This window comes from Streptomyces sp. NPDC001530 (genome assembly GCF_042894545.1).
Taxonomy (GTDB): Bacteria; Actinomycetota; Actinomycetes; order Streptomycetales; family Streptomycetaceae; genus Streptomyces.
This window is the reverse complement of sequence record NZ_JBIAVS010000001.1, coordinates 566,396-622,984: the sequence shown is the minus strand read 5'-3', so window position 1 is coordinate 622,984 and position 56,589 is coordinate 566,396. Positions and strand designations below refer to the sequence as shown.

At 67.7% G+C, this 56,589-nt stretch carries 49 protein-coding genes and 5 pseudogenes (2 of these 54 only partly in view); 37 read left to right on the top strand and 17 right to left on the bottom strand.

Going from position 1 to position 56,589, the window contains the following annotated elements; all coding sequences use genetic code 11:
• The 4 genes from ACFY0T_RS02790 to ACFY0T_RS02775 all read left to right on the top strand — a co-directional run.
• Positions 1-25, top strand: the end of a protein-coding gene (locus tag ACFY0T_RS02790) for a cupin domain-containing protein (RefSeq protein ID WP_388864137.1). It extends 434 nt beyond the left edge of the window; only the last 25 of its 459 coding nucleotides appear in the window; its start codon lies beyond the left edge, outside the window; its stop codon occupies positions 23-25.
• A gap of 26 nt (positions 26-51) precedes the next feature.
• Entirely contained in the window at positions 52-852 is an 801-nt protein-coding gene (locus tag ACFY0T_RS02785; RefSeq protein WP_388864135.1) for an alpha/beta fold hydrolase, read from the top strand.
• 14 nt (positions 853-866) lie between these two features.
• Positions 867-2,288, top strand: a complete 1,422-nt coding sequence (locus ACFY0T_RS02780) for a DHA2 family efflux MFS transporter permease subunit (RefSeq protein ID WP_388864133.1) — start codon at positions 867-869, stop codon at positions 2,286-2,288.
• Between the two features lie 98 nt (positions 2,289-2,386).
• Positions 2,387-2,788: a DUF3592 domain-containing protein gene (locus ACFY0T_RS02775; protein ID WP_388864131.1), complete on the top strand. Its 402-nt coding sequence runs from the start codon at positions 2,387-2,389 to the stop codon at positions 2,786-2,788.
• A 45-nt stretch (positions 2,789-2,833) separates the two neighbouring features.
• On the opposite strand, the pseudogene ACFY0T_RS02770 reads toward ACFY0T_RS02775, so the two are convergent.
• A pseudogene (locus ACFY0T_RS02770) lies at positions 2,834-3,454 on the bottom strand (FtsX-like permease family protein); the annotation flags it as partial.
• Between the two features lie 104 nt (positions 3,455-3,558).
• Positions 3,559-3,687 (bottom strand): hypothetical protein, encoded by a 129-nt coding sequence (locus tag ACFY0T_RS02765; RefSeq protein WP_257548903.1) that lies wholly within the window; start codon positions 3,685-3,687, stop codon positions 3,559-3,561.
• A 5-nt stretch (positions 3,688-3,692) separates the two neighbouring features.
• Between ACFY0T_RS02765 and ACFY0T_RS02760 the strand changes: the two genes are divergently transcribed.
• From ACFY0T_RS02760 to ACFY0T_RS02745, 4 genes and pseudogenes are all read left to right on the top strand, one after another.
• Complete coding sequence (locus tag ACFY0T_RS02760) at positions 3,693-4,277, top strand: DinB family protein (protein ID WP_388864129.1); 585 nt, start codon at positions 3,693-3,695, stop codon at positions 4,275-4,277.
• A 45-nt stretch (positions 4,278-4,322) separates the two neighbouring features.
• Positions 4,323-5,136 (top strand): annotated as a pseudogene (locus ACFY0T_RS02755) (IS5 family transposase).
• 229 nt (positions 5,137-5,365) lie between these two features.
• Entirely contained in the window at positions 5,366-5,545 is a 180-nt protein-coding gene (locus tag ACFY0T_RS02750; RefSeq protein WP_388864127.1) for a zinc-binding dehydrogenase, read from the top strand.
• Between the two features lie 1,490 nt (positions 5,546-7,035).
• Positions 7,036-7,800 (top strand): esterase/lipase family protein, encoded by a 765-nt coding sequence (locus tag ACFY0T_RS02745; RefSeq protein WP_388864125.1) that lies wholly within the window; start codon positions 7,036-7,038, stop codon positions 7,798-7,800.
• A 173-nt stretch (positions 7,801-7,973) separates the two neighbouring features.
• Here ACFY0T_RS02745 and ACFY0T_RS02740 read toward each other — a convergent pair whose 3' ends face one another.
• Positions 7,974-8,975, bottom strand: coding sequence for a glycoside hydrolase family 43 protein (locus ACFY0T_RS02740; RefSeq protein ID WP_388864218.1), 1,002 nt, complete (start codon positions 8,973-8,975; stop codon positions 7,974-7,976).
• Positions 8,976-9,563: 588 nt separating this feature from the next.
• Between ACFY0T_RS02740 and ACFY0T_RS02735 the strand changes: the two genes are divergently transcribed.
• On the top strand, positions 9,564-9,839 hold the full coding sequence (locus tag ACFY0T_RS02735) for a transposase (RefSeq protein WP_388864123.1): 276 nt from the start codon (positions 9,564-9,566) through the stop codon (positions 9,837-9,839).
• 39 nt (positions 9,840-9,878) lie between these two features.
• Here the strand turns inward: ACFY0T_RS02735 and ACFY0T_RS02730 are convergent, their stop codons facing one another.
• Both ACFY0T_RS02730 and ACFY0T_RS02725 read right to left on the bottom strand, forming a co-directional pair.
• Positions 9,879-10,913, bottom strand: a complete 1,035-nt coding sequence (locus ACFY0T_RS02730) for a DUF4331 family protein (RefSeq protein WP_388864121.1) — start codon at positions 10,911-10,913, stop codon at positions 9,879-9,881.
• Between the two features lie 153 nt (positions 10,914-11,066).
• A complete protein-coding gene (locus ACFY0T_RS02725; RefSeq protein ID WP_388864119.1) occupies positions 11,067-13,925 on the bottom strand; it encodes a LuxR C-terminal-related transcriptional regulator in 2,859 nt (952 codons plus the stop codon).
• A gap of 413 nt (positions 13,926-14,338) precedes the next feature.
• Between ACFY0T_RS02725 and ACFY0T_RS02720 the strand changes: the two genes are divergently transcribed.
• A complete protein-coding gene (locus ACFY0T_RS02720) occupies positions 14,339-14,722 on the top strand; it encodes an SsgA family sporulation/cell division regulator (RefSeq protein ID WP_388864117.1) in 384 nt (127 codons plus the stop codon).
• A gap of 5 nt (positions 14,723-14,727) precedes the next feature.
• On the opposite strand, the gene ACFY0T_RS02715 is transcribed toward ACFY0T_RS02720, so the two are convergent.
• Positions 14,728-17,523, bottom strand: coding sequence for a helix-turn-helix transcriptional regulator (locus tag ACFY0T_RS02715; protein WP_388864115.1), 2,796 nt, complete (start codon positions 17,521-17,523; stop codon positions 14,728-14,730).
• A 253-nt stretch (positions 17,524-17,776) separates the two neighbouring features.
• Between ACFY0T_RS02715 and ACFY0T_RS02710 the strand changes: the two genes are divergently transcribed.
• Positions 17,777-18,289: a hypothetical protein gene (locus ACFY0T_RS02710; RefSeq protein ID WP_388864113.1), complete on the top strand. Its 513-nt coding sequence runs from the start codon at positions 17,777-17,779 to the stop codon at positions 18,287-18,289.
• Between the two features lie 157 nt (positions 18,290-18,446).
• On the opposite strand, the gene ACFY0T_RS02705 is transcribed toward ACFY0T_RS02710, so the two are convergent.
• On the bottom strand, positions 18,447-18,884 hold the full coding sequence (locus ACFY0T_RS02705) for a cupin domain-containing protein (RefSeq protein ID WP_388864111.1): 438 nt from the start codon (positions 18,882-18,884) through the stop codon (positions 18,447-18,449).
• A 331-nt stretch (positions 18,885-19,215) separates the two neighbouring features.
• On the opposite strand from ACFY0T_RS02705, the pseudogene ACFY0T_RS02700 reads away from it, so the two are divergent.
• The 3 genes and pseudogenes from ACFY0T_RS02700 to ACFY0T_RS02690 form a co-directional block, all read left to right on the top strand.
• Positions 19,216-19,731 (top strand): annotated as a pseudogene (locus tag ACFY0T_RS02700) (FAD-binding oxidoreductase); the annotation flags it as partial.
• A 66-nt stretch (positions 19,732-19,797) separates the two neighbouring features.
• Positions 19,798-20,031, top strand: a pseudogene (locus tag ACFY0T_RS02695) (ketol-acid reductoisomerase); the annotation flags it as partial.
• Positions 20,024-20,509 carry an MEKHLA domain-containing protein gene (locus tag ACFY0T_RS02690; protein ID WP_388864109.1) on the top strand — a complete coding sequence of 162 codons (486 nt, stop codon included), beginning with the start codon at positions 20,024-20,026 and terminating at the stop codon, positions 20,507-20,509. The pseudogene ACFY0T_RS02695 and the gene ACFY0T_RS02690, both read left to right, overlap by 8 nt.
• Positions 20,510-20,554: 45 nt before the next feature.
• Here ACFY0T_RS02690 and ACFY0T_RS02685 read toward each other — a convergent pair whose 3' ends face one another.
• Positions 20,555-21,289: a PrsW family glutamic-type intramembrane protease gene (locus ACFY0T_RS02685; protein WP_388864107.1), complete on the bottom strand. Its 735-nt coding sequence runs from the start codon at positions 21,287-21,289 to the stop codon at positions 20,555-20,557.
• A gap of 448 nt (positions 21,290-21,737) precedes the next feature.
• Positions 21,738-22,172 carry a nitroreductase family deazaflavin-dependent oxidoreductase gene (locus ACFY0T_RS02680; RefSeq protein ID WP_388864105.1) on the bottom strand — a complete coding sequence of 145 codons (435 nt, stop codon included), beginning with the start codon at positions 22,170-22,172 and terminating at the stop codon, positions 21,738-21,740.
• A gap of 221 nt (positions 22,173-22,393) precedes the next feature.
• Between ACFY0T_RS02680 and ACFY0T_RS02675 the strand changes: the two genes are divergently transcribed.
• From ACFY0T_RS02675 to ACFY0T_RS02645, 7 genes are all read left to right on the top strand, one after another.
• Positions 22,394-23,071: a hemerythrin domain-containing protein gene (locus ACFY0T_RS02675; RefSeq protein ID WP_388864103.1), complete on the top strand. Its 678-nt coding sequence runs from the start codon at positions 22,394-22,396 to the stop codon at positions 23,069-23,071.
• Positions 23,072-23,099: 28 nt separating this feature from the next.
• Positions 23,100-23,807 carry a TetR/AcrR family transcriptional regulator gene (locus tag ACFY0T_RS02670; RefSeq protein WP_388864101.1) on the top strand — a complete coding sequence of 236 codons (708 nt, stop codon included), beginning with the start codon at positions 23,100-23,102 and terminating at the stop codon, positions 23,805-23,807.
• A complete protein-coding gene (locus tag ACFY0T_RS02665) occupies positions 23,791-24,720 on the top strand; it encodes an SAM-dependent methyltransferase (protein WP_388864099.1) in 930 nt (309 codons plus the stop codon). Before ACFY0T_RS02670 ends, ACFY0T_RS02665 begins: the two co-directional genes overlap by 17 nt.
• 98 nt (positions 24,721-24,818) lie before the next feature.
• Positions 24,819-26,810, top strand: a complete 1,992-nt coding sequence (gene ftsH, locus ACFY0T_RS02660; protein ID WP_388864097.1) for an ATP-dependent zinc metalloprotease FtsH — start codon at positions 24,819-24,821, stop codon at positions 26,808-26,810.
• Entirely contained in the window at positions 26,807-27,724 is a 918-nt protein-coding gene (locus ACFY0T_RS02655; RefSeq protein WP_388864095.1) for an SDR family NAD(P)-dependent oxidoreductase, read from the top strand. The genes ftsH and ACFY0T_RS02655 overlap by 4 nt, the downstream gene beginning before the upstream one ends.
• 75 nt (positions 27,725-27,799) lie before the next feature.
• Entirely contained in the window at positions 27,800-28,807 is a 1,008-nt protein-coding gene (locus ACFY0T_RS02650) for an aldo/keto reductase (RefSeq protein WP_388864093.1), read from the top strand.
• 110 nt (positions 28,808-28,917) lie between these two features.
• Entirely contained in the window at positions 28,918-29,424 is a 507-nt protein-coding gene (locus ACFY0T_RS02645) for an SRPBCC family protein (RefSeq protein WP_388864091.1), read from the top strand.
• On the opposite strand, the gene ACFY0T_RS02640 is transcribed toward ACFY0T_RS02645, so the two are convergent.
• A complete protein-coding gene (locus tag ACFY0T_RS02640; protein WP_388864089.1) occupies positions 29,421-32,189 on the bottom strand; it encodes an AAA family ATPase in 2,769 nt (922 codons plus the stop codon). The genes ACFY0T_RS02645 and ACFY0T_RS02640 overlap by 4 nt on opposite strands.
• A 97-nt stretch (positions 32,190-32,286) precedes the next feature.
• On the opposite strand from ACFY0T_RS02640, the gene ACFY0T_RS02635 reads away from it, so the two are divergent.
• The 3 genes from ACFY0T_RS02635 to ACFY0T_RS02625 all read left to right on the top strand — a co-directional run bounded on the left by ACFY0T_RS02635 (position 32,287) and on the right by ACFY0T_RS02625 (position 35,198).
• Entirely contained in the window at positions 32,287-33,084 is a 798-nt protein-coding gene (locus ACFY0T_RS02635; protein WP_388864087.1) for a response regulator, read from the top strand.
• A gap of 138 nt (positions 33,085-33,222) precedes the next feature.
• Complete coding sequence (locus ACFY0T_RS02630; protein ID WP_388864085.1) at positions 33,223-34,209, top strand: RNA polymerase sigma factor; 987 nt, start codon at positions 33,223-33,225, stop codon at positions 34,207-34,209.
• A gap of 83 nt (positions 34,210-34,292) precedes the next feature.
• Complete coding sequence (locus ACFY0T_RS02625; protein WP_388864083.1) at positions 34,293-35,198, top strand: alpha/beta fold hydrolase; 906 nt, start codon at positions 34,293-34,295, stop codon at positions 35,196-35,198.
• A 427-nt stretch (positions 35,199-35,625) separates the two neighbouring features.
• Here the strand turns inward: ACFY0T_RS02625 and ACFY0T_RS02620 are convergent.
• Positions 35,626-36,098 (bottom strand): annotated as a pseudogene (locus ACFY0T_RS02620) (UbiA family prenyltransferase); the annotation flags it as partial.
• Positions 36,095-36,541, bottom strand: a complete 447-nt coding sequence (locus ACFY0T_RS02615; protein ID WP_388864081.1) for a winged helix-turn-helix transcriptional regulator — start codon at positions 36,539-36,541, stop codon at positions 36,095-36,097. The pseudogene ACFY0T_RS02620 and the gene ACFY0T_RS02615, both read right to left, overlap by 4 nt.
• Positions 36,542-36,678: 137 nt before the next feature.
• Between ACFY0T_RS02615 and ACFY0T_RS02610 the strand changes: the two genes are divergently transcribed.
• The 3 genes from ACFY0T_RS02610 (at position 36,679) to ACFY0T_RS02600 (ending at position 39,426) form a co-directional block, all read left to right on the top strand.
• A complete protein-coding gene (locus tag ACFY0T_RS02610) occupies positions 36,679-37,635 on the top strand; it encodes an amidohydrolase family protein (protein ID WP_388864079.1) in 957 nt (318 codons plus the stop codon).
• Between the two features lie 317 nt (positions 37,636-37,952).
• Positions 37,953-39,002 carry a PAS domain S-box protein gene (locus ACFY0T_RS02605; RefSeq protein ID WP_388864077.1) on the top strand — a complete coding sequence of 350 codons (1,050 nt, stop codon included), beginning with the start codon at positions 37,953-37,955 and terminating at the stop codon, positions 39,000-39,002.
• A gap of 61 nt (positions 39,003-39,063) precedes the next feature.
• Entirely contained in the window at positions 39,064-39,426 is a 363-nt protein-coding gene (locus tag ACFY0T_RS02600; protein ID WP_388864076.1) for a response regulator, read from the top strand.
• Here ACFY0T_RS02600 and ACFY0T_RS02595 read toward each other — a convergent pair.
• Entirely contained in the window at positions 39,416-40,075 is a 660-nt protein-coding gene (locus ACFY0T_RS02595) for a response regulator (protein ID WP_388864074.1), read from the bottom strand. The two genes, ACFY0T_RS02600 and ACFY0T_RS02595, sit on opposite strands and share 11 nt — an antisense overlap.
• Before the next feature lie 118 nt (positions 40,076-40,193).
• On the opposite strand from ACFY0T_RS02595, the gene ACFY0T_RS02590 reads away from it, so the two are divergent.
• From ACFY0T_RS02590 to ACFY0T_RS02550, 9 genes are all read left to right on the top strand, one after another.
• A complete protein-coding gene (locus tag ACFY0T_RS02590) occupies positions 40,194-41,006 on the top strand; it encodes a helix-turn-helix domain-containing protein (protein ID WP_388864072.1) in 813 nt (270 codons plus the stop codon).
• A gap of 266 nt (positions 41,007-41,272) precedes the next feature.
• Complete coding sequence (locus tag ACFY0T_RS02585; RefSeq protein ID WP_388864070.1) at positions 41,273-42,010, top strand: SDR family oxidoreductase; 738 nt, start codon at positions 41,273-41,275, stop codon at positions 42,008-42,010.
• A gap of 75 nt (positions 42,011-42,085) precedes the next feature.
• Positions 42,086-42,985 carry an SDR family oxidoreductase gene (locus tag ACFY0T_RS02580; RefSeq protein WP_388864068.1) on the top strand — a complete coding sequence of 300 codons (900 nt, stop codon included), beginning with the start codon at positions 42,086-42,088 and terminating at the stop codon, positions 42,983-42,985.
• Between the two features lie 101 nt (positions 42,986-43,086).
• Entirely contained in the window at positions 43,087-43,326 is a 240-nt protein-coding gene (locus tag ACFY0T_RS02575) for a hypothetical protein (RefSeq protein WP_388864066.1), read from the top strand.
• A gap of 465 nt (positions 43,327-43,791) precedes the next feature.
• Complete coding sequence (locus tag ACFY0T_RS02570; protein ID WP_388864064.1) at positions 43,792-44,115, top strand: hypothetical protein; 324 nt, start codon at positions 43,792-43,794, stop codon at positions 44,113-44,115.
• A 111-nt stretch (positions 44,116-44,226) separates the two neighbouring features.
• Complete coding sequence (locus tag ACFY0T_RS02565; RefSeq protein WP_388864062.1) at positions 44,227-45,138, top strand: histidine kinase; 912 nt, start codon at positions 44,227-44,229, stop codon at positions 45,136-45,138.
• 276 nt (positions 45,139-45,414) lie between these two features.
• Positions 45,415-46,248: an alpha/beta fold hydrolase gene (locus ACFY0T_RS02560; protein ID WP_388864060.1), complete on the top strand. Its 834-nt coding sequence runs from the start codon at positions 45,415-45,417 to the stop codon at positions 46,246-46,248.
• Positions 46,249-46,375: 127 nt separating this feature from the next.
• The gene (locus ACFY0T_RS02555) at positions 46,376-46,981 is read left to right on the top strand and encodes a Dps family protein (RefSeq protein ID WP_388864058.1); all 606 of its coding nucleotides are present in this window, start codon (positions 46,376-46,378) and stop codon (positions 46,979-46,981) included.
• A 163-nt stretch (positions 46,982-47,144) separates the two neighbouring features.
• A complete protein-coding gene (locus ACFY0T_RS02550) occupies positions 47,145-49,493 on the top strand; it encodes an FdhF/YdeP family oxidoreductase (protein ID WP_388864056.1) in 2,349 nt (782 codons plus the stop codon).
• A gap of 27 nt (positions 49,494-49,520) precedes the next feature.
• On the opposite strand, the gene ACFY0T_RS02545 is transcribed toward ACFY0T_RS02550, so the two are convergent.
• From ACFY0T_RS02545 to ACFY0T_RS02530, 4 genes are all read right to left on the bottom strand, one after another.
• Positions 49,521-50,348 carry a helix-turn-helix transcriptional regulator gene (locus ACFY0T_RS02545; RefSeq protein WP_388864054.1) on the bottom strand — a complete coding sequence of 276 codons (828 nt, stop codon included), beginning with the start codon at positions 50,346-50,348 and terminating at the stop codon, positions 49,521-49,523.
• A 218-nt stretch (positions 50,349-50,566) separates the two neighbouring features.
• A complete protein-coding gene (locus ACFY0T_RS02540) occupies positions 50,567-51,106 on the bottom strand; it encodes a MarR family winged helix-turn-helix transcriptional regulator (protein ID WP_388864052.1) in 540 nt (179 codons plus the stop codon).
• 25 nt (positions 51,107-51,131) lie between these two features.
• Entirely contained in the window at positions 51,132-52,667 is a 1,536-nt protein-coding gene (locus ACFY0T_RS02535; protein ID WP_388864050.1) for a GMC family oxidoreductase, read from the bottom strand.
• 902 nt (positions 52,668-53,569) lie between these two features.
• Positions 53,570-56,347 (bottom strand): AAA family ATPase, encoded by a 2,778-nt coding sequence (locus tag ACFY0T_RS02530; protein ID WP_388864049.1) that lies wholly within the window; start codon positions 56,345-56,347, stop codon positions 53,570-53,572.
• A gap of 210 nt (positions 56,348-56,557) precedes the next feature.
• Between ACFY0T_RS02530 and ACFY0T_RS02525 the strand changes: the two genes are divergently transcribed.
• On the top strand, positions 56,558-56,589 hold the start of the coding sequence (locus ACFY0T_RS02525) for a hypothetical protein (RefSeq protein ID WP_388864047.1). Its footprint extends 712 nt past the window's final position; only the first 32 of its 744 coding nucleotides appear in the window; it begins with the start codon at positions 56,558-56,560; its stop codon lies beyond the right edge, outside the window.

The window sequence follows — 56,589 nt, the reverse complement described above, 5'->3', positions numbered from 1 at the left end:
CGTTCCCGCCACCGACTTCGCCTGACCGGCCAGCTCTCCCAAGGAATCACCATGACCAGCACCGTCCACACCCTCAGCCTCCCCTCCGGCGACCTCGACGTCACCGTCGACGACCAGGGGCAGGGCCACCCCTTCCTCCTGCTGCACGGCGGCGGCGGTCCGCAGACGGTCGCGCCGTTCGCCGGACTGCTCGCCGGACAGCGGCAGGCCAGGGTCATCACCCCGGTCCACCCCGGCTTCGGCGGCACCGCCCGGTCCGACTGGCTGACCGACGTCCCCACCCTCGCCCAGGCTTACGTGCAGCTGCTCGAAGACCTCGGCCTCACGGACGTCACCGTCGTCGGCAACTCCATCGGCGGCTGGATCGCCGCCGAAGTCGCCCTGCTCGGCAGCGACCGGATCAGCAGTGTCGTCCTCGTCAACGCCGCCGGCATCGAGGTCCCCGGCCATCCCATCGCCGACACCTTCTCCATGACTCCCGCCGAGCTGTCGCGGCTCGCCTTCCACGACCCCGCGAAGTTCGCCGTCGACCCCACCACCCTCCCGGACGCCGCCCGCGCGGTGATGGCCGCCAACCGCGCGGCCCTCGAGGTCTACTCGGGGCCGCACGTCATGGAGGACCCCACCCTCCGCGAGCGCCTGGCCAAGGTCACGCACCCGGCCCTCGTGGCGTGGGGAGAGAGCGACGAGGTCGTCGACGCCGAGTACGGGCGTGCGTACGCGGAGGCCATCCCGGAAGCCCGGTTCGAGCTGCTGCACGACACCGGCCACATGCCCCAGATGGAGACTCCCGAGCAACTCCTCACCGTGGTCTGGGACTTCGCAGACTCCCATGCCACGAACCGGCCCTGAAAGGGAAGCGTCCCGTGCCCCGACCCCACGGCGGCCGACGGACGTCGGTCCTGGCCGTCTGCTGTCTGAGCGTCCTGCTCGTCAGCCTCGACACCACCGTCCTCAACGTCGCCCTGCCCGCCGTACAGCAGGACCTCGGCTCCTCGGTCTCCGGGCTGCAGTGGACGCTGGACGCGTACACCATCGTGCTGGCCTCGCTGCTGACGGCGGCCGGCTCCACGGCCGACCGGGTCGGGCGGCGGCGGGTCTTCCAGCTGGGCCTGGTGCTGTTCACCGGCGCCTCGGCGCTGTGCAGTCTGGCGCCGACCACGGGGTGGCTGGTGGTCTTCCGCATGGTGCAGGCGGTGGGCGGCTCCATGCTCACCCCGGTCGCCATGGCCATCCTCGCCAACACCTTCCCGGAGCCACGGGAGCGGGCGCGGGCGATCGGTGTGTGGGGTGGCGTGGTCGGCGTCAGCATGGCGGCCGGGCCGGTCCTGGGCGGCGTACTGGTGCAGTCGGTCGGGTGGCGTTCGGTGTTCTGGCTGAACGTGCCGATCGGGCTCGCCGCGCTGGTCCTCACCGCGCTGTTCGTGCCGGAGTCCCGCGCCGCCCGGGCCCGTCGGGCGGATCCGGTGGGGCAGTTGCTGGTGATCGTCCTGCTCGGCGCGCTGACCTACGCCCTCATCGAAGGCCCCGGCGAGGGCTGGACCTCGCCGCTGGTCGTGACCTGCCTGGTCGCCGCGGTGGGCGCGCTCATCGGGCTCGTACCGTACGAGAACCGGCGCGCCGAACCGCTGATCGATCCGCGGCTCTTCCGCAGCGCGCCCTTCAGCGGGGCCACCCTGACAGCCGTCTTCGCGTTCGCCGCACTCGGCGGCTTCCTCTTCTCCAACGCCCTCTATTTGCAAGGCGAGTTGGGGCTCAGCCCGCTGGAGGCAGGGCTGCGGCTGCTGCCGATGGCGGTGCTGTCGCTGGTGTGCCCGCCGCTGTCCGGGCGGATGGTGGGCAGCCGGGGGCCGCGGGTGCCGCTGCTGATCGCCGGGGCCGGTATCACCGCCAGCGGTGTGCTGGCCGTGCTCGTCACCCGCTCCGCCCACCCCTCGTACGCCCTACTGGCCCTGACGTACACGCTGTTCGGCCTCGGCTTCGGCTTCGTCAACGCGCCGATCACCGACACGGCGGTGGCCGGCCTGCCGCGCGACCGGGCGGGGGTGGCCGCCGCGGTGGCCGCGACCAGCCGGCAGGTCGGCTCCGCGATCGGCATCGCGGTGATCGGCGCCGCGGTCGCCGCCGGGGCGCTGTCGGCAGCCTGGTGGATCATCGCGGCCTGCGGTTCGGCCGTCTTCGCCCTGAGCGCCGTGACCGCCGGCCGCCGCTCCCCCGGCGGCGCCGGACGTGTCGCCGCCGACGTCAACTCCGAGCACTCAACGCCTGTTTCTCGTACCGGCAGGTAGATCCAGGCGGCGCCGGCGGAGGCCGCAACCGAACACCAGATCGGTGCGTCTCTTGCGTCCGAGGCTCAAAGAGGCATGAGCGAGGAAGAGGTAGCGGCATGTTGCCCATCGGTGCTCTGGCGTGCGGGGCGGCCGCCCTGCTGGTCCTTGCGGCCGCGCTGCGGGAGACCGTGGTGGTACGACGGTTGCGGCAGCGCGGGACGCGTACGCAGGGCGTCGTGGTCGACAACGTGCGGACCCACGACTCCGACGGGCCGACGTGGGTGCCGGTCATCGCCTTCACCGACCGGCGGGGGTACCGAGTGGAGTTCTCACCGCGGGTCCGGGGGAGCGGGATGGGGCTGGCGACGGGGCGGGAGGTGGGAGTGGTGTATCTGCCGCACGACCCGCAGACAGCTCGGGTGCTCATGTGGCGGCACACGGCGGGGCCGGTGGTGTTCATGCTTTTCGGTGGCATCGTCTTTTTGGGCTTCGCTGTGTGGATCGCCTTGGCGGGCTGACCGTGTCGACCGCGACCGGTCCCGCCCCGGGCCTTCAGGGGGCGCTCACTGCGTGCGGATGGCGTCCGCGGGTGGCGTGTGCAGGGCCTGCCGGGTCGGGAGTTCGATGGTGAGGAAGGCCGTGACGGTGACTGTGAGCGCGAGGGCGGGCAGGAGCCAGACGGGCCCCGCGGGCCAGGGGCGGCCGAGGAAGCCCTGGCCCAGGAGGGCGAGGGGCAGCGCGGACAGCAGCAGGGCCGTGGTGAGCGCGGTGGCGGCGGTCACCGCGGCCTCGCGGCGCATCATCGCCCGGATCTGACGCGGTGTGGTGCCGTTGAGGCGGAGGGCGCCCAGCTCGACCCGGCGCTGTGCGGTGGCGGCGACGAGCTTGTTGGCGATGCTGAGCAGGAGGTAGACGAGCAGGACCACGATGGTGGCCAGGTTGATCCACACCTCGGGCGGCGCGTCCTTCAGGCCGTCGGCGGACGTGGGGTTCGTGTTCTCGAGTGCCAGGGCCGGGTGGGACGTGGCGAGGGTGGTCAGGGCCTGCCGGGCGGTCGCCGTGCCGTCCGTGCGGATCAGGATGCTCTGGTCGAGTCCCGTCGTGGTGTGGCTGGCCGCCAGGTCGTGGGACAGAACCACCGTGCCGAAGTCGAGGCCCCGGGCGTAGACGGCGACCAGAAGGGCCGATCACCTGGGGGCCGAGCTGCAAAGGCTGGGATACCGGCACATCTCGGGCATGCAAGACATGAGTTCGGAAGGGACACGGATATGTCCCCTTAGAGGTTGTCTCACGTGGCAAGTTTCGCGAGCTTCTTGTAGCAGGTCAGGGCGGCGGCCATGGCCAGGCCTCGGCTCTGCCAGTCGTTGCGGACCACGTACGGGATCTTGAGACCACGAGCAGCCCATGGCAGGCTCATGCCGCATGATCGATGAATTCGCGAAAGACAACCTGCACGGGAGACTGCGGCGGGACCGCAAGGCGCTGCTCTGGAAACTCGACGGCTTGTCCGAATACGACGCCCGCCGACCTTTGACAGCGACCGGGACCAACCTCCTCGGCCTGGTCAAACACGTGGCCACCGTCGAGGCCAGGTACTTCGGCGAGGTCTTCGACCGCCCTTCCCCGGAACCGCTGCCCCGGTGGCAGGACTACAACGGCAGCGATCTGTGGGCGACCGAGGACGAGACCCGCGATCAGATCATCGGGTTCTACCGGCGCACGTGGGAACACTCGGACGCGACGATCAACGAGCTTCCCCTCGACGCCCCCGGCCACGTGCCGTGGTGGCCGGAGCCTTATCCCAACACGAACCTGTTCGCCATCATGGTCCATGTCCTCGGCGAGTCCATCCGGCATGCCGGGCACGCCGATATCCTGCGCGAGGGCCTCGACGGCCGGACCGGGGTGCGCGCCGAAAACGAGAAGCAGATCGACGAGGAAGCCCGTGCAGCCTACTGCGCGAAGATCGAGCAGGCCGCCAGGTCGGCCGCACCAATCAAGGCTTAGAGGTTGTCTCACGTGACTTGATGTTCGTGCGGCATGTTGCCGGTCGTGGGTGCTGGTCTATCGAAGCGTCTGGTTCCTGATGAACTCTGGGAGCTGGCCGCCCCGTTGCTGCCGTCGTTCGCTGCTCGTCCGCAAGGTGGTGGGACCGCTCCGTGTGACGAGCGGGCCGTGTTCACGGCAGTGGTGTACGCGCTGACCAGCGGCTGTGCCTGGCGGCATCTGCCGCCGACGTTCGGCACGTCGCCCGCCACCGCGCATCGCCGCTTCACGGTGTGGACCGAGGCCGGCCTGTGGCGTCGGCTGCACCGGGCGGTGCTGGACGAACTCGGGGCCCGGGGCGAGGTGGACTGGACCTCGGCGATCGTCGACGCGGCTTCCGTTCGCGCCAAAAGGGGGGATCGCTGACCGGGCCGAACCCGGTCGATCGCGGCAAGAAGGGCAGCAAGCTGCACGTGCTGTCCGAGGCCCAGGGCATCCCGCTCGCCGTCGCCGTGTCCGGCGCGAACATGCACGACAGCCTCGCCCTCAAGCCGCTCATCCGCGGCATACCCGCCGTCCGGTCCCGCCGGGGACCACGGCGGCGCCGACCCGTCAAACTCCGCGGACAAGGCGTACTTCTCCGCCGAACACCTGGCCTGGCTGCGCGAGCGCGGGCTCGTCGCGCGCATCGCGCGGCCCGGCATCGAGTCCGGCGAACGCCTCGGTCGGCACCGCTGGAAGATCGAACGGTCGATCGCCTGGCTCTTCGGCTACCGCCGCCTCACCGTCCGATACGAACGAAAGGGCTCGCACTTCCTCGCCTTCCTCGGCCTGGCCGCCGCCCTGACCTGCCAAGAAGCTCGCGAAACTTGCCACGTGAGACACCCTCTAAGGTCGGCATTCGATCAACGTCAACGTCCCTTTTATGATGCTGTCTTGACGGATGGTGAGAGAAAACCGCCGGCATGGCCCAGGTCTTATCTCTTTGGTCAGCTGCGGGCCAAGATGCATCGCGTCGCTCAACTGCGCGCGTCAAGCTCCTGTCGGGCCGGGCGACACCGTGATCATTTACCGGCGCCGGCGGCGGGACGGTCATCGCCTGTGCCCAGGTGGCGAAGCTTGGCGGAGCCACGGTCATTCGGCGCGATCAGCAACTGTGTATGGAACTTCTCGCGGCCCGAAGGATCGATCCGGTCATTGACCGAGCCTTCCCTCTGGCATCGGCGGCCGAGGCACACGCCTATCTGGAAGACCGACGCCAGATCGGCAAGGTCTTGCTTCTGTCATAACGGCCCGACTCCTCGGTGCCTTCATGGAGTTCCGTGACCGCTTCGAAGCTGCCCGGCAGTCTCTGCCCAGCACGAGACACCCGAGGCTGCCCGGGGCAGGCCGGCGGCGTCCTTCGTGGGGTCGATCCATTCGATGATCACCGGCCCAGGAGGGTTCGCAATCGGTTCACGAGCGTGGTGTCGTCCTTGCCGGACCCCGTTCGTCATCCGTTGTTCCGAGGTCGCCGACAAGCAGAATTCGCTGCTGAGGTCGGCGAGTTGGTGGCTGTCCAGGATGGGTCCCACATGATGAGGAGATGAGCCGGAGCGGCATCCCGCGAGTCTGCGCGGCCGAGACTTCCGAGGATGTCTGGCGGCTCTGGAACTAGAGCCTCCCCGAGTGACGCAGGGCCAAGAATCGTGCAAATTCGCAGATTTGCCGACTTTCAGCTGTAGCGCGACTATGGAAGGGCAGAGTTCGTAGTGGCTCCCTCAATCAGCGGAAGGCGGTGCGTGAGGCGACGAGGCTGCCCGGCGGAGGTCTGAGTTCACAGACTCCTTTACTCGGCCGAGTACGCTGGACAATGACCTCGAAGAACGACCCGCCGCACGCCGCTCATAGAGCACCCAACTGGGGGTCAGGGGGTCGCAGGTTCAAATCGTGTCGTACCGGCTCTTGAAGTCACAGCTCAGGGGCCGTTTTCTCAGCGATGGGGAGACGGCCTTTGTCGTGCCTGCGGGTGTGATGGTCGCAGTGTGGTCGCGACGGTGTGCTGCGGGGCCTGACGGGGTGGGGCAGATGACGGGTACCTGCCTCGGAACGGGGCCGCCGGAGCTTTTCCGCGGAGGGCGCCGGAGTGGTCGTGACGCGGCCGCAGCCGGTCGAGCCGGCCGCGGCGCGTGTTGGCTCGTTCGGCGTGGGTGAGGGTTTTCCCGATGGCGTTGACGGCGTCGCGGCAGGACCTCCGCATTGCGCCGGGCGGACGCATTCATGTTCTCGCCGAGGCGTCGCGCCGAATGACGATGGGTGGGAGTTCGTTCACCATTCTCGACAATGGGTGACTGGGGTGGGGCGGGACGGTAACCGCCTTCGCGACGGTGGATTCGCTCTCTCGCTTGCCGGAATCCTGATGAAGGCCCATCAGGCCTCAATAATAATTTGGATTCTCGCGTCAATTCGGACATTTCGAGCCCTTGTGGTGTGGGGTGGGTCACCTATGCATTGCTGAGACGGGAAGCTTCGGTTTAACGTCCCCGCAATCCGTTTGAGCGGTCCGCGTAACCTGCCGGATCCCGCCGACGGCCTTCGAGTGCAGGCTCGGAGTGGAGCCTTCTCCGTGCGGAGGGACGCGTGTCCCGGCATGGATCCGACAGCGCACACACCGTGCGGCGTAAGGAGTCGTCCCATGCCTCTTTTCGGATGCCGCAGCACGGGAGTGACACTGCCTGGCCGGGGTGGGTGGCCGGGTTCCCGTACGAGTCTGCCCTCGGTCCGCGCGCTCACCGGTGCCGTGTTCGGCGCCGCCGTGGAGGCGGCAGCGATCATCGAGGCGCTGGCCCTGTACCCGTCCGGCATGGGCGAGGAACGTCACACGGCTGGATCCCGCCCGGGGCCGCCGTCAGACGGCACTGTGCCTTTTCAGGCCATCTCCGCCGACTGTCCAGTCCTGCTGGTGCACGGTCTGAGCAGTAACCGGGCGATCTTCCACGTTCTGAGACGCGAGCTGCGGCAAGCGGGTTTTCACCGGGTGACTGTGCTGAACTACAGCTGGCTGAGAAACGACGTCCGCAGCGCCGCGCGGTTGCTGGCTGACAAGGTGGAGCGGGTTTGCGAGGGCAGCGGGCGCCAGCGCGTCCACGTGATCGGCCACAGCTTCGGAGGCTTGGTCGCCCGCTACTACGTGCAGCGCATGGGGGGCCACTCTCGCGTGCACACGCTGGTCACCCTGGGCACCCCGCACCGCGGCACGCTGGCCGCGATGGTGCCGCTGCCGCATCAGGCGATCCGGCAGCTCCGCCCGGGCAGTGACGTGCTCGTGGAGCTCGCCGGGCCCGCTCCCCGTTGCGGAACCCGCTTTGTCGCGTTCCACAGTGACCTCGACGAGATGATCGTCCCCACCGCCAACGCCAGGCTTGACCACCCCGACCTTCAGATCAGCAACGTCCCCGTGCGCGGTGTCGGCCACGTCTCGCTGCCCCTGCACGGCAGGGTCGTCGGCGAGGTCTGCCGCGTGCTCCGCGATGCGCACGTCGCCGAGCCACGGGCAGCAGCGTGAGCCGGAGGAGCCCTGCGAACGGACCCTCCCTGTGCCGGGCCGGGCCCTGGTGAAGTCGGCAATGCGGGCGGTCTGTCCCAGCCGTCCGGCTGACAGAACATCAGAGTCCTTCAAAAGGCGTGCCCGAGGGCTGGCTGGCCCGGGTGAGAACTGCTTGGCGGTGTAGGGCGGCGTCACCCGCCACCATCGAGGTCGGTGCGCTGGCGGAGCACCCGTACCTCGTGATCGAGGAGTTGCATCTCGTACAGCTTCCCGCGCGCGTTGTCGAAAGGGCGGTGGAGGACCATCATCAGCCGACCATCGAAGGTGTGGAACAGCATGCCGTGACCGCTGTCGTTGCGGACCAGTGGCCGGTGCTGTTGCCACGGTCCTGTGATGGTGCCGGACTTCGAGACGGCATAGGTCTGCACATAACCGCCGCCGACGGTGCCGTCCTGGGCGGTCACGTTCTTTTCGTACGTCGACCACAGCATGAGCAGTGACCCATCAGGGGTGCGGTGGAGCTGAGGACCGTCGGTGACGTAGGGCGGGAGCTGGTTCGGGACGCCGCCCGGGATCTGCTCGCTGAGCCAGAACGCGTCCGAGGCCTTGAACAGGAAGATCGGATCTCCGACCGTCCGGGACAGGTCCGGAGCCAGCCGGATCGCTTCCATGGTTCCGTCGATGGTCTGCAGCCACTCGTGTGCGTACACCATCCAGGGCTGCCCGGATGGGTCGACGTAGAGCGTGCCGTCGAGGGTCATGAGGTTCTCGGGCGGGGTGGGGCGTGAGGGGGCGATGACGGTGAAGGGCCCCAGCAACGAGTCGGAAACGGCCGTGATCGTGCCGCGCATGTAGTTCGGGATGTGGAACGGCGTGCCCCATTGGTTGGGCGGTGGTACCGGAAGCGGCTTGTCCTGGTTGTGCAGCGTGGTGAACAGGTAGTACCTGCCGCCCCATTCGTGCACCTCCGGAGCCCATCCGCCGTCGGTGGCCCAGATTCCGTTCTGCTCGGCCGCCAGGAAGACCACGACCGGGCGCATCCACTCGCGCAGGTTGTGGCTGCGGTAGACCATCGTGCCGGTGCCGTCCACGCCCGACACGGACGGGGCGTTGGACGTGTAGAGGTAGTAGGTGCGGGTCTTGCCGTCGGCGACGATGAACGGATCGTGCAGCGGCATGTCGGGAAGCCGCATCGGTTCGCTGTCAGCCACGGTCGAAGGATACGTTGACGTCGTGTCGACGGAAGCCAACGCGAATGATGATCGGGGGCCTGCCAAAGACCTGGTAGAGGTTGCCGCGTGACTGGGACCGCTCGCTGCGGTCGGGGAATTACCCGGCAACCACCCGTTACAGATGTCTCCACTGCGCGCGGCTACCACCAGAGCAACCACCAGAGCCACGGACCACATGAGGATGTGAACCGAAGGAGGGTAGCTCGCAAGGGAGTAGCCGTCTCCTACCAGGAAGGCGACGGACAGCACCACAAGGGGCAACCCGCGGTGAGGGCCGCGAGCAGTCCCCGCAACAACGGGCGCGTGAGCAGCCAACGGGGCGCGATCGCCAGTATGAACCCGGTGCCGGTGCCCAGCACGAGGCCCCCCGCCATGCTGCCGAGCACGGCGAAGGCGCCCACAGAGATCAGTGCCCGTACGGTTCCCCATTGGCCCCCGGCCAGGAAGACGAGCGCACCCACAAGACACGCAGAACCGATGATTCCTGTGGGCCATGCGCCGATCCACGCACCCAAGCGCATGCCCCGCCAAACAATCGTCTGGGCCGTCATGCGTGACCTCCCTTGCGCCCCGATCGTGCGCCACAGCCGCAAGGTGCGCCTCGTCGTGGACGGGCACACCGTCCACCGCTCCGACGCAGTGCGCGACTGGCTGTCGGACCATCCCGACCGGATCGAGCTGCACTTCCTGCCGTCGTACGCGCCCGAACTCAACGCCGACGAGCTCGCCAACGCCGACCTCAAACGCAAACCGAGCGCGACCATTCGGCCGTGCTCTTCCCCGGTTCGCCGAGGCTCGGCGCGCTGTCCGGACGAAGGGCCGTGAGGATCCCCAAGGGTCCGCACGGCCCTTCCCCTCAGGGCCTCACGCGGCGGAAGGCACGTAGGGGAATGTCTTCGACGGCTTGGAGGTGACCGACTCCTTGCCGATTCCCAGCGTGACCGGAGTGTTGCTGGCGAAGGAGAACATCACATCCGGCGCGTTGTCGGTGAGCGACCGGCCGTTCCACAGCGCGAAGCCGTAGGACGCCGACGTACCGACAACGTAGGGGAGCACGTTGGGAAGGAAGCTGTCCACGACGGTCTTCGCGTAGGCCTCGGGGTCCTCGGCCGTTCCGTAGGCGCGGACCACGCCGGCGATGGATTCGGTCAGGGCCTTGCCGTAGATCTCGACGTCGTCGGCGGGCACGTTCTCGTTGAGACGGTCACCGAGGTCCTCGTTGTACTGGGTGAACAGCGGGTGGATCATCGGCAGGCCCGCCCGGTTGATCGGTCGCCAGCCGCCGGCGTCGGTGGCCAGGAACGCGACCGCCCACACGTCGATCCGGTGGTCGACACCGGCGACGGGCAGCAGCTCGCCATCGACGACCTCGAGCACGATCGAGTAGACGGTGTGGCCCGCGAAGAGGTTCGTCGCCTCGGACGGATTCCACGAGGAGAGGTCGACCTTGGTGCCGTCCTGGAACGCGTGTCCGACCGCGTGGAGGACGTCCGGCTCGATCCAGAAGGGGTCGCCCGCCTTGCCCACCCAGACCCGGCTGCCACCGGGGAGCTCCAGGGTTTCCCCCGTCCGGCCCTCGCCGATGACGGTGCCCTGGGCGAAGTCGTCCTGGGCCTCGGGTCCGGCCAGGCGGCGGACCTCATAGGTCTGAACGCCGTTCGCGTCGGCCTCGCCGAATGTGAGGCGGTACGTCAGATCCTCGACGGCGTCGCCGTTCGTGTCGATCTTGAACTCGTACTTGCCTTCCGGGTGGAGCCCGCGAGGAATGTCCTCACCCGCGAGCGAGTGGCTGTGATTCGTCACGAACACGGTTCCCTGCTCACCGCGAAAGACGTACAGGTCGGTGATGTCCAGACGAGGGTCCTGCCGGGCGATGGGGGAGTCGAGGTGGTGGGACATTTCGCTCTCGCGTTTCTCTCGGACCGAAGTCGCTTTCTGTGCTTCTCAGTCTGCTGAAAATGCAGGTCGTCCTCTGTCGAGGCGCCTCCAAAGTGCCTCGCTTGTCTCCCACAGTGCGGTTGTGGGGCTAACCCCACATCGCCGGCTGGGGAATCAGTGCGACACCTCGACTGCTTGGTCGACTTCCTGCAGGTAGAGGCGCGCCAGCTGCACGCGCGATCGAATACCGAGCTTCTCGAACGCATGGCGCACATGCGTGTTGATCGTGTGCGGTGAGAGGAACAGACGTTCGGCCGCTTCGCGGTTGGTCGCTCCGTGAGCCACCAGCCGTACGACACCCAGCTCCGACGGTGTCAGCCCACGCCACCCGGCATCGGACGCGCTGCTCGCCGCCGCGGGCTTGATGCCGAGCCTTCGCAGCCGGCTTCGCGCGCGTCGGCTCTCTCGGTGGGCTCCGCACGCCTCGTAGATGTCCAGTGCCTGCTCGAAGTGCGCGCGAGCCGACGCGTCCTCGGCCCCGGCCACCAGACGGCCGGCGTCTTCAACGGCGGACGCCCTGAGCAGCGGCCGCGCCGTCCCATAGCGCTCGGCCGCGCCCATCAGCGTCTTGGGGGCCGCTTCGAGCAGCCCTCGCGCGTGCAGAGCCGTCGCCTGGAGAACAGCGAACGGTTGATTGTGTCGCGCTCTGCGTTCGGCGAACGCCACCATGGAGGAAGCGACGTCCCGAAGGCCGGAATCCAGTGCGGCACGGACCAGGATGAGCAGATCCGCTGGATCCAGACAGGTCATGTGGACGGAACCGCGGCGTACGAAGTCCAGCGCCTCCCGCAACTGACGTGGGGTGAGCTCTTCTTGCCCCCCATACATGGCCGAGAGGGCCGTCGTCCACGCGCCGCCACGTCGAATCTGCGGGTCGTCGCTGGTCAGATGTTCCTCGGCAGCAGACGCGCACAAGCTCATACCCGTGTCGTCACCGGTGTAGAAAGCCGCCCGCGCCAGGGTATGGAGCACTGCGGCCTCGCCCATGTACGGGAATGGGTATGCGGAGATGAGAGCTCGGACTGCGGAAAGTTCGTCCTTGGCCTCGGCGAGACGTCCGGAGTCCAGCAGGAGGCGAGCACGGGTCGTTCGCCACAACGGAAGGAGAGCCTCTCGTCCACGCAGTTCCGCTTCACCCAGACCGCTGTCGACAAGGTCGATGGCCGACTTGCCGTCTCCGGCCAAGCTCAACAGCGAGGCACGCCAGTTGGTCGACAGAGCCACTTCCGGGAGAGCTGCCGCACGGACCGGGTCCAGATCCATGATGGCGACCGCCGCGGCGTCGGAGTGCTTGAGCGCGTCGGCCCAGTTCTGTCGATGACAAGAAGCAATCGACCGCAAGGTACGGTGCGTCACCTCACTGACCGGATGGGCGCCGCGCGTCCCCTTCAACGAGTCGGCCGTGCCGCTGCCGACCCACCCGAAGTCCCCCGTGACCGACTGGTTGAGCAGGTTCACCGAGAGAAGCTGGTTCTTGACGGCGGCCGGAACGTCGGGGCGACGGTAGACGTGTCGGAAGTGTGCGTCCGGGTGGGACGTCCGGAACTGGCTGTTGAGCCGGGCGAGGTGCAGGCATGCCCGAGCGTGTGTGACGGAGTCGGGAGGCGCTTGTAGGACACTGCGCGCCAAGTCGTACGCGCCACCGATGTCGCCCGCCTGCCAGAGGAGGGGCATGAGATCGGTCGACAGACGCTGCCGCAGCGGAGACGCCTCTTGCGTCAACTCCACGGCACGCTTGAGGAGGGCGGCAGCAGCGCCCGGTGAGGCCGGGGCGAGTTCGTGTGCGGCAGTCCGCAGGACCTGCACAGCCCGGATATCGCCGGGTTCGGCGACCTCCCCGAGCTCTGAAGCAACCGTCACGGCGGAGACCCCGGCTGCGAGCTGGAGGTCGACGGAGCGCCTGCGGACCGACTGCCGCATGGGCCGGGGGAGCATGGCAGCGACCGCCTCCCGCACCAGCGCGTGCGTAAAGGAGAGGCGGTCACGGTCCGACCGGAGGAGTCGGGCGGTCAGCACCTCTCGCAGCGGCCTCAGCAGCGCGGACTCAGGACGGTCCAACACGTCGGCCAAGTGACGGACGGTGAAGCTCTTTCCGAGCAGCGCGGAGATCAGCGACAGCTCCCGCCCCTCCTCTGTCAGTTGGTCGACGCGACGGACGATCACGGGGCGCATGACAGCGTGCTCCCCTTCACCTCCGGACAACGTGTCAGCTGTGAAGGATGGACTCCTCTTGAGGCGTTCGCACACGTCATGCACGGCTCCGGGAAGGCCGTCGGTGTAGCGCAGGTACGGGGCGGCGGCGGACGCGGTGTACGGGCCCAGAACGTCCAGCGCCATCTTCGCCACGGCGGTCGTATCCAGCGGTGTCAGTTCCAAGTGGGCCGCGTTCCCGGCCAGGAGGTCCCGTCGCAGTGTCTCCACCGCCGCCACGTCTGTGTGGGGCCGCGACGCGAGAACCCACAACAGGGGCTCGCCCGCAAGTCGCTCCGTGAGCGTGCGCAACGCCAGGAGGGTGAGGCCGTCGCAATTCTGCACATCGTCCAGGAGCAGGACGAGCGGCTTGTCGCGGGTGAGCACCCGCAAGCGGTCCTTCACGCTCCGCAGCAGCCAGTACTCGTTGCCCCGATCTCGCGTTCGGTCACACAGGCTCTGGGCGACGTTCGGTTCCGCCCCGCTCATGAGGGCGTCCAGGAACGGAGCCAGGGGAGTCATGTCACCGCTGGGGACACCCGCGCCCTTGAGTACCCGCGCTCCGGCCAGAGAGGCTTCCTCCGCGGCACAACTCAGCATGCGGGACTTGCCGATGCCGGCCGGGCCCTCGATCCACAGCACGCCGCTGCCGCTTCGGTGAACGAGACGACGTACCCACTGGGAAATCTGCTCGTGCTCCGTCTTGCGTCCGTGCATCAGAGCCGAGGTCGCCTCGCCGACGGCATCGGACACCGTCAACGGCATGTCAATCGCCTGACTCAAGGCAATCCCTCCGATGTGCTCTACGCTGCGCCCCCATCCATCGTGGCGAGGAGGGTTGGGGATGGCTGTCGAGGCTTCCTGAGAGAGGTGCCGGGCGCTCCCCATGGGGCACGTCGGGACAACCCCAACCCCCGATGGATTTCCCCCAAAGCCGCCGTCGTGGCCGCACTACAGCTACGCGGGCTCCCGGTCGCCAAACTGGCTGTACCGCGGATCGGGGACGGGGCGGAGCTCCTACGACAGTCACGTGACGTATGGGAACCCAAGGACGGTACGAGCATGATGGGTGCACGTACCGGTTGGTTGCGCTCATGACCCCGGAATTCACGGCCTCAGGTGCTGCGATCGCTCGAGTAAAGAGCGATGGAGCGGAAATTGTGGGAGGTAATGAAATGAATAGGTGCCACCTCGCCGTGAACGCTACGCACTGGGTCGCGCGGCGGCTGCCGGTGCCGATATCCATCGAATTCTCGTACACCAACAGGGATCCCTACGCCGTTACCCTGATCTTCGACGCGGAGGGGAACCAGCCGGTCCGGTGGGTCTTCTCACGCGAACTGCTGACCGAGGGCATCATGGCCAGGGCTGGTGGGGGTGACGTCGCGGTGTGGCCCGAGGAACGTGCCGATGGGCAGGTGTCGCTGTGGATCGAGGTGGGGCACGTCCCCCACACCGCGTTCTTCGAGGTGGCCGCCGAGCCGGTCACCGAGTGGCTTATCGGCTCCTACCGTCTGGTCCCCATGGGCCAGGAAATGGGATGCGTGGACTGGGACGAGTTGACCCAAGTAATGGAATGAGCTTCTCACCGCGAAAGGGCGTCTCGGAGAGCCATGCGGGATGTGATGCCCAATTTGGGGAAGATGCGGTAAAGGTGGGTCCCCACCGTGCGCGGGGACAGGAAAAGACGCTCACCGATCTGCTTGTTCGTCAGCCCCTCCGCGGCCAGCATGGCGATCTCCAACTCCTGAGCGGTGAGACCTGCCGCCCCCGTACTGGCAGCCGTGGCGTCCGGTCGGTTGTGACCGGCGGCCCTGAGCTCCGCGCCCGCGCGGTTCGCCCACGGGACCGCACCAAGACGCTGGAAGATGTTCAGTGCCGCGTTGAGCTGCGAACGAGCCTCGGTCCTGGCGCGGGCGCGGCGCAGTCGCTCGCCGTAGAGAAGCTGAACCCGGCCGTAGTCGAAGGGCCAGTCCTCAGCGCCGGGGGCGGAAAGGGCTTCGGCGTACAGTCTCAATGCTTCCTGATCCGGAGCCACCAGTGCCCTGGCCGCCTGGGTGAGCAGTGCGAGTCGGGGCGAGATCTCGGGCAGGGAGGCGTCGCACATGGCCTGTACGTGTGCTTCGGCCTCTGCGCGCCGGTTGGTGCGCATGGCTGCTTCGACGAGGTCCAGGGCGACCCACAGCGCGTGGGGTGTGTAGGGGGCCAGCCGGCCAGCGGGGCTGAGGTCACATGCGTGGTGGTAGGCGGCTTCGAAGTCTCCCCGTCCGATGGCGGCGAGCGTTCTGGGGTGGTGGGCGAAGCGGGCGGCCCCGTAGGCACGGCGAAGGGTGGTGACTCGCGTGACTTCGTTGGCCCAGCGCTGGGTGGCGGCGTCGTCGCCGCGGACCGCGGCGAGGAGCGCCTGGTGGAAGTAGAAGTACCAGACGACGAAGCCGTAGCCGTGGGCTTCGGCTATCGCGAGGCCCTCGTCGGCCAGGCGCCGGCCCTCATCCCACCGTCCGGTGGCGAAATCGTCCCAGAACAGGTGCACGAGACAACTGAGGCTGCTGCGGACACTGCCGCCGGCCCGGCCGTTTTCCACGACGCGCCAGGCACTGGCCCGGCAGCTGCCCAGTAGATCCAAGTAGAGGGCCGAGGTGTTGACCCGGATGATGCTGTTGGGCTCGAACTCCGTGTCCTGGCGGTCGATCAGCGCGACGAGCCGTCGTCGGACGTCGGGCGTCGTGCGGGCGGTGTCGGGGAAGGTCCTGCTCATCAGTAGAAGCGTTTCGGGCGGCTCGGGGACCAGCCGTTCGATTGCTTCGAAGAGTGGGGGCCAGAACTCTTCCCGGCCGGCGTACCAGCAGATGAGGAGCAGGGTGTGCAGCGCCTCGATCAGCTCGTTGTTGGTGGCGTCGTAGCCGTGTGTTCCGTTCTCGATCGCGCCCACCAGCAGCCGGTGCGCGGTATCGATGACGCCGTCACCGTTGATCAGCACGTATGCGGCGGCGGCTGCCGCGTGGAGGGAGCCGCGTTGCGGGTCGAGCTTGCGCGCTTCGGCCAACAGGTGTGAGGCGCTGCCTAGTTCGCCGGTGATGTCGGCCCCCAGGTAGGCCGCCTCCGCCAGTCGCTGACCGCGGTCGGCGGCGCGCGGGCTGAGATGAGCCGCACGTGTCAGGGAAGCGATCGCACCAGTGGCGTCCCCGCGGTGCAGCTTGCGGTGTGCCGCCTCCTCCAGCAGGGCCGCGACCTCCTCGTCGGGCTCGACCGAGGCCTCGGCCAGATGCCACGCACGGCGCTCGGGGTCGTAGACGAACAGGTCGGCAAGGGTGCGGTGGACCCGTCGCCGCTCGACGTTCGTCGACGACTCCACCACCGCCGACCGCACGAGCGGGTGACGAAAGGCGATATGACGTGCGGTCAGGTTCACTTCGACGAGATTGGCGCTCTCCGCCGGCGCCAAGGTGTCCAAAGCCGCGTCGCCGCCCGCGGCCATGTGGAGTACGCGCAGGTCGCCGCTGCCCTCGAGGGCCATGGTCAGAAGCGTTTCTCGCGTCGCCGCAGGAAGCCGCGAGATGCGCGACGCGAAGAGCGTCTCGATGCGTCCCCTCAGGGGCAGTACGTCGGGCAGCGCTTCCACGGCGGACAGCTGGGTGACCTTGAGCGCGTCCGGCAGTTCGAGCAGAGCCAGCGGATTCCCTCTGGCCTCCGACACGACACGCTGCCGAACCCGGGGCGCCATCGAAGGAAACGTGCTCTGGATCAGTTTCTCCGCAGCGGCGTCGTCGATCGGCTTCACCTCGAACTCGGGCAGCCCGCTGCGCTCCAGCAGGTTCCCCTCACCCGTCCTGGACGCCGTGATGAGGCCGATCCTGCTCCCCGCCAGACGCCGTGCGACGAAACCGAGGACGGCCGCACTCGGACGGTCGATCCAGGGAAGGTCGTCGACGACGAGCACCAGGGGACGCTTCTCGGCCTGGCGACGCAGGAGGTCGAGACATGCGTTGGAGATCACCATTCGTGCGGGGGCCGGTCCGTTGGTCAGGCCGAGCGCGACCAACAGCGCCTGGTGCTGGGCCTCGCTCAGCTCCTCGAATCCGGACGACAAAGGAAGCAGAAGCTGGTTGAGGACTGCATAAGTGACGTCGGCCTCGAACTGCACACCTGTGGCCCGGACGACCTGGGCTCCCGTGGCGGACGCGTGGGCGACCGCGGCGTCCAGGAGGACGGTCTTGCCTACGCCGGCCTCTCCGAACAGCAGCAGAACGGAACCGTCGCGACTCGCTTTCGTGACGAAGTCGTGGACTGTTGCCAGTTCCTCCTCGCGGCCGAACACCAGCTCGCCCGGTCCGGCCATCGACGTACGCAAGGATGGGCCAAGCGGGTTGAAGCTGTCCATGCGAGACAGGCTACTCGACCATGTGAAAGGCCTCAGGGGGACCGTGTTACGTCCACCCTTTCCGTAGGGCACAGACAGGGCGCCGACGGTCAAGGTGTCAGCAGGTGGGTGCTGACAGCATGGCACAGCTGGCAGCTGGTCAAAGTCACAGAGGCGTAGTATCTGTACCAGTGCCTGAGTACACGCCCCTCAGCAGCCACTACGGCAAGCATCAGTACGAGCCTTCGGAGCCGATCCAAGGAGGGTCAGCGGCATGCCTGAACCCAAAGTGAGCAGTACGGACCTACTGACACATTACAGTGCCCAGCTGAAGACTGATATTGAACGGAATACTCAAGAACAGGATCAGGTGGGTGCCCAGATCGAAGAACTGAAGGCGCGCTTGCTCACCCTGCAGCATGACCATGCCGTCCTGGTGACGATGCAGCATGCGCTGGAGAACGGCATCCCGTTCCAGCAAGTTCCCACGTCGTCCGGTACGCGACGGACCGCGGCTTCGGAACGTGGCTCGGGCGCGGGCGGCGGTGCCGCCGCGACGGGGAAGAAGCAGAACAAGCCCACGCTGGTGGGCCTCATCCGGGAGTACCTGGCCAAGCAGACAGAACCTTGTTCCGCGGTTGAGGTTGCGGCAGCGCTGAGCGAGGCCCACCCCGACCGCACCATCAAGACGACTGTCGTACGGACGACCCTGGAAGGACTTGTCGCCAAGAGCAGCGCTAGTCGTATCAAGCAGGGCCACTCCGTGTTCTACACCGGCGTCGCATAGGACCAGGATCCGGGCCGGCAGTGAGCGCGCCGAGAAGGCCGCGGCTGCATACGAGAGTGATGTCATCCCTGTGACATGTCCCGAAGATCTGACGTGTCCCGCAGCCGAACGGCCCTCAGGCTGAACTGAGGGCCTGGCTCGGCTGCCGAGGCCGGCCTTACTGGAAGTCGCAGCCCGGATTCGGGGCGTCTTCCGACAGCGGTGCTCCGTGAGGCAGGACGTAGAGGACGTCGAGGACCAGGGGGACATCGCCGAGATTACGGCCGATGTGCACGTGATTGGGCCCGGAGGGTTCGGTCAGCGTGCTGCCCGCCTTGTAGACGCCGTCCGACTGGCACGTGGAATCGAAGTGGCTCAGGGTGCCTTTCTCCACGAAGCCGAAGAGGACGCCGTCGTGGTAGTGCCAGCCCGTGCTCTGGCCCGGCGGCACCGTGACCTGCCGAAGTATGTAGTCCTTGGACCCGATGGTGGTCTGGGAAATGATGGTTCCCGTCACCCCGGGTCCCGGCGGTGTGGCGAACGCTGGAGAGGCGGCCAGGGAGAGGCCGAGGACCACTGCTGCGGTAAGTCCTGTACGAACTAAGTTCTTGCGCATCAAGTCGTCTTTCACGAGGGGCTTGCTTGCCGTTTCCGCGCGATAGTGGTGTGAATGTTGACATCAGCTGACATCACAGGAGCGACCGCGCCGGTTGATTCGCGGACGACACATTACAGCCAGTCCAGGGGTGAGTGGGTCCCAAACTCAGTTAGGTGTACCTGATGCGTACAGCTAACTCTTGATCGCCGCTCGGCGCTCAAGACATCCCTTAGTGTCATCCCCGGAAGCCGACCTGCCGAGTCAACCCATCCTGATAACGATGTCATCTCGGCCACATACGCGCCGGCGCTTCGCGGTAGCCCCCTCTAGTGAGTTGTGGTGAAAGTCAATGGTCAAGACACCCCTTCCCGAAGGCGTTGCGGCACTGCGCGCGACGGTCAGGGGCCTGGTAATGGTGCCCGGCGACACCTCGTACCTCGATGAATGCCGTGCCTTCAACCTGTTGAGGACACCGACCCCAGCGGTCGCCGTCGGCGCCTCCTGTACGGACGACGTGCTCGTGAGATTCGCAGCCGACCGCGGCATGCCCATCGCGGTCCGGAACCGGGGCCACCAGGTCGTCCTCCCGGTAGGTGACGACGCGATGCTGATCACCACCAACCGCCTGCACGAGATAGCCGTCGACACCGAGCACCGTACGGTCCGCGTGGGCGCCGGAGTGACCTGGAGCGAGGTACTCGAGGAAACGGACAAGGTCGGTCTCGCGCCGATCGTGGGTTCCGCACCGAACGTGGGCGTCGTCGGATACACCCTGGGCGGCGGACTGAGCCCCCTCCTCGGCCGCAAGCTGGGATACGCCGCCGATCACGTCCGCTGGATCGAGGTCGTCACCGCCGACGGCACTCTGCGCGAGGTGACTTCCCGTCATGAACCAGAATTTTTCCGCGCGTTGCTGGGAGGTAAGGGCCATTTCGGCGACTACGTCACCGGCCCGCGCATCATCACCGACGCCACCAAGGCCGAGATGAAGAAGGTCCTCGCCGAGATCCAGGACGGCACGTTCGCCCGTAACTGGATGGAGGAGTACCACTCCGGTCTGAAGAAGTACAACGAGTACAAGAAGCAGGACGCCGAGTCCCTGCTGGAGACCACCGGCAAGAAGCTGCGCAAGCTCATGAGCTGGGTCGAGGCCGTCGATGCCTGACCGGCCGGCCCTCATTGCGGATTTCGCCTCGCTGCTCCTCGACAGTCACCTGCGCCTGGTGGGCACTGAGTTGTGCCCGCGGGCATGGTCGACGGAGTCCGACGCAGCCGTATGGCTCTACGACGAAGCGCCTTTCGGATTGCTGGCACACGATGTGTCGGACGACCCGCGCTTCATCTACGCCAACCTCACGGCGCAGAAGTGCTTCGGCTACACCTGGGAGGAGTTCACGGCCCTTCCGTCCCGCCTGTCCGCGGCGGACGACGCTCAGCAGGACCGGCACGCTTTCGTCGCCGCGGTGAACCGGCAGGGGTATGCGCACGGTTACCGAGGACGAAGGATTCGCAAGGACGGGAGTCTCTTCTGGATCGAGGACGTCTGCATGTGGGATTTGGTCGACGCGGACGGACTCAAGCACGGCCAGGCAGCCGTCTTCCGCTCATGGTCCGACGGGCCTGAGGCTGTCCGACCGTGCTGACGGGTGCCGCCGCCGAGGAGTCGGGGGCGGCACCCTGCGCGCGTTTCAATACGCTGCTGCTGCCTTGTGCTTCTGGGCGCCGCGTGGGTGGGCCAGCCGGCGTGTCGTGAAGATCAGCACGGACAGGCTGATCACTGCGAGAATGATGTACGACGTGTCACTGTCGAAGCTGTCCCACGCAGTGTGGAGCCCGACAGCGACGGCGTAGAGAAGCGCCGATGTCATGACCGCGCGGCCACGCCAGTTCTGTGCCGCCGCCGACCACAGAGCAGCAGCGGTAAGCCCGGTCCACGCCATATGGGCGGCCGGGCTCAGCAGACCCCGGACCACCAGCAAGTGGTCCACCATGGCCAGATCGCCGTCGGAATTGATGAGTTCGACGAAGGCGTAGCCCATGGTTTCGAACACCGCGAACCCCCCACCGGACGCCACCCCGATCAGCACCCCGTCGCCGGGATGCCGGTCACGGATCACGATCAACAGGAGCGCCGGAACGATGAGTTTCGCGGCTTCTTCGATGACGCCCACGGCAAGCATCGGGATGACGTCCAGAAGGAGCAGTGTCCGATACTCCAGAACTCCGGCCGTGGTCACGCCGATCGCGCCGCCGGCCAGTGCCGTGGCCGATACGACGCCCATTCCGACGCCGAAGTCGAGCGGCCGACCGGCGACGAACACGACGAACGCCGCGGGCATCAGGGCGGCGCCGAAAAATATCAGGGCGGGCAGCAGGTTGGGATTCCGCGTGGACAACAGCGCCGTGTGGATGAGCCAGAACAACAACAGTCCTATGAGCAGGACAACGACCCATCCCCAGCGGCGGCCGACTCGGACCAGCCTGCCCTCACCAGGTCGGGTGGGATCTTGCACAAGCGACACGGCCACGGATTCCTCCCCGGTATAACGACGACTCAGGCGATGCTGCCTCGATGGGCGGAGGGATGACATCGCACATTCATGTCAGGGTGGCTGGTCCGCAGCCGACATCAGAGACTGGCAGGTGTGAGCGCTACTTCCCTTCCCACACCCGCCAGTCAGGTACCCGCTTGAGCGTACGGCCTGTGCATAGACGCCCCCACACTACAGAGCCTGAATCCCAAGCGGCTGTGCGGCGTGACCGGGAGGAACTGCGTCACACCGCCGGTTCCAGAGCATAGGCGCCGCTGATCGACCTGTGGATGGACGTAACAGGTACACCTACGTGCCTGGCCGCATGTGCGTGGCGTGCCTAGCTCGCCGGCTCCAGCAGGAACACAGGTATCACTCGATCGGTCTTGGACCTGTAGTCGTCGTACGACGGCCAGGCCTTCACCGCCCTGTCCCACCACTCCTGCCGCTCGGCGCCATGGACCTCCCGAGCCCGGTACGGCTTCCTCACCGTGCCGTCCCAGACCTCCACGTCGGGACTGGCGACGAGGTTGTGATACCAGGCCGGGTTGGTGGGGGCGCCTCCCTTGGACGCGACCGCCGCGTAGCGGCCTTCGTGTTCGACGCGAATGACCGGCGTCTGCCGTGTCCGCCCCGTCTTGGCCCCGCGGGTCGTCAGTACCACCAGTTGGGCCAGTGTGCCGTCGTACTCGACGGCGATGGCCTCGGTCGTACCCGTCTCAGCGGCCTTGCCGACGAGTCTTGCCTGGTCATGGATCCACACCTCATCGGGCATGACACTGAGGTCCATGTCAGCCGTGGGCTGTTCAGGTTGAGTTTGCTCTGTCATGTGCCGTCACGTTACCGGAGCAGTCAGGAATCTTGCGGCACTTAGTTGTTGTCAAGGTGAGTTACTCTCTGGTGCGAACGGAGTCAGTGACCGAAGTGACTGTTTTCCTTGTCCAGAGTCACGACTGCCGACAATCCCTCCCTCACCCCGTCAGAAAGTAGTTGGTCATGCCCCACACAACCACCGACCGCGCCGATGTCCGAGACATGCTCGTGGTTCACGAAGCCTTCCGGCAGTGCTACAGCCGTTTGCCTGCGTTGGTGAGGGAGGTCGCGCCGGGGGACGTCAAGCGGGCCGAGGTCGTTGCCGATCACGCAAAGCTGATCGAGGACTTCCTGCACCTGCACCACAAGGGGGAGGACGACCTTCTGTGGCCCAAGCTCCTCGAGCGGGCGGGCGATCGCCTCGGCGCCGCGGTCGCCATGCTGGAGAGCCAGCACGAGGAGATCGCGACGCTGCTCTCCGAGTCGTCGGGGCGGCTGGCAGTCTGGCGCGTACAGCCCTCGAAGGAATCCGGCGAAGAACTCGCCGACTCCCTGGATCGCCTGGGCGCACTGCTCACCGAGCACCTTGGCATCGAGGAGAAGGACGTCCTTCCCCTCGTCCCGGAGTACGTGACGGCCAAGGAGTGGCACGAACTCGGGGACCATGCGATCAACGCCCTCCCCAAGAGCAAGCTCCCGATCGTCTTCGGCATGCTCGCCTCGCTCGCCGACCCCGACGTCGTCAAGCTGATGTTGTCGACGGCACCTCTGGTTCCCCGGATGATCATGCCTGTCGTCGGCCCGAAGGCCTACGTCCGCCATGCCCGACGGGTCTACGGGCCGGTCCAGGCGGCGGCCTGACCATGGCGCCTGTCCCGGAGGACGCACCGTGACCCTTGGTGTCCCCGTGCGCGTGGCGCCGCAGGATGTCGTGCTGCAGCGCCATCGGCGACTCGACGCCGCCAGGAACTACGACGCCCTCATCGCGGCAGCGCGAGAGGAGTTCGACGAAAACGGTGTCCATACCTCGCTCAAGGCCGTGGCACGGCGCGCGGGCGTGGGCATCGCGACGCTGTACCGCCACTTTCCGACCCGCGGCAGCCTCATCGAGAGCGTCTACGTCGACGACGTGCTCGAGGTGGTCAACGCCCTGTGCCGTACGCCAGGCGATGCGTGTGCCGGGCAGCCGTGGGAGGCGCTGGCGGCGTGGCTTGGGCAGTTCACCTCCGCCGTTGCTGAGCACGTGGCGCTGCGTGAGGTGTTCAGCCCGGAGTCAGTGTGCCTGTCACCGTGCCGACAGGCACTGTGTCAAGTCGTCGGCCACCTGCTCGAGGAAGTCCGGCGGGCGGGTGCCGTCCGTCGCGATCTGAATGTCGACGAGTTCCTGTGCACCGTCGTGTCCGTCGCGGTGTCGCCCTTCTTGACGGACGCGCAGCGCGACCGCGCTCTCGCCGTCTTCCTGGACGGCATACGCACGCATACCGACCAGGCACTGGAGCCTGGGCCGGTGGTGTGCGCGCAAGACAGTGACAGTACGAGACAGACCGTCCACGAGGGCGGTTCGAGATCAGTTGGGGCGAGTGACATTGGCCAGTAACGAGGGGGCATCCCGCTTCGCCGGAGGCGTCGGACTGACGGCGCTGCTGGTGGCCGCTGCGCGTGCCGTCGAGACCCATCATCCGCAGGGTCTCGTCGCCGACCCGTTCGCCGAGTCCTTTGTGCGGTCGGCTGACACCCCGGTCGGGCTGCCCACGCGTATCGAGGACGTCGAGGGCGGCGACAACGACCCGGTCTGGGGGCGTGGGGGACAGTACTTCGCCCTGCGTACGAGGGTGTTCGACGACTTCCTGACCTCCGCGAACCACGACGACGGCATCCGACAAGTGGTGCTGCTCGGTGCCGGCCTGGACACCCGGGCCCTGCGGTCGACGTGGCAGCCGGGGACGGTCGTCTACGAAGTCGACCGGCCGGACGTCTTCTCCTTCAAACGCGAGGTGCTGTCCAGTCTGGGGGCTGTCGCCATCGCGCCTGTCGCACACCGTTTCGTGGTCGTGGACCTGGAAGGGAACTGGGCCGACGCACTCACCGCGCGCGGATTCGACAGGCACCGGCCCACCGCGTGGGTGATCGAGGGAGTCCTGCCGTATCTGCCCGCGGAGACGGAACGACGCCTGATCGCCACGGTGATCGACCTGTCGGCGGTCGGCAGCCGCATCGCCTACGAAATCCTCCAGGACCAGGAGACCGAGAAGGTTCGCAACAGCTCGATCTACGACGACACCGAAGCCAAGATGGGCGTCCATCTCAGCGGCTTGTTCAGCCCGGACGCGCGTCCCGATTCCGCGCGCGACCTCGGTGCGGCGGGCTGGTCGGTCTCCAGCGAATCGGTGTACCGGTACACCGAGCAGTACGGCCGGGGCCCGAAGCCGGGGGTGAACGACGCCATCTCGCATGCCCGTTGGGTAATGGGACGCCGAACGACCGACTGCGCTTATCACTCACTTGTGTGATGTCTCCGAACCGCGCACCCGACAGCATGGGATCTCGTGGTGACTTGCCGCTGACCAATCAGTCACGGCACATGTGTTTCTTCGAGGAGACGAACCAGATGACTGCCCCCGTTCCGCCGCGTCATGACCCGAAGACGTCATGGCGTACCGAAGGCGTTCCGGCCGGGTCGGCTCCGTCGCCGGACGGACGGCGCGCGTGGGGCGGCTGTCTCGTACAACTTCTGGTCTTTCTGCTGGTGTACCTCGCGTTCGGCTTGCTCTACAACAATGTTCGAGGCGATGGCACGACGTCGATCGACTACACCGTCTTCACTGAGCAACTGGAGGCGGGGAACATACGGGACGTCTACTCTCAAGGTTTTCAGATCCAGGGCACGCTGAAGAAGCCGAGTCATGTGCCCGTAGGCGGCGAGCGGGAGACGTACACCCACTTCAAGACCTACAAGCCGGCGTTCGCCGACGACGAGGATCTCTGGGCACAGATCACCAAGAACAAGGTTACGGTCACCGCCGAACCGGTCGCGCAGGGGCCGGGCCTGGCGGAGACGCTTCTGGTGTCGCTGGCGCCAACGCTCTTACTGATCGCGGTGTGGGTGTTCATCGCGCGGCGGATGAGCGCGGGGATGGGCGGCGCGGGCGGCATGCTCGGACGCAAGCCCCCGCCCAAGCCGGTCGAACTGGAGCCCGGCTCGCAGCGCACGACGTTCGCGGACGTGGCCGGCATCGACGAGGTCGAGGGCGAGCTCAACGACGTCGTCGACTTCCTCAAGAACCCGGACGCCTACCGGAAGATGGGCGCCAGGATGCCCCGCGGTGTGCTGCTCGCGGGTCCGCCGGGCACCGGAAAGACGCTGCTCGCGCGGGCGGTCGCGGGGGAGGCGGGTGTCCCCTTCTTCTCGGCGTCCGCGTCCGAGTTCATCGAGATGATCGTGGGCGTGGGCGCCTCACGCGTGCGTGAACTGTTCGCCGAGGCGCGCAAGGTGGCCCCGTCGATCATCTTCATCGACGAGATCGACACCATCGGGCGGGCGCGCGGCGGTGGTTCCGGCATGGGCGGCCACGACGAGCGCGAGCAGACGCTGAACCAGATCCTCACGGAGATGGACGGCTTCTCCGGCTCCGAGGGGGTCATCGTCATCGCCGCGACCAACCGTGCCGACGTCCTGGACCCGGCCCTGACCCGCCCCGGCCGCTTCGACCGGGTGGTCAACGTCGCGCCGCCGGACCGGGGTGGCCGGGAGGCGATTCTGGAGATCCACACCCGCCAGATCCCGCTCGCCCCCGAGGTGGACCTGGCCCAGGTCGCCCGGACGACCCGGGGCATGACCGGCGCCGAACTGGCCAACCTGGCCAACGAGGCGGCCCTCCTCGCGGTCAAGCGCAAGCAGGTGAGGGTGACGCAGACCGACCTCTCGGAGGCGCTGGAGAAGGTCCAACTGGGGGCCGAGCGCCCGCTGGTGATGCCCGAGTCGGAGCGGCGCAGGACCGCTTACCACGAGAGCGGCCACGCCCTGCTGGGCATGCTGCAGCCAGGTGCCGACCCCGTCCGCAAGATCACCATCGTCCCGCGCGGAAGGGCGCTCGGCGTCACCCTCTCCACGCCGGACGCGGACAAGTACGCGTACACCGAGGAGTACCTGCGCGGCCGCATCATCGGCGCACTCGGCGGCATGGCGGCGGAACAGGTCGTCTACGGCGTGATCACGACCGGCGCGGAGAACGACCTGGAACAGGTCACTACCATCGCGCGCGGGATGGTCGCCCGCTGGGGCATGAGCGCACGCGTCGGCCGCCTCTCCGCCCTCCCGAACGACGCCCAGCAGGCCTACGGCCTCGCGGCGGCCCCGCAGACCCTGGACGTGATCGACGGCGAGATGCGCCGCATCGTCGACGAGTGCTACGACGAGGCCTGCCGCAAACTCCGCGACCACCGGGGCCGGTTGGACGCACTCGCGCAGGCCCTGCTGGCGAACGAGACGCTGGAAGAGACGGACGCCTACCGGATCGCCGGCATCCCGTCGTCGAGCAGCTCTCACACGTCGCCCCACTCCCGGCAGTTGACCGCCACACTCAAGGAGGAAGATTCATGACCACTGCGAGCACGGACAGGACCACCATCACGAGCACTGTCCTGGTAACCGGCGCGGGTACCGGTATGGGAGCGCTGTCGTCCCTCTCGCTCGCCCGGGCGGGCCACCGGGTCTTCGCCTCGATGCGCGATCCCGAGGGACGTAACGCGGAAAAGGCGCAGGCGCTCCTCGCTCAGACGAAGGACGCGCCCGGTGTCCTGTCGGTGGTGGAACTCGACGTCCTGTCCGAGCAGTCCGCCTCCGACGCCGTCGATCACGTGGTGCGGGAAACCGGCGGCCTCGATGTCGTCGTGCACAATGCCGCCCACCTGCTGGTCGGTGTGACCGAGGCGTTCAGTCCGGCGGAGGTGCTGCGGGCCTTCGACGTCAACGCCGTTGGAGCCCTCCGGGTCAACCGAGCCGTCCTGCCCGTGATGCGGCGTCAGGAGTCGGGCCTGTTGCTGTGGGTCGGCTCGGGCACCACGCGCGCCATTCCGCCCTTCCTCGCCCCGTACAGCGCTGCCAAGGCCGCCTTCGACGCATTCGCCGAGTCGACCGCCTGGGACGTCGCCGCCTACGGCATCGAGACGACGATCCTGATGCCCGGCGTCTTCACCCGCGGCACCGCGCACTTCGCCAACGCGGCCTTCCCCGCCGACACCGAGCGCACGGCCGCCTATGACAAGATCGCCCCCTTCCTGGCCTCGATGGGCGAGGACACCGAGCGGCTGATGGTCAACGGCGTCTCCGCCGACCCCCAGATAGTCGCCGACGAGATCGCCCGCGTCGTGGGACTGCCCGCGGGACAGCGGCCGCGACGGACCGTCGCCGACGGTTCCGACTACGGTGCGGAGATCATCAACGGCGCCGCCGAGGAACTCCGCCTGCGCCTGGCCCACCGCATGGGCGTCACCGGCCTGCTCGGCCGCCTGTGAACGACGCCGGCCCGTGGCCGCCGCGCGCAACGTATGTCAACTGCTGCAACAACCGTCGGAAATGGGAGAGTAGTGATGTCTGTGAGTCGGCGCAGGTTGGGTGTGACCGGTCCGGAGGTTTCCGTGATCGGCCTGGGGGCGATGGGGATGTCGGACCTCTATGGTCCCGCCGATGACGCGGAGAGCGTGGCGACCCTGCACGCCGCTATCGACGCGGGCGTGAATCTCATCGACACCGGTGACTTCTACGGGTCGGGTGCGAACGAGATGCTGATCGCCCGGGCGTTGCGGGAGCGGCGTCGCGAGGATGTGGTGCTGAGCGTGAAGTTCGGTTCCCGGCGGAGTCCCGACGGCGCGTTCCAGGCGGTGCCGTACGACGTGTCGCCGGAGGCGGTGAAGGATCGTCTGGCGTACTCGCTGCGGCGGTTGGAGACGGACTACATCGACATCTACCGGCCGGCACGGTTGAACCCCGGCATCCCGGTGGAGGAGACGGTGGGGGCGCTGGAGGAGATGCGGCAGGCGGGGTACATCCGGCACATCGGGCTGTCGGAGCTGGGGGCGCACACGATCCGGCGGGCGGCGGCAGTGGCGCCGATCAGTGATCTGCAGATCGAGTACTCGTTGCTGTCGCGCGGTCCGGAGGAGTCGATCATTCCGACGCTGCGGGAGCTGGGCATCGGGCTGACGGCGTATGGCGTGCTGTCACGGGGTCTCCTCAGCGGGCACTGGTCGGCTTCGCGTGCGCTGAACGGCGGTGATTTCCGGGCCCATTCCCCGCGGTTCCAGGGAGAGAACCTGCAGGCGAATCTGCGGCTGGTGGAGGCGCTGGGCAGCGTGGCGAAGCGGCTGGAGGCGACGACGAGCCAGGTGGCGATCGCGTGGGTGGCGGCCCAGGGCGAGGACATCGTTCCGCTGGTCGGGGCGCGTCGCCGGGAGCGGCTCGCCGAGTCGCTGGGGGCAGCGTCCCTGACGCTGGACGCGGAGGCGTTGAAGGAGATCGAGGCGGCGGTGCCGGCCGGGGCCGCGGCCGGCGAACGGTACGCGGCCCCGATGATGGCCACCCTCGACAGCGAACACTGACCCCCGGCGCCTCGGCGGCTCCTGCCGTACCTGATACCGCGCGCCTGACGACAGGCGGTGCGGAGTTCATGGACCCCCCTCGCGGCAGGAGCATTCGGGAAGGAACCCCCATGCCCGATCCCACCGGCACCGACGAGCCGGACGACCGACACCGCCTGCGCTGGCTGACCGGCTTCTCCCCGGAGTTCTCCGACCTGTGGGCGCACAGCGGCGCCGTCATCCACGCCCCGCCCGAGGCCGTCTTCGAGCAGCTGGTCACCACCGGCCGGTGGGATCGGGCCTTCCCGGGGATCCTGCACGCACATCTTCCCGAGACGGGGCAGGACCGCCTGGAGCCGGACAGCGAGTTCACCTTCGAACTCGCCGGCCTTCGGACCCGGGCGCGAGTGAGCGAGTCGGTCGGCGGCAGCCGCCTCGTGTGGTCCGGCTACGGCATCGACATCGGCATCTACCAGGAGTGGGTGCTCACCGCCGCACCTGAGGGAACCCATGTCCTCGTGGGCTTCGCGGCGCGTGGGCCCGCGGCCATCGCACTGAGGGAGCTGGACGGGGGAGCGGTGCAGGACGCGATCGACCGGTGGATCACCGATCTCAAGGAAGCCGCCGAGCGGTCCTAGGGGCCGTCGGTGCCGATGGAGTCCCGGAGGGCCGCACGCTTCGTGATCCCCAGCTTCGGGAAGATTCTGTACAGGTGCCCGCCCACCGTCCGGGGCGACAGATACAGCCGCTCGGCGATCTCCTTGTTCGTCATCCCGGAGGCCGCGAGGCGGGCGATCTGCAGTTCCTGCGGGGTCAGGGCGTCCACTCCCCGAGCGTGCGCCGGGGTCCTGGTGGCTTGTCCCGCAGCCCGCAACTCCCGCTCCGCGCGCGTGACCCAGGGCCCGGCGCCGAGCTTCTGGAAAGCGGCCAGGGCCGTCTGCAGATGAACTCTGGCCTCGGTGGCGGCCCTGGCCCGGCGCAGACGCTCACCGTAGGCCAGGCGTATCCGCGCGGTGTCGAACGGCCATTGATCGACGGTGGGCAGACTCAGTGCCGCTTCGAAGAGCGCCGGCGCCCGGTCGTCGTCGGCTACGAGGGCCGCCGACCCCGCTTCCAGGACGGCCAGCCGCGGCGAAAGTGCCGAGACGTTCGCCTCCCGCATCGCCCGCACGTGCAGCTCCGCCTCGGCCAGTCGGCCGGTGCGCACGGCGGCCTCCACGAGGTCGATCGCCACCCACAGCGCGTGCGGCACGTGCGACGCCAGGGTGCCGGCCGGACTGATCGCCGTGGCGTGCAGGTACGCCGCCTCGAAGTCGCCCTGGCCGAGGCCCGCCAGGACGAGTGCGTGACGCGCGTACACCTGCGTCAGGCCCAGCCCTCGTGGACCGGCCCAGCCGATCAACTGCTCGGCCAGCGCCCGGCTGGTCTCGAACCGGCCCTGGACAGCGGCCAGCAAGGCCTGGTGGTAGTCGAAGTACCAGCGGAAGAACCTGCCCGCACGCTCCTCGCAGAGCGCCAGTCCCTCGGCGGCGAGCTCGGCCGCCTCCTCCCACTCGCCTCGGTGGAAGTCGTCGACACACAGATCCATGAGCGCGACGAGGTGCCGTCTCGCCGGTCCGCCCTCACGCCCCTCCAGGACCATCCGCCACAACGGCTCGCGCACCTCCGCAAGGCGGTCGGCGTACATCGTGCACGCCGCGAGGGTCTGCGCGCTTTCCGGATCGGCCTCGTGCACGGTGGCGAGCGCGGCAGTCAGGCGGGGCAGCGCGGCCGCCCCCGTGCGTGCCGGGTCCGCGCACAGGTCGGTGGGCAGCGCGAGCAGCGGGGGCGGCTTCGGGGAGAGTCGGGCGAGTGCTCTGTGAAACGGCTCCCACAGATCGGCGCGTCCACCGAAGAAGCAGATGAGCAGGAGCGTCATGAGCGCGTTGACGAGCGCCGGGTCGCCGGCGTCGTCACGGCGTGCGCTGCCTTCGATGGCGCCGGCCAGCAAATGGTGCGCGGTGTCGACATGTCCGTCGCCGTCGAGCATCACGAACGCGGCCGCCGACGCGTAATGCAGGGATGCGCTGGCCTGCCGACCCGCTTGCCGCGTCTCGTCGAGCAGTTCCGCGACGCTCTTGACCTCGCCCATCCCCTCCGCACCGATGTAGGCCGCCTCGGCCAGGCGGCGACCGCGTTCGGCCGGGTCGGGACTCAGGTCGGCGGCGCGGCTGAGCATGGACACCACCGTCTGATAGTCGCCGCGCGGCAGAACGTGGTGTGCGGCCTCTTCCAGCAGGGCCGCCACCTGTTCGTCCGGCGCGACCGATGCCTCGCCCAGGTGCCACGCCCCGCGCTCGGGAAGGTCGACGAAGGCCTCGGCCAGCGCCCGGTGCACCTGCCGGCGTTCGCTCGACGTCGACATCTCGACCACGGCGGACCGGATGAGCGGGTGCCGGAACGTGACCCTGCGCGCGTCCTCCTCGACCCGCACCAGCTGATTGCGCTCGGCGGCCGCGAGGTCGTCAAGCCGGTAGCCGGCACTGGCCGCCGCATGCAGCACCCCGAGCTCGCCCGTGCCTTCCAGCGCCACCGTAAGCAGGAGCGTCCTGGTCGGGGGCGGGAGCGACGCGACCCGCGACGCGAACAGCCGCTGCAGGCGCTGTCCGAGCGGCAGCACCTGCGGCAGCGGCTCCGTCGCGGCACGCTGCGGGCCGCTCAGCGTCTGCGGCAGCTCCAGCAGTGCAAGCGGGTTGCCCTGCGCCGTGCTCAGCACGCGGGCCCTCACCTGCGGATCGAGGTCCGGGAAACGAGCGGTCAGCAGCCGGTGGGCCGCCTCGTCATCCAGGGCCTGTACCTGGTACTCCGGGAGCCCGGAGCGATCGAAATAACCGGTCTGACCGGTCCGGGACGCGGCGAGGAGCCCCGCTCTGCTCCCGATGAGCCGCCGCGATACGAAGCTCAGTACGCCCGCACTGGCCCGGTCGACCCAGGGCAGGTCGTCGACGATCAACAGAAGCGGGGCGCGGGCGGCCACGCGGCGCAGCAGCAGGGCCACGGCGTTGGACACCAAGAGACGATCCGGTGGGGGCCCGGCCCCGAAGCCCAAGGCCACCCGCAGCGCGTCCGCGTGGACGGCACTGAGCTGCTCGAAGTCGTCGAGCAACGGGAACAGCGCCTGGCTGAGTCCGGCGAAGCCGACCTCCGCCTCGAACTCCGCACCGACCACACGCAGGACCGTCATTCCCGACGCCCGCGCGGAATCGACCGCGGCGTCCAGCAGCGTCGTCTTTCCCACGCCGGGGTCCCCGGACAGCAGCAGTGCGCCGCCAGTGACCCTGACCTCGCTGGTGAAGCGCCGCAAGAACTCCAGTTCCTGAAGTCGTCCGAACAACGCTTCGGAACCGGGATCAGACGAGGTCACCCATGAAGTATCTCCGAGCGGCGACCGGGCCGACAACTCACTCGGGATGTGGCATCGAGTCAAACGACTCATACCCAGCCTCCGCGTCCTCGCGAAGATGAGCGACGAGGACGCCGACGCGGGAGGAACGATGAGCGCCAACACTGCTACGAAGCCGGTGTTTCACCGCAGGGGCGGTCCGATGACGGCCGCCTTTACCGATGGTGCGGCGGCCGGCACCACGCCGGCCGCCGCACCATCGGCCCGCGTCGTGGTGGCCGACGACCACGCCCTGGTCCGTGAAGGGCTCGTACGTGTCCTCGAGCGTGGGGGATTCGCCGTGATGGGGGCAGCCGCGACGGCGGACGGACTGCTCGGCCAGGCCCGTGCCCACCAGCCCGACGTCGTGGTCACCGACATCCAGATGCCTGCCGGAAACGGGCGCGACGGCATGTGGGCAGCTCTGGAGCTCAGGCGGTCGAACCCGGAGATCGCCGTCGTCGTGCTGTCGCAGAACCTCGAGGCGGACTTCGCGTTCGATCTGTTGGAGGCCGGTGCATCGGGTGTGGGGTACATGCTCAAGGAGAAGATCGCCAACCCTGAGCTGTTCGTCGACGCGGTGCGTACGGTGGCGGCAGGAGGCTCCGTCCTCGACCCCGACGTCGTCTCCTGCCTCGTGCGGCGCGGGCGCGTCAGCGGTCCCCTGGAGGAGTTGACGCCCCGGGAACGAGAGGTTCTCGTCCTCATGGCGGAAGGCCGCTCCAACACGGGCATCGCCGCAGGCCTGTTCATCACCGTCCCGGCCGTCGAGCGCCACGTCACGGGAATCTTCACCAAGCTGGGACTGCAGCATACCGACACGGATCAGCACCGCAGGGTCCTGGCGGTCCTGGCCTATCTGCAAGCAGAGGCGTGATCTCACGCTCGGACGATTCCTGACATGATGTCGTGTGGCGAAGTCATAAGATCCCCCGGCTGATGTCAGGAACCCTGCATGCACTGAAACATGTCACTACTCCCTGACTCGGACGAAGACCATCCTTCAGGGAGTGCCATGAGCGGTGACGAAGTGGCCGCGCGTCAGAAGGACGCAGACCTGGTCCTTGCCGCCCAGCAGGGCGACACCGTCGCCCTGGCCCTGCTCCTGAAGCGGCACGCGCCGCAGATGCGTGCCGTGGCCCTGAGCATCCTGGGGCCGGGTCCCGACACGGATGATGTGACGCAGGACGCCGCGCTGATCGCACTGCGACGCATAGGAGATGTCCGGGATCCGGAGGCGGTGGGGCCTTGGCTGCGGATGGTCGTGCGCAATTCCTGCCGTTCGCTGCTGCGCGGCCGGGCGGTCGTGCAGCCCGTCAGTGACCTCGCCCTGCCTTCGGAGGCTGCCGACCCCGAGCGGTGGGTGGAGCGCAACGCGACGCGCGACTGGATCTGGGAGGCGATCGAGCGGCTCTCCCCGACGCTGCGCATGCCGCTTGTACTGCGGCACTTCAGCGAGGGCGTGACATCGTACGACCACATAGCCCGAGCCTGCGGGGTCCCGGTGGGCACCGTCCGCAGCCGCCTCAGCCAGGCACGCGCGAAACTCACCACCGCACTCACCGACCTCGCGACTGCCGCCCACACCGATGCCGCGGAACTCACGACCGCCAGCCGGAAGGAGGCGTGGGAGACCCTGGAAGCTGCCGAGCGGGGGCACTTCGACGCGTTCACCGCGGAACGATGGTCTCCCGAAGTGGGCTTGTTCCTGAGCGGCCGACAACTGGGCGGCCGGGACATGCTGGTTCGAGGAATGGAGTGCGATCTCTCCGACGGAGTCCGCCAGCGTCCCGCTCACATCGTCGCCGGGCGCTCCCTGGCCGTGTGGGAGATGGACATCATCAATCCGCCGGACCATCCTGAACACTGTCCGCCTGCCGTCGCATGGATCCTGACACTGGACGAAGGGCGGCGCGTGCAGCGGGTGCAGCTGCACCACTCCAGGCCTCTCCGGCCGGAAGAGCTGAGGCTTCCCGACGTCTCCGTTCCCGCAGCCCTGTGACGACGATCACCCGAAGCCCGTCGAACTTCCGTCGCGCACTCGCGTCTTGTCGGTGTCATCGACACCCATGGAACGGAGTTCCCGTGACCACGCAGCCGACCGACCCGCTGGCCCAAGGCGCGCACAGCATCGAGGTGAACGGAATCGTCCAGCGCTATCACGTCCACGGCACGGGCCCGGTGTGCATCGCCCACTCCGGCGGCCCGGGCATCTCCTGGGAATACCTGCGCATGCCCGAGGTGGAGCAGCGGCTCACCATGGTGTACGTGGAGCCCATCGGCACCGGAGCCTCCGACCGGCTCCCCTTCCATCCCCACGGCTACACCCGCGCTCGCTACAGCCGCTTCCTGGAAGGAATCATCGACCATCTCGGCGTGCCTGAGGTGTACTTGCTGGGGCACTCACACGGAGGTTTCGTCGTGCAGTACCACGCCCTGCACGACCCAGGGAGGGTCGCCGGAGTGATCCTCTACGACAGTGCTCCGGTGACCGGACCCGAGCACGGCGAGGAGGCCATGCTCCAGGTGCAGAAGTTCGCCGCACGCCATGCGGGCCAGCCCGAACTGCCCTCGGTGCTCGCCGCGCTCCAGGCAGTGCCGACTGTGGCCAGTGACAACGCCATCACGACGGTCGTCCGCGGTTTGATCCCGGCGTACTTCGCCGACTACTGGAGCCGTGAGGCGGAATTCAGGGCCTTCCGGTCCAGCTGCACCGGGGCCTTCATTTCGGGCCTGGACGAACACGGTGAGCCCGACATGGTCGACGACCGGGAGGGACTGGCGACGCTCATGGTGCCGACGCTGATCCTGGTCGGCCGTCACGACGTCATGTGCGGAGTGCGCTGGGCCGAGGAGATGCACAAGTTGATCCCGGAGTCAGAGCTGGTCGTCTTCGAAGCGAGCGGGCACTTCGGCCACATCGAGGAACCCGAGCGCTTCGCTCAGGCCGTGGCGCGGTTCGTGGGCGCCAGGACGCCGGACACGGCCTGAGCGTCGCCGTCGGGCTGCGGTCGCCGAGCGCTTTCGGCGACCGCAGCCCGCAAGTCATAGGTAAATGCGGCCCCATCACTCGACCCCGGGCACGGACGCCGACCGTACGCCGTCCCCGACCAGAACCTCCAAGGAGTCATCAGATGTACCCGGATCCCATCGCAACGACCATCGACGCCTTGACGCCTACCGCACGCGCCGAACTGGCGGAGCTGGTTGGGCTCCGATCCGTGGCGGACCTGGCGGTCAGCCGGCGCAGCGAGTCCGAGGATGCGGCGGGGTGGATCGCGGGCGCGTTGCCGAGTGATTCCTGGCAGGGCCCAGTGTGGCCACGAACGGTGTTGCTTGATCGTCCATCGGTTCGTTACCTCGGCAAGGTTCGGCTGCCACCGGCGCCCTGTTCAGACGGGACAGTGCCAGGCACCGACGGGCCCATCGACTGGGCCAAGCCCAGGATGCCTGCGGATAGTTCGTGAACCGCTTCGCATAGGGGCAGACCACCGTCGGAACCACCGCGACGGGAGCCAGCGCCAGGCACAGCGGATTGAGGAGGGCCGCCGCCGTGAGGAATGCGGCGGCGGCGATCAGCGCGCCCGCCCATGCATCCTTCACGGACATCGCGCCGGTCACCAGCTCTCGTTGAGCGGTGCGGGGGTTGCGGGCGTCGATCTCGCGGTCGATGATCCGGTTGGCGGCCATGGCGAAGGTGCGCAGGCCCACTATCGCCACGGTGACCAGGAACAACGTGATCCAGTGGAGGGACTTGTCCCCCTCGTACATCGCCGTGAGTGACGCGATGTACGCGAAGGGCAGCGCGAACACCGAATGCTCGATCATCACCACGCGCAGGAACGCCTTGGCGCTTCCCGGTTGCGGGATCGCGGCGGAAGCTGAGCTCACGGGTAGGACTCCTGACGTGTTGTGATGCCCGTTGCGCTGCTCTCGACCACCCTGGGTGCCGTAGCAGGAGTCACCCCGTCGAAGGCTTTCCGGGCTTCCTGGAACTGGTCGGTTTCCTCCTCGAGGAGCTCGACGAGACCGGCGATCCTCCCCGCGACCCGGATACCGAGCGGCGAGAGACTGTAGGTGACTCGAGGCGGGATGGTGCCTTCCACCGCGCGCTCCACCAGCCCGTCCCGACGCAGTGCCTGCAGCGTCTGCGACAGCATCCTTTCGCTCACGCCTTCGACTCGACGGCGCAGCACGCTGAACCGGCACGCTTCCCGGTGCAGCGCGGCGAGGACCAGAGCGCCCCAGCGGCCGGTCACGTCGAGCAGCAGCTCACGGGACGGACAGTCTTGTGAGAAGACACTGACTACCGACTCGCCTTTGGGTGTGTTCATAGTCAAACACTAGCCCGTCGAGGTGACATGGTTGAACTCAGTCATTGACTATGACTGCCGGTCATATGACATCAGGACGTATCGTTGGCTCAGGGTTCGCCCGGCCGACCGCTTTCCGAGGAACGGAGGATCATCCAGTGACGGCCTCAGTAGAGCAACTGGTTGACGTGCATGCTCACTTCGTGACTTCCGCCTATGTGGAGGCGGCGACAGCTGCCGGGTTCGTGCAGCCCGACGGAATGCGGGGCTTTCCGACCTGGTCGGTATCGGAGCATCTGGAGATGATGGACCGGGCCGGTATCCGCAGCAGTGTGCTGTCCGTCTCCTCGCCGGGCACTCACTTCGGCGACGACCGGTCCGCCCGTGTCCTGACCCGTCAGGTCAACGAGTTCGCCGCCGACGTGGTGCGCGCGAACCCCGAACGCTTCGGGCACTTCGCCTCTCTTCCGCTGCCCGATGTGGATGGTTCACTCGCCGAGCTCACCCACGCTCTGGACGACCTCGGCAGCCATGGAGTCGCCGTCGAGACGAACGTCGCCGGAATCTACCTGGGCGACAAGGGTTTCGAGCCTCTGTGGAGCGAACTCGACGCCCGGAGTGCCGTTGTCTTCGTCCATCCCACGTCCCCGCCCTGCCATGACGCCGTGTCGCCCGGCAGGCCCCGTCCGATGCTGGAGTTCCTCTTCGACTCCACCCGCGCCGTCGCCGACCTCGTGTTTACCGGAGTCCTTCAGCGGCACCCCCGAATCCAGTGGATCTTCACCCATGGAGGCGGCACCCTGCCGCTGCTCGCCGACCGTATGGAGCTCTTCCGCACGGTCTTCGGCGTCGGTTCCGGCGACGGCCCGACCGTGCAGGAACAACTTCGGGGCCTTTGGTTCGACATGGCCGGGACACCGTTCCCGCACCAGGTCCCGGCCCTCGTAGGGGCATTCGGCAGCGATCGGCTGCTGTATGGAAGCGACTACTGCTGGACTCCGGCCGCCGGAGCCGTCGCACAGGCCGCCTCCGTCGACGCCGCTCCCCAGCCGGACGGCACCACCTGGCGACGACTCACCACGCGGAACGCCGCGCAGCTGCTCCCTCGGGTGTGAGATCCGCACTGACATTGAGATGAAGAGCGAGGTGTACGCAGCACGTACACCCACGAGGAGATCACACACCATATGCTTCTCACCACGGCAGCATGACTCAGTCCCCCCGTCTGAGTCATGCTGCCTGTCGCTGCAACCAGGACGCCGCAAGAGCGCCGCTCTCGGACCTCGCCGGTCGAGATTCACGTAGTGCCTGCGCCTGTACGGAACTCGACTAGGATTGTCAGGTCTCGTTTCGTGCGGTCGGCATGACACATCCGACCAGCTTCCCTTCTAGTTACCTTGATGTTTGGCGGCGGCTGACTAGGAGGTCCGGAGTGGCACCGATCGGCACGGTCATGCTCAGCATCCTCGACAGTGTCCCGCAGGTCATCTGGGTGGTCGATCACAAGGGGAACATCCTCTACACCAACTCGGCCGGTGTGGAAGCACTCGGATATGACCATGCCGACGAGCTGGAGGGCCGCTCCAGTCACGACACCCTGCACCCCTACCGGCCCGACGGCACCCCGTTCCCGGCCGAGCAGTGCCCCATGCTGCGTCCCGCCGCGACGGGAGAGCCCACGCACGGCGACGACGAGTGGTTCATACGGCGCGACGGATCCTTCTTCCCCGCTTCGTGGTGGGCCGCCCCGATCGACCTGCCCGAGGGGCGTGGCGTGGTCTACTCCTTCTTCGACGCCACCGAGAACCGTGAGTTGGAGCGGGCGCGGCGCGAGCGGGACGCGGCCCGCATCCGGGCGGACGAGTCGCGTGCCGCTCAGCGTCGCATCATGCAGAGCATCGAGTCGGTACGTCGGCAGACGGCGAGGGACCTGCACGACGGGGCGCAGCAGCGACTGGTGAGCCTCCTGATCGGGCTGCGGCTCACCCGTGAAGTGCTGCCGGACACCGCGCCGGATGCCGCCGACTTCCTCGACCAGGCCATCACGGATGCGCAGACGGCCATCGACGAACTGCGCGAGCTCGCCTACGGCGTCTATCCCTCGGTGCTCACGGCCAAGGGACTGATGGCCGCGGTGGTGTCGTTGGCCGACCGCTGCCCGGTTCCGACCACCGTCGAGGGGGAGTACCACGAGAGACTGCCGGCGGCGGTGGAATCCAATGCCTATTTCGTGATTGCCGAGGCGCTGACAAACGCGGTGAAGCACGCGAAAGCCTCACATATCCAAGTCTCCGTCGAGTTGCGGGAGTCCTTGCGGATCGAAGTCGTCGACGACGGTGTCGGCGGAGTCCCGGCAGATGTGTCGAGCAGTGGACTGACCGGCTTGGCGGACCGTGTCGCGGCGTTCGACGGCGCACTGGTCATCGACTCCCCGCCCGGCGCGGGCACCTCGGTGCGCGCGGAGATCCCCATTCCCGGCTGAGCCCCAAACCGTGGGGCTGCCCCTATGGTCTTCGAGATGCCGAACCCTGCATCCTGGCACCATGTCGGTCAACATCGTGGTCGTCGACGACGACCCAGGCTTCCGTCGCATCGCCAGGACACTGCTGACGGCGCGTGGTCTGCGCGTCGTAGCGGAGTCGGAGGACGGTGCCTCGGCCCTGGCGGCGGTGCGTGAACACCGACCGGACGGACTGCTGCTCGATCTGCACCTGCCCGACCACGACGGGGTGGCGGTCGCCCGTATGGTCAGTCAGGAGGCGAAGCCGCCGAGAATCGTGCTGACCTCCACCGAGCAGTCGTTCTGGTCCGCGGAGGAGCTGGAACAGGCCGGGATTCAGTCGTTCATCGCGAAGGACCGTCTTTTCGACGCCGACCTGAAACGCATCTTCGGAACTACTGCTTGAGATAGCGCAGCACCGCGAGCACGCGCCGGTGCTGGTCCGAGCCGGCCTGAGTGAGGCCGAGCTTCAGGAAGATTCCGGTGACATGCCGCTCGACGGCGGGAACCGTGACGAAGAGCTTGCTCGCGATACCGGTGTTCGAGTGGCCCTCCGCCATCAGGGTCAGAACTTCCCTTTCCTTGGGCGTCAACGCCGCCAGCGGGTCGGCCTTGCGCTTGCGGCCGACGAGGGTGGCGATGACCTCCGGGTCCAGCGCCGACCCGCCGGCCACCACCCGCTGGACCGCGTCGGTCAGCATTCGCGGGCTTGCGACCTTCTCCTTGAGGAGATAGCCCACACCACTCGGGTTGTCGCCGACGAGATCCAGGGCATACGAGGCGTCCAGGAACTGGGACAGCACGATAACGGCGGTCTCCGGCTGCGCCTCACGGATCTCCTGCGCCGCCTGCAGACCGTCGGCGGCGAGGTTCGGCGGCATCTGAATGTCCGTGATCACGACATCGGGCTTCTGTTCCTTGGTGACGCGAACCAGTTCCACCGCGTTGTCCACCGCGGCGACCACGGTGATGCCCGACTGCCTCAGTATGGTCGCGATGCCCTCACGCACGATGGCGTGGTCTTCCCCGAGCACTGCCCGCAGAGGTTCACTCATGACGACATCCTAGTTCGCCGCTGCCACACAGGAACAGTGATCATGTGACGGACATGTCTCACTCATATGACATCAGAGGAACACATGCGTTCCACCTACGGGCGAGTACTGTGTCTCCATGGACGGCGTCAACCAGCTCGGCCAGTTCCTCCGCGCCAGAAGAGCGGCAGTCTCCGCGCGGCAGGCAGAGATCGCGAGCGATGCTCCACGCCGTGCCGCGGGCCTCACACAGGAGGACGTGGCCCGGCTGGCCGGACTCAGCGAGGGGTATTACGCCCGCCTCGAACAAGGACGGGAACGATATCCTTCCGACCAGGTTCTCCAAGCACTTGTACGAGTCCTGGGGCTGAACATGGATGCTGCGGAGCACCTGCACGGTCTCGTACGGCAGCATCGGAGGCCGGCGGTACAGGACGCGGAAGTCGACTCCCACCTCCTGCACCTCATGGAGGAGTGGGGGAGCACTCCCGCTCTGGTCCTTGGGCCCTGCCTGGACATCCTGGCCGCCAACCCCCTGGGGCTGGCCCTGTACTCGGTAGCCCTGCCGTACGGCAACCTCGTGCGCTTCGCGTTCCTCGACCGAGCCGCCCGCACGTTCTACCGGGACTGGGAGGACATCGCCGAGGCCGGTGTCGCATGGCTGCGCTCGACCGCCGGCACCGCTCCGGACAACCCTCGCTTGACCGACCTCGTCGAAGAGCTGCCCCGCGACGCGGAATTCGACAGGCTGTGGCGTCAGTTCGACGTACGGGCGAAGTCCAGTGACACCAAGCGGCTTTGCCATCCGGTCGTGGGTGAAGTGGACCTCACGTATCAGGTCTTCAATGTCAATGGTGCTTCTGGACAGCACCTTTTCACCTACCAGGCCGAGCCGGGATCGGCCGGTGAAGAGGCACTGATCCGTCTGCAGAACCTGACAGTCGCAGGGTGACCGCAGCGAGCTGACTCCGGCTGACCGTGGGGATAACCCCAGGTCCATCTCAGGCAGTCCACACCACCTCCGTGCAGCCCGCTCGATAGCGGTATCGCGCGCCTCGGCGAAGACTTGGGCTCACGCCGACAAACTCCGGCGAAGTCCTGTGCCATCACCTCGCTGAGTACATGCCCGCATGACCGACGTGCCAGAGCCATGGCACGTCCCGGGTGTCGGGACATTCGCGGAACACACCGCACCCATCAACAGAAGGACGGGTCACCATGACGGACACCCACACCCGCGTCGCGCTGGTCACCGGCGGCACCGGCGGTATCGGCCGCGCCGTGGTCGAGCGTCTCGCCCAGGACGGCTTCGCCGTCGCCGTGCACTACGTGGGCAATAAAGTGAAGGCTGACGAAACAGTCACCGCGATCCACGCACAGGGAGGTGCCGCCATCTCCGTGAGCGGGGACGTCGCCGATGAGAACGCCATGGCCGCGGCCTTCGACGCCATCGAGCAGGAGTTCGGCGGGATCGACGTGGTCGTCAACACGGCGGGCATCATGCTCCTCGCGCCGATCGCCACGCTGAACCTGGACGACCTCGATCGCATGCACCGCACCAACATCCGCGGCACCTTCGTCGTCTCCCAGCAGGCGGCCCGGCGACTGCGCGGTGGTGGCGCACTCGTCAACTTCTCGACATCGGTCACCCGTCTCCAGTTCCCCACCTACGGCGCCTACGCCGCGAGCAAGGGCGCCGTCGAGGCCATGACCCTCGTACTCGCCCGCGAACTCCGCGGCAAGGACATCACGGTCAACGCCGTCGCGCCAGGCCCCACGGCCACGCCCCTGTTCCTGGAGGGCAAGGACCAGGCGACGATCGACAACCTGTCCAAGGCCGCGCCCCTGGAGCGCATCGGCACCCCGGAGGACATTGCCGAGGCCGTCGCCTTCCTCGCCGGGCCCGCGCGCTGGATCAACGGCCAAGTCCTGTACGCCAACGGCGGCCTCGGCTAGCGGAACGGGCGCTGCCATGCCTGCCTCACCCCGCTCCTACCAGTAAGCAATCAGCAGTGCCGTAAGGAGATTTCCATGAGCAACATCGTCGTCATCACCGGCGCCTCCAGCGGATTCGGCGCCCTGACCGCCCGCGCCCTCGCCGATACGGGCAACACCGTGTACGCCGGAATGCGCCAGACCACGACGCGCAATGCGCCGCAGGCGCAGGCCGCCGCCGGCTACAGCAAGGAGCACGGCGTTGACCTGCGCTCCGTCGAACTGGACGTGAGTTCCCAGGACTCGGTCGACGCCGCGATCGAGCGGGTGATCAACGAACACGGACGCATCGACGTCCTCGTCCACAATGCCGGACACATGGTCACGGGTCCCGCCGAGGCGTTCACCCCGGAGCAGCTCGCCGAGTTGTACGACGTGAACGTGCTGTCCACGCAGCGCCTCAATCGTGCCGCGCTTCCGCATCTGCGCAAGGCGGGGCGTGGCCTGCTGGTCTGGGTCTCCAGCTCCAGCGTCAAGGGCGGCACCCCGCCCTACCTCGCGCCGTACTTCGCCGCCAAGGCCGCCATGGACTCCCTCGCCGTCAGCTACGCCGCCGAGCTCGCCCGCTGGGGTGTGGAGACGTCGATCGTCGTCCCCGGTTCCTTCACCAGCGGCACGAACCACTTCGCCCACTCCGGCCACCCGGCCGACAGCGCCGTCGAGGCGGAGTACGAGACGAAGTACGCCGGTCTGATGACCCAGGTCGCTCAGAAGCTGGCAGCGCTGGCGCCCGAGGGCGCGGAGGCGTCCCTCGTCTCCGACGAGATCGCTCGCATTGTCGCGCTGCCCGAGGGCCAGCGGCCGTACCGGGTCCACATCGACCCGGCCAACGACGGCTCCGAGGAGGTCTCGCACGTCGCCGACCGTATCCGCCGGGAGTTCCTGACCCGTGTCGATCTGGCCGACCTGTTGACCGTGCACCCGGCGGGCGCGTGACGGGTCCCGGTTCCCATGAAGCAGGGCGTGGACGCAAGGTGTCCGCGCCCTGTTTCGGCTCCTCGGCCACCAGCTGTGTGCTTTCCCGGAGGTGTCTTCCGATGACTGATCAGACCGCCCGGCAGGACAGCGCGGCGACACCCGATCCCGGCATGTCGCTGTGCGGCCATGACGACGAGCTGCGGAAGCTCGACGACTTCTTCGCCAAGATGAGTCGTGAGGGGGCAGTCCTGCTGCTGTCCGGGGAGGCAGCTCATGCTTCCGCTCGCATCGGGATTCGATCACCTGCACGGAACGCAGCGCGACGCGTTGACGGTGGCCTTGGGATTGGTGTCCGGTGAGGTACCCGACCGCCTGGTGATATCCAGTGCCTGTCTGACCCTCCGGCCCGAGCCCTGATCGCGCCGGACGCCGAGGCAGGGAAGCTGTTCGACGAGGCCGTCAGCGCTCCCGGCGCTCAGGACTGACCCTTCGACTAGCACGCGTCCAGCTCCTGTGGGGAACGCCTGCGCCGTGCCCGCGCGACGACCGAGGCGCGTTCCCACCTGAGCACGGCGCTGGACACTCTTCGAGCGCCTCGGCGCGGTTCCGTGGGCCAGTCGTGCCGGAAGGGAACTCCGCGCCGCCGGTCAACGCCAGCCGAACCCCGAGGCTGCCGACGCAGGAGACGGAGATCGCACACTGAGTGCCGCGCCCTTGGCGAGCTCCTGACGTGGGAAAACGCAACTCAGAGTCACATGACGGATGCCTGGACGGCCCGGTCGCTGCGAGAGTCGGACGTACCCGCACAAGGAAGTCAGGTAACCATGACGCAGTCATCCGCAGACGTGATCGACAAGATGATCGCGGCGGTGCACGCGCGCAACTGCAGCGTCCTTCTGGACATCCTCAGCGAGGACGCATCGCTCGATGACTGGGGCCGCCGATACACAGGGCGCGAGCAGATCGAGGCGTGGCTGGAGAAGGAGATCGTGGACAAGGGCATAGCGGTCACCGTCATGAAGACGGAGGCCATAGGCCCCGACACCGTACTGACCGTGCTGGTCCACGACGGTGCCTCCACCACCTCGTCACATGTGGCGATCAAGGTCACGGGAGAGAAGATCTCCGATCTGACCATCCGCGCCTGACTCGTCGACAGCGTCTCGTCCTGCCTGCGGCAAAGGAACATCAGAAACCCTAGGGGAAGGGGTCGCGCGATGACGTCAACCGCCGAGGATTTGGGAAGCATCTTTGACGTCATGCAACAGCCGGTACTGGCCGTGGACGCCAACCACATGGTGTCGTACGCCAATCCGTCGGCTGCCGCGGTCATGGGCTACGACTGCCCGTCCGAGCTTGTCGGCATCAACGGCAAGCCGGCGGAGCGTTCGTACGGCGAAGGGACCCTGACCCATGCGGACGGCTCCCTCATCCCGGTCACCTGGTCGCTTCTGTCCCTCGCGCTGCCGGGCTGTGAGGCGAGCGTCTATGTCTTCCGCACGGGCGCAGACCGCGAAGGGCGGCTCTCCCCGGTCGTCAGTAGCGTGAACGTCGACCAACAGCGCCGGGTTGCCGACTCCCTGCAGCACGGAGCCCAGGAACGCCTGGTGGGTGTTCTGCTGGGTCTGAAGCTGGGACGAGAGCAGCTCGGTCGGGAACCGTCCTTGGTGGCCGAACTCATCGACGGATCGATCCGTGACGCGGAGGATGCCCTCGCACAGATCAGGGACGTCACTGCCCACACCTATCCCGGAGTGCTCAAGCGTCGTGGGCTTCCAACAGCTCTTGCAGCTCTCGGCGCGATCTGTTCCGTACCTGTCGCCTTCTCGGGAAACCTCGATGTGCGGCTGCCCGACGCCGTGGAGCTGCACACATACTTCCTGATCGCCGAGGCACTTCGTCGTGCGGTGCACAGCGCCCGGGCCGGCAGGGTGGAGGTGGTGACCGACCTGGACTCCGATCTCGTGGTGACTGTGATGGACGACGGCGATGGCCCCGACCGCCGACGGCACGCCTCCCTCGTGGCCATGGCGGATCGCGTGTCGGTGCTGGGCGGAACACTCACCGTGAATGACGAGTCGGATTCAGGCACCACGGTCCGAGCGGTCATTCCGGTTCGCCTCAGAACTGCTGACGCAGTGACGTGGTGCGACGCGAGGTGCTCCCACTGAATTCTGCCATCAACGCCGCACGATCGCATTGTGGTTGGGGCTGGTGGCTTTGAATCCGCCGTCCGGGACGGCTCTGTTCGATGTAGCGACAGCACGTGTCCGTGATTTTCTGCCAGCCACGGAAGTACTCGTTCTCAAGAGCATCTCGCACATCCATGTGATGTGAGCCCGGTGACGGGATGGGAGGCTCATGAACAGGCGATAACCGTCCACCGCGATGATGCGCCATATGCGTGGCGGCTGGTGGTTCCGTACTTCGGGAAGGGTGTGGTGGCAATGTCGTTTGTCACTGTAGGCCAGGAGAACAGCAATTCGATCGAGATCTACTACGAGGACCACGGCAGTGGCCGTCCGGTGGTGCTGATCCATGGGTATCCGCTGAACGGTCATTCGTGGGAGAAGCAGGAGCGGGTGCTTCTGGAAGCCGGGTACCGCGTGATCACGTACGACCGTCGGGGGTTCGGTCAGTCGAGCCAGCCGACGGTGGGGTACGACTACGACACGTTCGCGGCGGATCTGAAGGTACTACTGGATCACCTCGACCTGTCCGACGTGGTGTTGGTCGGTTTCTCGATGGGCACGGGGGAGGTCACGCGCTATCTGGGGACCTATGGGTCGGACCGGGTGAGCAAGGCGGTGCTGATGGGTGCGATCCCGCCGTTCCTGCTGAAGACGGACGACAACCCGGAGGGCGTGGACGCGCCGGTGTTCGAGGGGATCAAGAAGGCGGTGCTGGCGGACCGGCCGGCGTACTTCAAGGATTTCCTGGACAACTTCTACAACGTTGATCAGTACGCGGGAACGCGGATCAGTGATCAGGCGTGGCAGAACAGCTTCAACGTGGCGGTCTCGGCGTCGGCGTGGGCGGCATACGCGTGCGTGGACACGTGGCTGACGGACTTCCGTGCGGACCTGCCGAAGATCGATGTGCCGACGCTTCTGGTGCACGGGGACGCGGACCGCATCCTGCCGTACGAGAGCACCGCGAAGCGGCTGCCGGGGCTGATCAAGGACCTGACCTTCGTCACGGTCGAGGGCGGCCCCCATAACATCGCCTGGACCCACCCCGAGGAGGTCAACAAGGCCCTCCTCGACTTCCTCGACAACTGACCCGGCCCCATGTCACACGACCGGCTCGAGTCGTCGGCGCCCTGATGGCCCGAGCCCGGTCACACCACTTCGACCGGTGGCGACGGTCCCGAGCCGTGGCGCACCGGCCGAAGGGAAAGGCTCTCTCATGACCACGACCCACGAGCGGACGGATGAGCACCCCCGTAGCAGCCAGCCCCTGCTACACCAAAAGAGCCCGATCATCCAGGAGTTCGGGACTGTCAAGCAGTTCCCCCTCGGGCTGACCTCTGATAGCCGTCTGTACTCCTGCCAGCGGCTCACTCGTGTGCTGGCCGACACGCGGATGCTCTACCACCTCTACAAGAAGTACCACTGGCTCATGCGGGGAGCGACGTTCTACCAGCTGCATCTGCTGCTGGACAAGCACGCCGACGAACAGCTGCGGCTGGTGGACGCGCTGGCGGAACGCATCCAGACGCTGGGCGGGGTCGCAGTGGGCGATCCGCGGCACGCGGCCGAGTTGACGAAGGTGCCCCGGCCTCCGGACGGTGTGGAGGAGGTCCCCGCGATGCTCTCCAGGATTCTGGAGGCCCACGAGATCATCCTCACGGAGGCTCACGACGCCGCGGCACGAACGGCGGAACTCGGCGACGACGGAACCAACGACCTGCTCGTCTCCCAAGTGATCCGCACGGGCGAGCTGCAGTGCTGGTTCCTCTCCGAGCAGCTCGTCGACACACCGCTGGTCCGCGCCGACGGCGTCCGGAGCTGACCTCGCACCTGCCTTCCCAGGGCAGGGTGATCAGCGGACGCCCACCGAAGAGATGCAGTAACAGGTGCTCGCGACGTAGGTACGTTCGTCGCGCCCGGGGACGACCACCTGACTGCGACGGTCAATGGATTCAACGTTTGACACAAGCCAGAAGGTGCAGGAAATGACCGCATCCGATGTCAACCAAGCGCCGAGCCCGGACGACGGAGCGGTCGGCCGCACGCCCGCCGGCGGAGAAGGCGCGGAGAACGACAAGCTCCCCGCGCACCACGCGTACCGTCACCCCGCCGCCGGCTGGGGCGCGGCCATGAGCGTCTCCAGGGTCCTGCTGAGAGAGCGCGCGCTCGTGGAAGGACCGCGGGCCATCTTCAAGATGAACCACGAGAAGGGCGGGTTCGACTGTCCGGGATGCGCCTGGCCCGACGACACCAAGGGACTCAAGCTCGACATCTGCGAGAACGGCATCAAGCACGTCACCTGGGAGATGACGCCCAAGCGTGTCGGTGCCGCGTTCTTCGCCGAGCACACCGTCTCGGAGCTGTCGGCGTGGTCCGATTCCGACCTGGAGGCCCAGGGGCGCCTGACGGAACCCCTCGTCTACGACGCGTCGAGCGACCGCTACCTGCCCATCTCGTGGCAGGACGCGTTCGACCTCGTAGGCCGTGAACTGCGCGCGCTCGACAGCCCGCACGAGGCTGCCTTCTACACCTCGGGACGACTGGGCAACGAAGCCACGTTCCTCTACCAGCTGATGGCACGGGAGTTCGGCACCAACAACCTGCCCGACTGCTCGAACATGTGCCATGAGGCCTCCGGACGTGCCCTCCAGGCGGCCCTGGGCACCGGCAAGGGCACCGCCGACCTCGCCGACTGGGAAATGGCAGACGCCCTGTTCATCATGGGCGTCAATGCGGCGTCCAACGCCCCCCGCATGCTGACCGCCCTCGCCGAGGCATACCGGCGCGGCGCGCAGATCGTCCACGTCAACCCTTTGGTCGAGGCGGCGGCGACGCGGACCATCGTGCCGCACGAGATCACCGACATGGCGCTGTTCAAGTCAACTCCCACCAGCACCCTCAACCTGCAGGTGCGGGCAGGCGGTGACATGGCGCTCATGAGGGGGATCGCCAAGGCGGTCCTGGAGGAGAGCCGGGCGAACCCCAAGGCCCTGGACCGGGAGTTCATCGACCGTCACACGAAGGGCTTCGAGGAGTACCGCGCCGCCTGTGAGTCCACTTCGTGGGAGGAACTGGAGCAGCAGTCCGGGCTGACCCGGGCCGACATCCTGAAGGCCGCGGAGATCTACTCCCGTTCCGACCGGACCCTGATCAGCTGGTGCCTGGGCGTCACCCAGCACGAGCACGGCGTCGACACGGTCCGCGAGATCGTCAACGTGCTCCTGATGCGCGGAAACCTCGGCAGGGAAGGCGCCGGGCCCTCTCCGGTACGCGGACACAGCAACGTCCAGGGCAACCGCACTTGCGGCATCGATCACCGTCCTGCCCAGCAGTTCCTCGACCGGCTGGCCGACGTCTGCCGGATCGACCCGCCCCGCGGACACGGCCTGGACACGGTCGCCACGATCGAGGCCATGAACCAGGGCAGGGTGAAGGTCTTCGTCGGCATGGGCGGGAACTTCGTCCTGGCCGCGCCGGATACCGAGTACACGGCGCAGGGGCTACGGCGCTGCTCGCTCACCGTCCACGTCAGCACGAAGCTCAACCGAAGCCACCTCGTGCACGGGGACAAGGCGCTGATCCTGCCGTGTCTCGGACGGACCGAGAAGGATCACCAGCGGCCGGGGATCCAGGCCACGTCGGTCGAGGACTCCATGAGCATGGTGCACCTCTCGGTCGGCATGAAAAAGCCGGCCTCCCCGCACCTGCTGTCCGAGCCGGCCATTATTGCCGGGATGGCACGTGCCACGCTGCCGGACAGCGGCACGCCCTGGGAGTCCTACGTCGAGGACTACGACCGCGTCAGGGACACCATGGCCCAAGTGCTCGACGGATTCGAGGACTTCAACCGCCGGGTGCGCCTGCCGCTGGGATTCCGCATCCGCCAGCCCGCCCGCGAACTGATCTTCCTCACGCCGTCCGGCCGCGCCGAATTCTCCGCCGCCGCCCTGCCGGAAGCACCGCCGCAGGACGACGTGCTCATCCTGCAGACCATGCGCAGCCACGATCAGTGGAACACCACGATCTACTCCGACAACGACCGCTACCGCGGGATCAGCAACCTGCGCACGCTCATCCTCATGAACGGCGACGACATGCGCACCCGCCACATCACGCCGGGCAGCCTCGTCGACATCACCGCCACGGCCCAGGACGGCAGCCGGCGATACCTGAAGCGGTATCGGGCGATCGAGTACAACATGCCCCGAGGCTGTGCGGCCGGTTACATGCCGGAGATGAACGTGCTGGTCGCGGCTAGCGACTACAGCCGGCAGAGCAACCAGCCCCTGATGAAGAACATCAAGGTGCGCGTCGCGCCGAGCCCACAGGAATGACTGACATCCGAGAGCGAGGCCGCACGCCTACCTGGCTGCATGGCGGTCGGCCAACCAGTTCAACGCCTCCTCGCTCTCGGAACCGGGTTCTGCCTGATACGTGGCGAGCTGGTGACCCCGTGAACCATTGACATCGAACGACTGGTAGGTGAGGGTCAGTTCACCCACCTTGGGATGGAGCAGGTTCTTCGTCTGGTACGTCTTGGAGCGCACGTCGTACTTGTCCCACAGCCGTCGGAACTCGGCGCTCTGCGCAGCGAGTTGGGTGACGAGCCGATGCAGCGCCTCGTCGTCCGACCCGAGCGAGGTGCAGGCGCGCAGCCCCGCCACACAGGTGGGGGCGATCTCCTCCCAGTCCCGGTAGAACTTCCGGGCAGCCGGGTCCAGGAAGACGAAACGGAGCAGATTGGTCTCCGGTTCCATGACGGAGAAGAGGGCCCTGGCCGGGCCGTTGGCCGCCAGCACGTCGAGTCGCTGGCTCAGAATCATCGCCGGACTCCGCCACGCGCCAATCAGGGCCAACAGGTGGGGAGCCACGCGATCGTCAGTGGGGAGACAGCCGCGGTCGCGGGTACGCAGGCCTTGCCTGGCCAGCTTGTGCAGGTGCTCGGCCGCCTCGGCATCGAGTCCGAACACGCGGATCAACGCGTTGAGGACCTGGTCGGACGGGTGCTTTTCCCGGCCTTGCTCCAAGCGCGCGTAATAGCCTTCGCTCACGCCGGCCAGCATGGCTACCTCATGACGGCGAAGTCCCGCAGTCCGCCGGGGCCCACCGTCCGGCAGACCCACCTGCCCGGGTGAAGTGGCAGTTCGGCGAGCTCGTATGAACTCACCCAGAGGATTGACTCTGTGCATTTACCCAAGGTTACTTGCTGAGCCGACACATCAAACGTCACCAAGCACTGTCTAGGTGTACGTGCCGCGTATACCGTCGCTCGGCTTCCCGGTGGCGGAGCACACGCCGAGCGGGCATGCGCACGGATGACCGACCGGGTGACGCCGTCACGGCGCGCTCGGTCGGCCCCCGCCGGGACCGTGTGCTCCACTTCGGAGCGCTTCGCCCAGGTCCTGATTCAGCGACGCCAAGGCAGGTCCGCGCCTGCCTCGTTCGGCTCCAGCCCGGCGGCGATGAGTCGCATGATGTCGCCCAGGGACTGCAGCTGCTGTTCGGTCAGGCGATCGAACAGTGCTTGTCGCAAGGTAGCGGCGTGACCGGGTGCCGTGCGCCCCAACACCGTTTGGCCCTCGTGAGTAAGCACGGCGAACTGCCCCCGCCCGTCGGAGGAGCAGCTCTCACGTCGAACGAAACCACTCTTCTCCAACCGGGCGATCGCATGGGTGATGCGCGAACGGGAGATCTTGGCTTCGATGGCCAGTTCGGTCATGCGCAGTCGGCGACGCGGAGCCTCCGAGAGCAGTACGAGAAGGCCGTAATAGAGGTGAGGCATCCCTGCCGCCTTCTGCAGGTGCCGGTCGAGGAGGTCGTCGAACAATGCGGTCGCCTGCAGATAGCAACGCCAGACGCGCTGCTCGTCGGCTGACAGCCAACGGGTGTCGTCCGTCGGTGCTGCCGTCTGAGTCGCTTTCGCTGCTGCCCCATCGATGATTTTCATGAATTCCCTTGGTCCATGCGGCAGGTCAGTGCGACCGCAGCAGATCCGCTGCCCGCTCGGCGATCGCGTAGACCGTGGCATTGGTGTTCGCCGACACGATGGACGGCATGACCGATGCGTCAGCCACGCGAAGGCCCTGCACACCCCGCACACGCAGGTCGGAATCGACGACGGCGCCTTCGTCGGACCCCATGCGGCAAGTGCCTGTGTAGTGACCGTAGGAGCGGAGGTTCCTGCGCAGATAGGCCCGCAGATGCTCGTCGTCCTGGACGCCCGGACCTGGCTGGACCTCCGCGCCGCGCCAGTCGGCCAACGCGGTAGTTTCACCCACCGTTCGGGCCGCGCGCAGGCCGTAAACCATGGCGTCGAGGTCGCGCGCGTCCGCGTAGTACTGCGGGTCGATGAGGGGCGCCTTGCCGGGCGTGGCGTCGGCGAGCCGCACGGTGCCCCGGCTATGAGGGGTCATCAGCGCGACCATGACCGTGTATCCGTGCCCGATGTCGGGCCCGGGCAGGCTGTCTTCCCGCAGGGGAACGTCCACCATCTGCAGCTGCACGTCGGGCCCGCTGAGCTGCGCATCGGTGCGGATCAGCCCCTGGACCTCACCGTGGTTGTTCACGGCCGGCGGTACCGGACGCGCGGACAGGTAGACGATTCCCGACATGGGGTGGTCCTGGAGGTTGGCTCCCACATCGGCCAGGTTCACCAGGGGAGTGATCCCGAACCGGCGCACGTGATCCTCCGGACCGATGCCTGAGAGCATCAGCAGTTGTGGGCTGCCCACTGCACCGGCGGTCAGCACGACCTCCCGTTCACTACGCGCCCTCACCAGCCGACCGTCGACACGGTACTCGACCCCGGTACACCGCTCGACTTCGAAAGTCACCCGTTGAACGAGTGCGTCCGTCACCACCCGCAGGTTGGGCCGGTTCATCACAGGCCTCAGATACGCCGTGGCCGCGTCCAGTCGCCTGCCGTCGGCGATGCTCAGATCTCCCCAGCCGAACGCCTCTTCCAGCCCGCTGGTGAAGTCCCGGGCCTCCGAGTAGCCCGCCTGGAGGGCCGCGTCGAGAAAGGCCTCGGCGAGGGGATGGCGCTCGGCTGCCGGCCCCACACGCATGGGCCCCTGCACACCCCGGAACAGCGGGTCACGACCGGCCACTCCGGTGAGATTCTCACTGCGCTTGAAATAGGGCAGGAGGTCGTCGTACGACCATCCCGTCGCCCCCGCCGTCGCCCACGCGTCGTAGCTGGAGCGGTGACCACGCAGGAAACACATGGCGTTGATGGCCGAACTTCCCCGCAGACCCCGGCCCCGGGGCCACGGAACCACCATTCCATCCGCGCTGGACTGGGGCACGGTTACGTCGGCCCAGTCGGCGTCCGTGCCCTGCAGGGCGGGCCAGGCCGGCGGCACAGCCATGAGATCGAGCGGGTCGCGGCCGCCGGCCTCGAGGAGCAGTACCCGGACCTCAGGGTCCTCGGACAGTCGCGTGGCCAGTACGCACCCTGCCGATCCTGCACCGACCACGACGTAATCGAAACATGTGTCTGTCTTCATCAGTCAACCTTATTTCGCGGGAAGAAGCGGCAAGTCTATGCATGTGACTCAACATGTGGCTGCACGCACATGACATCAGAGTCAGTACTGTTGAGCCTGCTGACTTGTGGAGTCAATATTGGACTCACTCCAGCCGTGCCGACCGGGGTGACATGATGCTGTGGCCTGAACTGCCTGCGTCCGAATCGGCGGTCGTGCCAGAGCCGGGCTAATGTGACGGAGGGGAACAATGCGCCTCGTCTCGCCGCGAGGCACGCCCCGAGTTCGCCGTTGACACCGAGAACCCAGCCAGCCAACTGGGCAGTGACATACGGCAGAGTATTCGTGGCCGGGCAGACACCTGTGAGCCAGGCGCGGGTAGTAACGGCAGGATCCATGCCTGGCTCGGACATCAGCACCGAGTGGTGGGATGTGATGACTACGACGCGTCCGCCGAGCACGTGCGGTTCCTCGCGGCCGGCGGTTGCGACGGGGGGCGCCCAACGGTTCGCTGGGCGAGTACCAGACGCTGACACCGGGCCCGGGGGGATGGATGCCAACCCCCTCGACTTCCTGGCCCGGCGTAGGCCTGAGTTCACAGACTCCTTTACTCGGCCGAGTGCGCTGAACACTGACCTCGAAGAACGCCCCGTCGCACGCCGCTCAGTGACTACCCAACTGGGGGCCATGGGGGCGTGGTGTTCCCGATCGGCGCAGCCCACGGGCGAGGGCGACCGCATCGGGGAAGTCCCTACGATTCCTGCTCCACTGGGGCAAGGCGTCGCCGGTGAGGAGGAGGCGCAGGACACGAGCAGTGTGCGAACCTCGCCGTCCGCGTCCTGACGCTGGTACTCGCACGGATCCTTTCGAGGTCGCGCACACCGCTCCGCGACGCTCGGTCGAAGCGTTCCGCGCGTATCGCTTCAGTCGACGACGCCTGCCTGGGTCAGATAGCGGGCCAGGTCGGAGCGCGAACGGATGCCGAGCTTACGGTAGATGCGGGTGAGGTGGGCCTCCACCGTCTTGCGGGACACGAACAGGGCCGTGGCGGCCTCGACGTTGCTGAGGCCTTCCCCGACCGCGCGGGCCACCTGAAGTTCCTGAGCCGTCAGGACGTCCACCTGCGGGGGCCTGGCGGCGCTCGGTGCGGGGCGCTGGCCGGCCGCGGCGAGTTCCGCCGCGGCCCGGGTTGCCCAGGGGGAAGCGCCCAGCGCGGTGAAGGCTCGCAGGGCGGTGTGGAGGGGTTCACGGGCTGCGGCTGGACGCCTCAGACGGCGCAACGTCTCCCCGCACACCAGCCGCGTGCGGGCGAGTTCATACGTCATCGCGCGCCGGGCGTGCGCCCGTTCCGCCTCGGCCAGCCATTCCTGCACCGCGTCGGCGGACTCGGCGAGCATGGCCCGGCACCGGGCGTGTGCCGCGGCCGGCCAGGCCAGGCCCGTGGACTGCGCGCGTTCACGCAGCCAGAGGGCGATCTCCATGGCCCGCTCCTGGTTCCCCGTGCGGCTGTGCGCCTCCGCCAGGTCGGCGACGAACGGCATCAGGTTGGGGTTGCCCAGCCCCATGTCCGCCGCCATCGTGAACGCCCGCTCCAGATGTGTCCGGCACGGTCCGGGGTCCCCGGCGGCAAGGGCCGCTGAGCCCAACGCCGACTGGGCGAAGACCTCCAGGCCGGGGATGCCCTCGCCGCAGTGTTCCCCGAAGTACGCGATCCGTTCCTCGCAGGCGGCCCGGTCGCCCCGCAGCCCCTCCAGCCGCGCAAGCGACGTCAGCGCGTATCCGATCATCGCCTTGTGGCCGAACTCCTGCCCCCAGCGCAGCGCTTCGGTTCCGTCCGCGCGGGCCGCCGCCCAGCGGTTCCACGACTCCAGCTCGCAGCGACCCACCAGGGCGAAGGGCAGCAGGGCCGGGACGCCGTCGCGCCGGGCCCTGTCGATCACCGTGCCGAACACCTCGCGCGCCGCGTCCTCTTCGTCCACCCAGGAGAGTGCCTGTCCGATCAGCACCGCCAACTGCCGCTCCTCCAGGGCCCAGTCGCCGTGCAGGGTGGCCCTGCTCTCGAGCAGCAGCAGGCGGCTCTCCCGTATGTGCCCAGCCAGCGCGCGCACATTGCCCTGCATCACCCTGCCCAGCTGCAGCTCCGGCGCGGTGCCCAGCGCGTCGGCCAGATCATCGCAGCGTTCCGCGCTGTCGGCCGCCCGGCCGATGTGGCCGCCCATCGCCGCCGGCATGACGGCCGCGCCGTACAGCGCGCAGGCCCGCGCTGGGTCCACCCGTTCGGCGGCGGCCGCCGCCGCGACCAGCAGCCGGTGCGCTCCGGCCTGATCGCCGGCCCAGCTGCGCGTCTGACCGCGCAGCAGTTCGATGTCGGCGGTCAGGGCCGGCTCGACGCTGTATCGCAACGCCTGTTCGCACCACTCGACGGCGTCGGCCGTGGCACCGTTGTAGAAGGCGTCCCGGGCGGCGTTGAGCAGGCGTACGGTCTTGTCCGGCGCGGCCGGGGACAGCTCGGCCGCCCGATGCCACGCCCTCGCCGAGGCGCCGAACGCCCCGCGCCGCCGTGCCTGCCCAGCCTCCGCCGCGAGTGCCGCGGCCACCGTCTCGTCCGGTCCGGCCGCCGCGCTGGCGAGGTACCACGTACGGAGTTCGCCCGACGACAGATCCGCGAGGACTCGGTAGGCGCGCTGACGCTGGGCAACCGGGCAGTGTGCCAGCACCAGAGGACGCAGCACCGGATGCCGTAGCTCATAGGCCCCGTTCCCGGCGCGGACCAGACCCGCCTCCTCGGCCGCCTCCAGCGCGCCCAGCGACAGGCCGACGGCATCCAGTGCCCGCTCCAGCACGGCGAACTCCGGGGAGCGGCACATCGCGACGTACACCAGCGCGTCGCGGGTCCCCCGGGGCAGCGCCCGCATCCGCCCCCGCCAGGCCCGCTCCACCAGCGGCCCGGGGGTCTGCCACCCCTGCTCGTCCAGGTCGCCGCCGTGCGCCCGGGCCTGCGCCAGTGCGTCTGCGTACTCCACCAGGACCAGCGGATTCCCCATGCTCAGCGGGACCAGCCGAGCCGCCGCGGGCTCCGCGGGATCCAGTCCGCGCTGTCGCAGCAACTGCCGGCACTCCGCGCCGTCCAGCGGGGCGAGCACCACCTGCGGTACGCCTTCCCAGGCACCGTCCTCGCCGGGCTCGGTCCGCACCGCCATCACCAGAGCCACCCGCTCGGTGCCCAGGCGCCGCGCGACGAACTGCAGCACGCGCCGCGACGACGGGTCCACCCAGTGCAGGTCGTCGACCAGCACCACCAGCGGCTCGGTCTCACCCGCCGCCGCCAGCACCCCCAGCGCCCCGGCACATACGGCGTACGGACTCGGGTCGGCGATGTCCGCCAGGGCCAGGCAGCCCTCCAGCGCCCTGCGCTGGGCCGTCGGCACCTCGGCGAAGTACTTGCGGATCGGCAGCAGCAGATCGGCCAGGACGGTGTACGGAAGGACGGCTTCCGACTCCACTCCTCTGGTCTGCAGCACGTGGGTTCCGGCGCGCTGAACGACGTAGTCGAGCAACGTGCTCTTCCCGATCCCCGGCTCGCCGCGCAGCAGCAGCGCCGCGCCCCGGTCGGGCAGCGAGTCGAGCAACCCGTCCAGCAGCCCGCACTCGCGGCCCCGGCCGACGGGCGTTTCCCCGCTCCGTAACATCCGCTCGTCCATGACGCCCCCGTGCCCCCGAGCAGCGACGTGTCCTGTTGCCGCACCACCAGAGTGCCCCCCTTCGGATGATCCCGGAGGGTGCTTTTCGTATAACCGAGGATTCCTGTCGGTCCGTCATATTCTTGTGGGACATGGGGAGTTCCCTGATGCGACGCGTCCCGTCCTGCGATGGGCTGGCGAGGGGACAGCGCTCTCCTCAGGAGGCATGGAGTGGTTGGTCGTGACCGGCTCGATGCTGTCGT

Excerpts from the sequence above, each read along its gene's own strand:
- ACFY0T_RS02785 (WP_388864135.1), top strand. The coding sequence starts at position 52 with ATGACCAGCACCGTCCACACCCTCAGCCTCCCCTCCGGCGACCTCGAC.
- ACFY0T_RS02775 (WP_388864131.1), top strand. The coding sequence starts at position 2,387 with ATGTTGCCCATCGGTGCTCTGGCGTGCGGGGCGGCCGCCCTGCTGGTC.
- ACFY0T_RS02765 (WP_257548903.1), bottom strand. The coding sequence starts at position 3,687 with ATGAGCCTGCCATGGGCTGCTCGTGGTCTCAAGATCCCGTACGTGGTC.
- ACFY0T_RS02760 (WP_388864129.1), top strand. The coding sequence starts at position 3,693 with ATGATCGATGAATTCGCGAAAGACAACCTGCACGGGAGACTGCGGCGG.
- ACFY0T_RS02740 (WP_388864218.1), bottom strand. The coding sequence starts at position 8,975 with ATGCGGCTTCCCGACATGCCGCTGCACGATCCGTTCATCGTCGCCGAC.
- ACFY0T_RS02735 (WP_388864123.1), top strand. The coding sequence starts at position 9,564 with ATGCGTGACCTCCCTTGCGCCCCGATCGTGCGCCACAGCCGCAAGGTG.
- ACFY0T_RS02730 (WP_388864121.1), bottom strand. The coding sequence starts at position 10,913 with ATGTCCCACCACCTCGACTCCCCCATCGCCCGGCAGGACCCTCGTCTG.
- ACFY0T_RS02715 (WP_388864115.1), bottom strand. The coding sequence starts at position 17,523 with ATGGACAGCTTCAACCCGCTTGGCCCATCCTTGCGTACGTCGATGGCC.
- ACFY0T_RS02710 (WP_388864113.1), top strand. The coding sequence starts at position 17,777 with ATGCCTGAACCCAAAGTGAGCAGTACGGACCTACTGACACATTACAGT.
- ACFY0T_RS02705 (WP_388864111.1), bottom strand. The coding sequence starts at position 18,884 with ATGCGCAAGAACTTAGTTCGTACAGGACTTACCGCAGCAGTGGTCCTC.
- ACFY0T_RS02690 (WP_388864109.1), top strand. The coding sequence starts at position 20,024 with ATGCCTGACCGGCCGGCCCTCATTGCGGATTTCGCCTCGCTGCTCCTC.
- ACFY0T_RS02680 (WP_388864105.1), bottom strand. The coding sequence starts at position 22,172 with ATGCCCGATGAGGTGTGGATCCATGACCAGGCAAGACTCGTCGGCAAG.
- ACFY0T_RS02675 (WP_388864103.1), top strand. The coding sequence starts at position 22,394 with ATGCCCCACACAACCACCGACCGCGCCGATGTCCGAGACATGCTCGTG.
- ftsH (WP_388864097.1), top strand. The coding sequence starts at position 24,819 with ATGACTGCCCCCGTTCCGCCGCGTCATGACCCGAAGACGTCATGGCGT.
- ACFY0T_RS02655 (WP_388864095.1), top strand. The coding sequence starts at position 26,807 with ATGACCACTGCGAGCACGGACAGGACCACCATCACGAGCACTGTCCTG.
- ACFY0T_RS02650 (WP_388864093.1), top strand. The coding sequence starts at position 27,800 with ATGTCTGTGAGTCGGCGCAGGTTGGGTGTGACCGGTCCGGAGGTTTCC.
- ACFY0T_RS02645 (WP_388864091.1), top strand. The coding sequence starts at position 28,918 with ATGCCCGATCCCACCGGCACCGACGAGCCGGACGACCGACACCGCCTG.
- ACFY0T_RS02635 (WP_388864087.1), top strand. The coding sequence starts at position 32,287 with ATGAGCGACGAGGACGCCGACGCGGGAGGAACGATGAGCGCCAACACT.
- ACFY0T_RS02630 (WP_388864085.1), top strand. The coding sequence starts at position 33,223 with ATGAGCGGTGACGAAGTGGCCGCGCGTCAGAAGGACGCAGACCTGGTC.
- ACFY0T_RS02615 (WP_388864081.1), bottom strand. The coding sequence starts at position 36,541 with ATGAACACACCCAAAGGCGAGTCGGTAGTCAGTGTCTTCTCACAAGAC.
- ACFY0T_RS02600 (WP_388864076.1), top strand. The coding sequence starts at position 39,064 with ATGTCGGTCAACATCGTGGTCGTCGACGACGACCCAGGCTTCCGTCGC.
- ACFY0T_RS02595 (WP_388864074.1), bottom strand. The coding sequence starts at position 40,075 with ATGAGTGAACCTCTGCGGGCAGTGCTCGGGGAAGACCACGCCATCGTG.
- ACFY0T_RS02590 (WP_388864072.1), top strand. The coding sequence starts at position 40,194 with ATGGACGGCGTCAACCAGCTCGGCCAGTTCCTCCGCGCCAGAAGAGCG.
- ACFY0T_RS02585 (WP_388864070.1), top strand. The coding sequence starts at position 41,273 with ATGACGGACACCCACACCCGCGTCGCGCTGGTCACCGGCGGCACCGGC.
- ACFY0T_RS02580 (WP_388864068.1), top strand. The coding sequence starts at position 42,086 with ATGAGCAACATCGTCGTCATCACCGGCGCCTCCAGCGGATTCGGCGCC.
- ACFY0T_RS02575 (WP_388864066.1), top strand. The coding sequence starts at position 43,087 with ATGACTGATCAGACCGCCCGGCAGGACAGCGCGGCGACACCCGATCCC.
- ACFY0T_RS02570 (WP_388864064.1), top strand. The coding sequence starts at position 43,792 with ATGACGCAGTCATCCGCAGACGTGATCGACAAGATGATCGCGGCGGTG.
- ACFY0T_RS02565 (WP_388864062.1), top strand. The coding sequence starts at position 44,227 with ATGCAACAGCCGGTACTGGCCGTGGACGCCAACCACATGGTGTCGTAC.
- ACFY0T_RS02560 (WP_388864060.1), top strand. The coding sequence starts at position 45,415 with ATGTCGTTTGTCACTGTAGGCCAGGAGAACAGCAATTCGATCGAGATC.
- ACFY0T_RS02555 (WP_388864058.1), top strand. The coding sequence starts at position 46,376 with ATGACCACGACCCACGAGCGGACGGATGAGCACCCCCGTAGCAGCCAG.
- ACFY0T_RS02550 (WP_388864056.1), top strand. The coding sequence starts at position 47,145 with ATGACCGCATCCGATGTCAACCAAGCGCCGAGCCCGGACGACGGAGCG.
- ACFY0T_RS02545 (WP_388864054.1), bottom strand. The coding sequence starts at position 50,348 with ATGCACAGAGTCAATCCTCTGGGTGAGTTCATACGAGCTCGCCGAACT.
- ACFY0T_RS02540 (WP_388864052.1), bottom strand. The coding sequence starts at position 51,106 with ATGAAAATCATCGATGGGGCAGCAGCGAAAGCGACTCAGACGGCAGCA.
- ACFY0T_RS02535 (WP_388864050.1), bottom strand. The coding sequence starts at position 52,667 with ATGAAGACAGACACATGTTTCGATTACGTCGTGGTCGGTGCAGGATCG.
- ACFY0T_RS02530 (WP_388864049.1), bottom strand. The coding sequence starts at position 56,347 with ATGGACGAGCGGATGTTACGGAGCGGGGAAACGCCCGTCGGCCGGGGC.